Source organism: Planomonospora sp. ID91781 (assembly GCF_015711595.1).
Classification (GTDB): domain Bacteria; phylum Actinomycetota; class Actinomycetes; order Streptosporangiales; family Streptosporangiaceae; genus Planomonospora; species Planomonospora parontospora.
This window is the reverse complement of record NZ_JABTEY010000001.1, coordinates 2,698,655-2,754,908: the sequence shown is the minus strand read 5'-3', so window position 1 is coordinate 2,754,908 and position 56,254 is coordinate 2,698,655. Positions and strand designations below refer to the sequence as shown.

Genomic DNA, 56,254 nt, shown 5'->3' with positions numbered 1-56,254 from the left:
CCGAAGACCAGCCCCACCCGGTCGCCGCGGGCCACGCCGCGCTCCACCAGGCCGTTCGCGACGGCGGTGGACCGTTCGTGCCACTGCCCGTAGGTCAGCGGCGCCGAGCCCTGGACGATCAGCGCGACCCCGTCGGGGTCGGCCAGCGCCCGGTCTCCGAGCAGCTGGGTGACGGTCAGGTTCACCATGTGAACCTCCCCATAAAGGTCGGATGTATGTGACCCAGATGCGCGCCAACGTCGCGGTCACAACAGAAAAGAATCTTTACTATTTAAATCCGGGCGACAGTCTTACATGATCGGGAGGAGCGCACAAGACCCCATCTCCGGAGCACTCGCGGAACCGCGAACCCTTGCCCCGGCGGGTCTTGCGGACCCGGAACGGAGGTGTAAAACTGGCGAGCCATATCTAACCGGAAAGTTTCTTTCCAAAAGGTGACCCGCCGGTAACCCAGGAGAACTGGGCAAACAGCCGCAGAGCGGGCGTCAGCGTTCCCGCTCCTCCACGCACCCGGGCGGACGCGAGCCCGACTTCGCCGAAGGAGCCCCCCGTGCCCCAGCCAGAGACCGCCTCCCCCGGCGCCCTCTCCGCCGAACCGGCCGCGGAGCGTCCGCTCTCGCACGGCCAGCAACGGCTCTGGTTCCTGCACCGGTTCGATCCCGGCGATCCGAGCTACAACACCTCCTATGTTTACCGTCTGAAAGGTTTTCTTGACAAGGCCGCTCTGGCCGCCGCTTTCACCGCGGTCGCGGCCCGGCACGAGAGCCTGCGCACCCGCTTCCGCGAGGTGGACGGGGAGCCGGTGGCGGTCGTCGAGCCGCCCGCGCCCGTGGTGGTCCACCGACTGGCCGCCCGGGACGAGCAGGAGGCCCGCGACCTGGTGGCCTCGCTGACCAACACCGCCTTCGACCTGACCGCCGCGCCGCCGTTCCGGGTCACGCTGATCGAGCTGGGCCCGGACGACCACGTGCTCTGCGTGGTCGTGCACCACATCAACAGCGACGGCTGGTCGCTCAACGTGCTGCGCGCCGAGGTCGCCGCCCACTACGGCAGCCGCGGCGCCGCACCGCTGCCCGCCCTCCCCCTGCAGTACGGCGAGCACGCCCGCGAACGGCGCTGGACGGACGACGACCTGCGCTGGTGGACCGCCCGCCTGGCCGGGGTCCCCCCGCTCGACCTGCCCGCCGACCGGCCGCGCCCGGCCCGGCGCTCCTGGGCGGGGGACGCGCTCGGCTTCCGGATCGGCCCGGAGCGGGCCGCCGCGATCGCCGCGCTGGCCCGGCGGGCGCGCTGCACGCCGTACATGGTGCTGTTCGCCGCCTACCAGGTGCTCCTGGCCCGGCACACCGGGCAGGACGACTTCTGCGTGGGCACCCCGTCGGCCGGCCGCGACCGCGTCGAGCTGGAACCCATGATCGGCTTCCTGTCGAGCACGCTGCCCGTCCGCTGCGACATGTCCGGCGACCCCTCCTTCACCGAGCTGCTCCGGCGCACCCGGCGCTCGGTGCTGGACGCGCTCGCCCGCCAGGACGTGCCGTTCGAGCGCCTGGTGAGCGAGCTCGACGTGCCGCGCGACCTCGGCCGCACCCCGGTCTTCCAGACGATGTTCGCCCTGCACACCCACGGCGAGGACGCCGACCCGCTGCCCGGCCTGGCGGCGGTCCCGTTCCCGAACGGCTGGCACCCGGCGCGCCACGACCTGTCGGTGGACGTCGCCCCCGCCCCCGACGGGGCCCTCGACGGCACCGTCATCTACAGCACCGAACTGTTCGACCGCGAGACCGTGGTCATGCTCGTCGAGCGTTTCCAGGAACTGCTCGCGTCGGCCGTCGCCGAACCCGACCTGCCGGTGGGCGCGCTGCGCATGCTGCCGGAGGCGGAGCTGGACCTGCTGGACGCCTGGAACGCGACCGGCGCGGACCTGCCCGAGGCGACGCTGGCGGACCTGGTGCTGGCGCAGGCCGAGGCCACCCCCGGCGCGGTGGCGGTCGTCTGCGGCGCGCAGACGCTGACCTACGCGGAGCTGGCCGCGCGGGCGGCGCGGGTCGCCGCCCGGCTGGCCGCCGCGGGCGTCGGCCGCGGCTCCCTGGTCGCGATCCGGATGGAGCGCGGCCCGGACCTGCTCCCCGCCCTGCTGGGCACGGCGATGAGCGGCGCGGCCTACCTGCCGGTCGACCCCGGCTATCCCGAGGCCCGCGTCGCGTACGTGCTCGAGGACTCGGCCGCCGCCCTGGTGCTGACCTCCCTCGACGACCTGCCCCCCGCTCCGGCCGCCCCCGGGGCGGCCGACCCGCCCCGCCCCGGGGACACCGCGTACGTGCTGTACACCTCGGGGTCCACCGGGCGGCCGAAGGGGGTGGCGGTCCCGCACCGGGCGCTGGTGAACTTCCTGCTGGCGATGCGGTCCCTGGTCGGTTCCACCCCGCGCGACGTGTGGCTCGCGCTGACCTCCCTCTCGTTCGACATCTCCGCCCTGGAGCTGTACCTGCCGCTGGTCACCGGCGGCCGGGTGGTGGTCGCGGACGCCGGGACCGCCGTCGACGGCGCGGAGGCCGCCCGGCTGGTCCGCGAGACCGGGGTCACCCACGTGCAGGCGACGCCGTCGGGCTGGCGGGTGCTGCTGACCGGCGACCTGCCCCGGGTGACGGCGCTCACCGGCGGCGAACCGCTGCCGCCCCGGCTCGCCCGCGAGCTGCGCCCGCGCGTGGAGCGCCTGGTCAACGTGTACGGCCCGACGGAGACGACGGTCTGGTCCACGGCCTGGGAGGTGCCCGCCGACCCCGGCGGGATCGTGATCGGCCGGCCGATCGCCAACACCACGGTCCACGTCGTGGACGCGGCCGGCGAGACGGTCCCGATCGGGTCCCCGGGCGAGCTGCTCATCGGCGGTGCCGGGGTGGCGACCGGCTACCTGGGCCGCCCCGCGCTGACCGCCGAGCGGTTCGTCCCCGGCCCGGGCGGCTCCCGCCGCTACCGGACGGGCGACCGGGTCCGGTTGCTCCGCGACGGGACCCTGGAGTTCCTCGGGCGCACCGACCACCAGGTCAAGCTGCGCGGCCACCGGATCGAGCCGGGTGAGATCGAGGCCGTGCTGGACGCCTGCCCGGGGGTCCGGCAGTCCGTCGCCGCCGTCCGCGGCGACCTCCTGGTCGCGTACGTGGTCCCGGACCCGGTGCCGGGCACCGAGTCCGGGACCGGGACCGGGACCCGTGCCGGGACCGCCTCAGCCGCCGGAGCCGGAAGCGCCGCGGGCACCGGGGCGACCGGGCACGCCGCGCAGACCGCGGACGCCTCGGGCCCGTACCGGGACCTGCCGGACCTCCTCCGGGAGCGCCTGGCCCGGGAACTGCCCGGCTACATGGTGCCCGGCGTGCTCACGGTGGTGGACGCGCTCCCGCTGACGCCCAACGGGAAGATCGACCGCTCCGCGCTGCCCGAGCCGCCCGCCCCGGCCCGCGAGCACGTCGCCCCGCGCGGCGACGCCGAGGAGCTGGTGGCCGAGGTCTTCGCCGAGGTCCTGGGCGTCACCGGGATCGGCGCCTTCGACGACTTCTTCGCCCTGGGCGGCCACTCGCTGAGCGCCGCCCGGGTCGTCTCCAGGATCCGCGCGCTCGCCGAGGTGGACGTGCCGATCCGCACGCTGTTCGCACGGAGCACGGTGGCCGGGCTCGCCGCCGAGGTGGAGGAGCTGCTGGTCGCCGAGCTGGCCGCACTGCCGGAAGAGGAGGCGCGACGCCTCATGGAAGCGGGGAACCAGGCATGAGTCATCTCGTCGTGGTCAACCACGAGGAACAGTATTCGATCTGGCCGTCCGGCCGGGAACTGCCGGACGGCTGGCGCGCGGAGGGCTTCTCCGGTGACCGGGAGGAGTGCCTGGCCCACATCGAGCGGGTCTGGACGGACCTGCGACCGCTCAGCGTGAGAGGAGCCGGCGGTGCCTGAGGAGACGACCCGGACGGTGGACGACGACCGCACGGCCCACGACGTCGTGCCGGGTGACGGCACGGCGGCGCAGCGGGTGACCGGTGACGGCACGGCGGACGACGCCGTGGCGGGCGACCGCACGGCGGCGCGGCGCGTGACCGGCGTGACCAGGGAGCGCCTGGCCGAGATGGTGGCCTCGGCCTCCGACGGCGCGATCACCGCCGGGGAGGCGCTGGCCGCCGAGGTGCCGCTGACCGCGCTCGGCTTCACCTCCCTGGCGCAGATGCGGCTCATCGACGCGGTGGAGAGCGAGTTCGGCATCGAGTTCGACCTGTCCTCCGCCGGGATCGGCGCGCTGGACGACCTGGACGCGCTGGAGCGCCACCTCGCCGGGATCCGCTGATGGAGATCCGGTTCGCGGGGGGCCGGGCGGGGACGGCTCCGCTCACCTGGGGCCAGCGGGCCATCTGGGACACGATCGTGAAGACCGCCCCGGACGACCGCTACTTCAACTTCGGCCGGGTGCTCGCGGTCCCCGGACGGGCCCGGCCGCTCACCCCCGCGCGGGCGGCCGAGGCGCTCGGCGCGCTGGTGGCCCGGCACGAGTCGCTGCGGACCCGCCTGGGCGGGGACGGGCCCGGGCCGGGCCGGTCCGGGCCGCCCCCGCACGCCGCCGGAGGATCCGCGGAGCCGTACCGGACCGCCGGACCGCACCCGGCGGAAGAGTACGGTGACCCGTCCCGGGCGGCCGGGCCGTACCAGGTGCTGGAGTCGGCGGGCGTGCTCCCGGTCGCGGTGGCGGCCGGCGACCCCGACCGGTTCCTCGACGAGCTGGCGGCCACCGCGTTCGACTACGCCGCCGAGTGGCCGCTCCGGGCCGGGCTCGTCGTCGACGGCGGCGAGGTGACCCACATCGTGCTGGTCTTCTGCCACCTGGCCGCCGACGGGCTCGGCGCCGAGGTGGTCCTGCGCGACCTGCGGCTGCTGCTGCTCCGCGGCTCGGTCCCCGGACCCCCTCCGCCGCAGCCGCTGGACCTGGCCCGCTGGCAGGAGTCCGGGGCCGGGCGGCGGGTCGCCGGGATCGCGGCCGGGCACTGGGAGCAGGAGTACCGGCGCGTCCCGCCGACCATGTTCGGCCGCCCGGCCGGTGACGCCGCCGACCCGCCGATCTGGCGGGCGCAGATCGTCTCCCGGGCGATGGACCTGGCCGTCCGGCGGATCGCGGCCGTGCACTCCGCGAGCACCTCGACCGTGCTGCTGGCCGCCGCGTCCGCGATGGTCGGCGCGGTGACCGGGCACGGCGTCTGCGCGATGCTGCCGATCGTGGGCAACCGCTTCCGCGGCGACACCGTGAACGCGGTCACCACCCTCTCTCAGGAGGGACTGTTCGTGCTCGACCTGGACCGGGGCCCCTTCACCGAGCTGCTGAGGGCGGCCGGGCCCGCCGCGCTGCGCGCCTACCGCTCGGCCTACCACGACCCGCGCGACCGCGACCGCCTGACGGCCGAGGCGAGCCGGGAGCGCGGCACGCCGGTCCACCCCTACTGCTGCTTCAACGACCTGCGCTTCGCCGACCGGCCGGACGCCTCCCCCGGCGAGGCGGAGGTACGGCGGGCGCTGGCCGACACGGCGCTGTCCTGGCCGCTGCGCCAGGAGCGGCTCAACTGCCGGTTCTGCCTGCACGTGACCGACGAGCCCGGCGGACTGGGCGTCTCGCTCACCGCCGACACCCGCTTCCTGCCCCGCCCGGCGATGGAGCGCTACCTGCTCGGCCTGGAGTCGCTGCTGGTGGAGGCGGCCTTCCGCGACGTCCTGGAGCCCGTCGGATGACGATCTGCGCCTACGCCGAGTCCACCTCCCGCGCCCAGGGCGAGCGGCTCCGCTTCCACCTGTCCCACACCTCGCGGGCGCCGCTGCGCGGTTCGGTGTCCGTCGAGGACACCGCCTCCGGCCGGAACGTGCTCGACGGGGCGTTCGACGGCCCGCACTGGACCCTCGAGGTGCCGGCCGGCTGGGCGAGCTCGCTCTACCGGGCCGTCTTCGCCACCGGGGAGGGCGAGTCCGAGGTGTACTTCGCGGTCCGGGCCGCCCGGCCGCGCTCACCGATCCTGCTGTCGATCCCGTTCCCGACCTGGCAGGCCTACAACCGGGCCGGGATCCCCGGCGAGTCGCTCTACTGGTCGGAGGAGCCGGCCCGCGCCGCGCGCGTCTCCTTCGACCGGCCGGGCGGCGGCCCGCCGCCCGAGCGCTGGGAGGAGGGCATGATCCGCTGGCTCGGGCCCGCCGGGTACGACGTGGACTACTGCTCGGCGCTCGACCTGCACGACGGCGGCGACCTGCTGTCCGGCTACCGCCTGCTGGTGGTCAACGGCCACGACGAGTACTGGTCGGCGGGCATGCGCGACAGCGTCGAGGAGTTCGTCCGGCGCGGCGGCAACCTCGCGGTGTTCTCCGGCAACACCTGCTGGTGGCAGTTCCGGCTGGAGGACGGCGGGCGGACCATGGTCTGCCACCGCGACGCCGCGGCTGACCCGGTGGCCGCGACGGACCCCGCCCTGACCACGGTCGAGTGGTCCGCCGACCCGGTCGGCCGGCCGGAGAACGCCCTGATCGGCGTCAGCTTCCGGCGCGGCGCCGGGACCTGGGGGCCGTACATGCAGCGGATGCACGACGAGTCCTACACCGTCCGGTTCCCCGAGCACTGGGCGTTCGAGGGGACGGGCCTGGGCGAGGGCGACAAGTTCGGCCAGGGCGCGATCGGCTACGAGACCGACGCGTGCGACTTCACCGAGGTCGACGGGGTGCCGCTGGCGACCGGCCGGGACGGCACGCCGCCCTCCTTCGTCGTCCTGGCCACCGCGGACCTGCGCCACTGGGCCCGGTACGGCCAGGGCGGCATGGCCACCATGGGCGCCCTGCGCCTGGGCGCGGGCACGGTGTTCACCGCCGCCACCGTCAACTGGGGCAACACCCTGCACGATCCCGCGGTGGAGCGCATCACCCGCAACGTGCTGGACCGGCTGTCGGCGCCGGCGGGCGGCTGGGAGGCGATCGGCCCGCCCCGCTCGCTGCGCGCGCTGACCGCCGCCGGCTCGCCGGTGTACGGCGCCGGCCCGGCGCTGTACGGCGTCACGCCGGACGGCTCGCTGCTCACCCGGGACGTCTGCGGCCAGAACCTCCGCTGGCGCGAGGCCGGCTCCGCGCCCGGCGTGACCGCCCTGGCCGTCCCCCGCGAGGCGACCACCGCCCACCCCGTCGCCCTGTACGGCCTGACCTCGGGCGACCGCCTCGTCCGGCGCGAGCCCGACGGCTCGTGGACCGTGCTCGGCGGGGCGCCCGCCGACGCGGCCGGTCTGGCCATGGTGAACGGCGGCCTGTTCACGGCCGCCGCGGAGCTCCTGTGGCACTCGGGTCCCGCCGACGGCGGCTCCTGGCGGCCCGTCGGTCCCGCCCCCGGCGTCGTCGCCCTCACCGGCATGAACGGCCGCCTCTACGCCGCCTGCGCGGACGGCCGGATCCGCACCCGCCTGCCGTTCGCGGCCCCCGCCGAGTGGACCGACCTGTGCGATTCCGGCGGGGCCACCGCGCTGGCGGCGCACGCCGGCCGGCTGGTCGCCGCCGCTCCCGACCTCCCCCTGCGCTGGCGCGCCGCGCTCCCCGGCTGAACCGGGCTCCCCGGCCGGGCGGATCCGTGCGGGAGAGGAGAGGCCGCGCGGGTCCCGGTGCGAGCCCGGCGGCTCAGAGCGGCCGGGGGCCGTAGAGGGCGGCGCGGGCGCCGGTCGCCATCGCCCAGTAGCGGTCGCCGTAGGACCAGTGCCACCACTCGGTGGGGTAGTTGACCAGGCCCGCCGACTCCAGCGCGGCGCCGAGCAGCTTGCGGTGGTGGCGGGCCTCGGCGGACAGGCCGGGGGCCTCGGTGTAGCACGCCCCGTCGCTCTGCTCCGGGGTGGCGTTGAGCGGCGTGCCCAGGTCGAGCTCGACGCCGTCCTCGGTGCACAGGGTCAGGTCCACCGCCGCCCCCGCGGTGTGCGGGGCGACCTCCACCGGTGAGACGTAGCGGCTCGCCGCGGACCGGATCCACCCGGGCGACATATCCGGAAATTTCATCTCAAGGAATGCCGAGTAGTCCTCGAAGATCCGTCGCTGCGCCGCGATCGGCCGGTACCCCTCCACCACCAGCAGGCGGTGGCCCGCGGGCAGCTGCGCCTGCGCCTCCTCCAGCCGGAGCAGCAGCCCCCGCCGGAGGTGGGCGAAGGCCCCGTCCGGATCGGCGGGCCGCCCGTCGACCAGCAGCCGCCCCCGCACGTCGACCAGCGGCTCGCCGTTCTCCTCGACCGGGATCGCGGCGACGCGGGAGTCGGAGATCAGAACGATGTCGCGCATAGCCGCGATTCTCCCATCCGCCCCTTCTCGATCTTCGACCCGTGCGCCGCCGCCGGGAGGCCGCCCGGCCGCCCTTTCCCGAACTTCGACCCGTGCACCGTCGGCAGGCCGCCCCGCGGCCCCGCGGCCACCGGTCAGGTCGCGGCCGCAGTCCCGTCGACCAGGTCCTGCGCGGCCTGGCCGAAGGCGCGGACGCGGGCGGTGGCGCCGTCGGCCCGCCACAGCAGCCCCCAGCGCAACGGCGGGGCGTCGCCGAGGGGGACGTAGGCGACGTCGGGGCGGGCGTAGTAGCGCCTGGCGTGGGCGCCGACCGGGAAGACGCCGTGGCCGGCGCCGATGAGGGTGAGCATCTCGGTGAACGTCGAGGCCGACGGACCGGGCTCGATCGGCCGCCCCCCGGGGGTGGTGCGCGGGGTGCGGTCCTCACGCAGCGAGCCGGGCAGGGTGTCCGGCAGCTGGAGCAGCTTCACCGCGGCCAGGTCTTCGAGGGAGACCGACGCGCGGCGGGCGAAGGGGTGCCGGGCGGGCACGGCGAGCACGCGGGGCTCGGAGACCAGGACCGGTCCGGTGGCGATGTCCGGTTCGTCGATGGGGAAGGTGCCGAGCGCGAGGTCGACGCGCCCGTCGCGCAGCCAGGGCATGAGATCGGCCATCTGCGCCTCGCGGAGCAGGACGTCGCAGTCGGGGCGGCGCCGGCGGAACAGTTCCGCGGCCCCGGCCAGGAGCTGCCCGCCCGCCGCGCCGACGAAGGCGACCCGGAGGGTCCCGGTCAGGCCGCGGCCGGTCTCGACCGCGCGCTCGAACGCGGTGGTGATCCGATCCCAGGCCGGGCGGACCTCCTCGTGCAGCCGCCGTCCCACCGTGGTCAGCTCCACCCGGCGGCTGGTGCGGTTGAACAGCGGAACCCCGATGCGGCGTTCCAGCCTGGCGATGATCTGGCTGATCCGGGCGGTGGACACGTGCAGGCGGTCGGCGGTACGGCCGAAGTGCAGTTCCTCGGCGAGGGTGAGGAACGCCTCCACCTCGTGCCGCTCCAGCATGCGCCCCTCCGGATCGTTAATTCAGGCTTCACGATCCTTGCACAGGCCTCCATTGATCGGCCGGCCGCCCCGGAGGAGGGTGGAACCGCTCGGACACCCCTGCGACCCGAACGGGGGCGGCGACGCACGTCACCGGCGCGTCCGCTCCGGCCGCCCCGGCCGCCGAGGCGGACGCGGTCGTCCGGGAGCCGCTGGACCGCGCCGAGCCCCTCACACGCTGTACCGGTTCGGCCCGGCACCCTGCCAGCCGTCTCGAACCCACCACCGCCCGGATCGGAGAGAAATGATCGACAAGCTGAGCGACCTGCGCACCCAGGTCCGCGGACGGGTCCTGCTGCCCGGGGACGGCGGCTTCGACCAGGCCCGGCGCCCCTGGAACCTGGCCGTCGAGCAGTCCGTCCCCGCCGTGGTCGAGGCCGCCGACGCCGCCGACGTCGCGGCGCTGGTCCGCTTCGCCCGCACGCGCGGTCTGACCGTCTCGGTCCAGCCCAACGGCCATGGCGCCACCGGAGACCTGGACGGCGCGATCCTGCTGCGCACCCGCCGGCTGGACGCCCTGGAGATCGACCCGGACGCCCGGCGCGCCCGCGTCGGCGCGGGGCTGCCCTCGGGCCGCCTCCAGGCGGCCGCCGCGCCGTACGGACTGACCGGCCTGCCCGGCAGCTCGCCGGTCGTCAGCGTCACCGGCGTCGCCCTCGGCGGCGGGCTGAGCTGGTTCGGCCGCGCCCACGGCTGGGTCGCCGACAGCGTCACCGCGTTCGACATCGTGGACGCCGAGGGACGGGAGCGGCGCGTCACCGCCGGCACCGATCCCGACCTGTTCTGGGCGATGCGGGGCGGCGGCGGCGACTTCGCGATCGTCACCGCCGCGGAACTCTCCCTGCACCGCGCGCCGGACCTGTACGGCGGGCGGATCCTGTGGCGGATCGAGCACGGCGAGGCCGTGCTCGAGGCGTACCGGCAGATCACCGCCACCGCCCCTGACGAGCTGACCCTCTGGCTGGACCTGCTGCACTTCCCCGGTTCCGACCCGATGATCGCGGTGGACGCCACCCACCTCGGCGCGGCCGCCGAGGCCCGCGCCCTGCTGAGCCCGCTGGACCGCCTCCCCCGCCCGCTCGCCGACGGCAGGCGGACGATGACCGTCGCCGAACTCGGCACCATCACCGCCGAGCCCACCGACCCCGGTGCGGGCTCCTCCCGCGGCGAACTGCTCACCGGCCTGGACGACACGGCGGCCAAGACGCTGCTGGCCGGTCCCATCGCCCCGTTGATGAGCGTGCAGCTGCGCCACCTGGGCGGCGCGTTCGCCCGCCCGTCCGACAGCCCGCACGGCCCGCTGACCGAACCGTACGCGCTCTACCTGTTCGGCGTGCCGGCCGACCCGGCGACGGCCGAGGCGGTCACCGCCCGGCAGCGCGAGCTCGCTTGCGCCCTCCCGGTGAGCGGCCGCAAGCCCTTCACCTTCCTCGGCCCCGGCGAGACCGCGGCCGACGCCTTCGCCCCGGCCGCGCTGGACCGCCTGCGCGACGTCAAGCGCCGCCACGACCCGCACGGCACCTTCCGCAGCAACTTCCCCGTCCTCGGCTGAGCAGCGGCTTCCCCGGCCGGAAGGGTCTGCGACCCGATCGCCCGCCGGGCGCCCGCCGGGCGCCCGTTGATCGTCCGCCGGACACCCGCCGATCATCCGGCGGGCGCCTGGCAGGCGTCCGGAGGCGGACAGGCCGCAGGCCGGGCTCAGACGGTGTCGGAGAACACCTCCTCGCGGGCCTGGTGGAGGGCGGAGACCAGGGCGCCGCGGAGCACCGGGTTGCCCTCGACCTCCGTCACCACGACGCTGGGCCGGGTCGGGCAGACCCGGCCCACGGCCTCCTCCACCCTCGAGGCCAGGGCCGGCCCGCCCGCCCTGCCGACGTCGCCGCCCAGCACGATCAGGCCGGGATCCAGGACCACCGCCACCGCCGCCACGCCCACCGCGAGCCGGCCCGCCAGCTCGTCGAGGAAGCCCTCCGCCCCTTCGGCGACGGCCGTGCGGACGTACCCGCCGACCGCGTTTCCGCCGTTCCCGCCGTCCCCGCTATCCCTGCCGTCCCCGCCGCCGAGGCCGTACGCGCCCGCCAGGCCGGTGATGGCGTCCCCGCCGACCAGGCGCTGGAAGGAGCCCGACTGGGGCTCGCTCACGTCGGTCGGGAGCGGCTCGCCGGGGACCGGGAGCCAGCCGATCTCACCGGCGCCCCCGGTGAAACCGCGGTGCAGCCGCCCGCCGAGCATGACGCCGAGGCCCTGCCCGACCCCGGCCCAGACCAGGACGAAGTCGTCCGTCCCGAAGGCCGCGCCGCACTCGCGCTCGGCCAGGGCGGCCAGGTTCACGTCGTTCTCGATCGCCACCGGGATGCCCAGCCCCCGGCGGAGCTCGGTGAGCACGCCGCCGTGCCAGGACGGCAGGTCGAGGGAGAAGCTCACGTCACCGCTGCGCGGGTCGACGACGCCCCTGGTGCCGATCACGAAGGAGCGCAGCCGGGAGCGGGTGATGCCCGCCGCCGCGCAGGCCCTGCGGACGGCGCCGCGCACCAGCCGGACCGGGTCCTGCTCCCCGTCGGGCTCCCCGGGGAGGTCCACGGTCACCTCGGCGACGAGCTCACCGGTGATGTCGGCGATCCCCGCGCTGATCCGGTCGGGCAGCACGTCCAGGCCGGCCACGTAGGCACACGAGGGCACCACGCCGTACAGTGCGGCATTGGGGCCGCGTCCCCCGGCCTGCTCGCCGACCACCGAGACCAGCTCCCGCTCCTGGAGCCGGGAGAGCAGCTGGCCCGCGGTCACCTTGGACAGGCCGGTCCGCTCCCCCAGCTCGGCACGGGTGAGCGGACCGCCGGACAGCAGGAGTTCGAGTGCCGCCCGGTCGTTGAGCTGGCGCAGCAACCGGGGTGTCCCCGGACGTCTGGGCACGGTCTGCCTCCCCCGTCACGATCCGCTAACGATCGTTTCTTTTAAGAAAGTTTCTTGTTAGTTTAGCCGCAGTCAGCCCGCAGGCAAGTGCAGGAGAACGCCTCGGGATGCCAGAGCGCCGACCGTATGGAGGGCGTCTTCGACCAGGTACGGCACGGCATGGGGACCGCGCCGCCGCCCGAAGCGCGACCCCGACGCGAAGCCGGGAAGGGAGAACCCCCAAGTGAAGATCATGAAGATCGCCGTTACGACGGCCACCACCGCCGCCCTGGCCCTGGGCCTTGCCGCATGTGGCTCCAGCGAGCCTGCCGGGAACAGTGCCGCGCCGGCGGCGGACTCCTCCGCCGCGGGCGGCCAGAAGTTCGCCGGCCAGAAGCTGACGGTGTGGCGTCTCGGAACGCCGGATGAGAAGCAGAACGCGCTCATGGCCGACCTGAACGCGAAGTTCAAGGAGACCACCGGCGCCGACGTCAACCTCCAGTGGGTGCCGTGGCCGGAGGCGCAGGCCAAGTGGACCGCCGCCCTCGCCGGCGGCGAGGGCCCGGACGTCACCGAGTTCGGCAACGACCAGGTGGCCGCCTGGGTCGCGCAGGACGCCCTGACCGACATCACCGACCTCGTCAAGAGCCACCCCGACTTCCAGCAGATCCCGCAGAACCTGTGGGGCTACGAGACGGTGGACGGCAAGATCTACGCCGCCCCGTGGGGCGGCGGCACCCGCGCCGTCCTCTACCGCAAGGACTGGTTCAAGGATCTCGGCATCGAGGTCCCCAAGAACTGGGACGACCTCGTCGCGGCCGGCAAGAAGATCGTCGCGGAGAAGGGCAAGGACGTCGACGGCTTCGCCTTCAACGGCGGCTCCGACGCCAACATGTCGCTCTCGCCGTTCGTCTGGTCCGCCGGTGGCGACTTCGCCGCCTTCGAGGGCGGCAAGTGGGTCGGCAAGCTGACCGAGCCCGGCTTCAAGGAGGGCTTCCAGTACTACACCGACCTCGTCGTCAAGCACGGCGTCTCGCGCAAGTCCGCCCTGACCCAGAACTCGGTGGACATCGCGACCCGCTTCGCCAACGGCAAGGTCGGCATGTACGTGACCGGCGGCTGGGACATCACCACCATCAAGGAGCAGAGCGGCGGCAAGGTCGGCGACGACCAGATGGCCTTCTTCTCGCTCCCGGCCAAGGACGGCAGCGGTCCGGCGCCCGCCTTCCAGGGCGGCAACGACATCGCCATCTGGAAGGACGCCAAGAACCCCGAACTGGCCGCCGAGTACATCAAGCTCGCCGCGGGCGAGGAGTTCGGCACCCGCTACGCCAAGGAAGGCGGCCTGCTGCCGCTCTACCCGAAGGCGCTGGGCGAGTACGCCTCCGACCCGATCCAGGCTCCGTTCGCCGAGACCTTCAAGGTCGCCAAGGGCTTCCCGAACGACACCAACTGGGCCGAGGCCAACGACACCAAGGCGGTCCTGCAGAGCGCGGCCCGCGCGGTCATCGAGGGCAAGAAGGACGTCGACACCGCACTGGCCGACGCCAACAAGGAACTCGAAGAGATCCTGAACCAGTAAACATGGCCGACACCTCAACCATCGCCCGGGGTGGGGGCTCCTCCCCCACCCCGGCGCGGGGGCGCCGAGGCAGCGCGTCCCCGCGCAAGCCCAGCGGGATGCCCGCCTGGGCGGTCCCCTACGCGCTGCTCCTGCCCGGCCTGCTGGTCATCGCCGGCCTGCTGCTCTACCCCCTGTACCAGATGGTCGCCATGTCCTTCCAGAACGTGGGGCTGCGGCAGATCCGGGGCGTGCCCGCCGAGTCGGTGGGGCTGGAGAACTACGAGAAGCTGGTGGAGTCGGAGCTCTTCTGGACCTCCCTCCGCAACACCGTCGTCTTCGCCGTCGTCACGGTGGCGCTCACCATGATCCTCGGCACCCTGGTCGGGATCCTGCTGCACAACCTCGGCAAGAAGATGTCGACGTTCCTCGTCGTCGGGATCATGGCCGCCTGGGCCACGCCGGCGATCGCCAGCGCGATCATCTGGCGCTGGATGTTCGACGCCGAGTCCGGCATCATCAACTGGCTCCTCAACGCCCTGCCCGACTGGTTCTCCGAGCTGCTGTTCGGCCGCTCCGAATGGGCCGGCGAGCCCTGGCTCAACGACCCCTTCACCATCTACCTGGTGCTCATCCTCGTGGTGGTCTGGGCGGGCTTCCCGTTCATCGCGGTGTCGGTCCTCGCCGGACTCAAGAGCATCTCCGCGGAGCTCTACGAGGCGGCCCGGGTGGACGGGGCCTCCGCGTGGCGCACCTTCTGGAAGATCACCGTTCCGCTGCTGAAGCCGGTCTTCTCGGTGCTGATCGTGCTCTCCACGATCTGGAACTTCAAGGTCTTCACCCAGCTGTTCGTCCTGGCCGGCGGAACCTCCAACCGCGAGGCCTTCAACCTGTCGCTGTTCTCCTTCACCCAGGCGTTCAGCGCACCGCCCAAGATGGGCATGGGCGCGGCCATCGCGGTGGTGCTGACGGTGATCCTGCTCGTCATCACCGCCGTCTACGTCCGCCAGATCGTGAAGACGGAGGACGTGCGATGACCGCCGCCGGAATGTCCCGGAAAGCCGCCCGGGGGCACCAGCAGGCCAAGAGCCGCAAGCGGCTGCGCAGGGCCGGCCTCAACGCCGCGGCCGTCGCGGTGTTCCTGTTCGCGGTGTTCCCCGTCTACTGGATGGTGACCACGGCGTTCAAGAGCCGCGAGCAGATCTTCACCACCGACTTCATCCCGTTCCCGACCGACCCGACCTTCGAGCACGTCGAGCGGGTCTTCACCCAGGGCGTCGCCGGGCACTCCATCTGGCAGTTCCTGATGAACAGCGCGATCGTGGCGCTCGGCACGGTGCTCATCGGCGCGGTCTTCGCCCTGCTCGGCGCGACCGCGGTGGCCCGGTTCCGCTTCCGGGGCCGCACCTCGTTCCTGATCCTGCTGCTCATCGTGCAGATGGTCCCGGCCGAGGCGCTGCTCATCCCGCTCTTCCTGATGGTCCGCCGGGCCGGGCTCTACGACCAGCTCCTCGGTCTCATCGTGGTGAACATCGCGCTGACGCTGCCGTTCGCCATCTGGATGCTGCGCACCTTCGTCGCGGCGGTGCCCAAGTCACTGGAGGAGGCCGCCTGGATCGACGGCGCGAGCCGGTTCACGACCTTCTGGAAGGTCCTGTTCCCGTTGGTGGCCCCCGGCCTGGTGGCGACCAGCATCTTCTCGTTCATCACCGCCTGGAACGAGTTCGCGTTCGCGCTGATCCTGATCAACGACCAGGGCAGCTACACCATGCCCGTGGCGCTGCGGTTCTTCGTGAGCCAGCGATCGGTGGACTGGGGCGCGATCATGGCCGCCTCCACCCTGATGACCATCCCGGTGATCGTCTTCTTCCTCCTGGTGCAGCGGCGCATGGTCTCCGGCCTCGTCGCGGGCGCCGTCAAGGGCTGATCTCCGCGCCCAGCCCTGCACCCAGCAGAGCGCCGGTACGGCCCGCGCCCGACGACAGGGCCCGTGCCGTACCGGCCCCCACGTGACCTCCCCACCTCAGGCAAGGAGTCTTCCACCGCCATGTCCGACTTCATCGCGGGTCCCAGAGACCAGGGGCTGTACCGCCTCGCGGCAGGCACCCTGCTCGTCGCCTTCCAGGGGACCACCGCTCCGGAGTGGGTGCTCCGGGAGCTGGAGAACGGCCTCGGCGGCGTGACCCTCTTCGGCTTCAACGTCTCCGACCACGAACAGCTGTGCGCGCTGAGCGAGCGCCTGCGCGCGGCCGGCGACCCCGTCGTCTCCCTGGACGAGGAGGGCGGCGACGTCACCCGGCTCGCCTACCACGTGGGCAGTCCCTACCCCGGCAACGCCGCCCTGGGGGCCGTGGACGACGTCGAGCTGACCCGCGACGTCTACCGCGCCATCGGCGACGACCTGGCCCGCTGCGGCGTCACCCTGGACATGGCCCCGGACGCCGACGTCAACACCGCCGACGACAACCCGGTGATCGGCACCCGCTCGTTCGGTTCGGACGCCGCGCTCGTCGCCCGGCACACCGTCGCCGCGGTGCACGGCCTGCAGTCGGCGGGCGTGGCCGCCTGCGTCAAGCACTTCCCCGGCCACGGAGCCACCCGCCAGGACTCCCACCTGGAGATCCCGCTCGTCGACGCCTCCCTGGAGCTGCTGCACGAGCGCGAGCTGGTCCCCTTCCGCGCCGCCATCGAGGCCGGGACGAAGTCCATCATGACCGCGCACGTCCAGGTCCCCGCGCTCACCGGCGGGCTGCCCTCGACGATCTCCCCGGCCGCGCTGACCGGCCTGCTCCGCGGCGAGCTCGGCTACGACGGCGTGGTGATCTCCGACGCCCTCGACATGAAGGCCATCACCGACGCCTACGGCCTGGCCGGCGGCGCGGTGCTCTCCCTGGCGGCCGGCTCCGACCTGCTCTGCCTCGGCCCCATCCCCACCGAGCCGGACATCCAGAAGATCATCTCTGAGATCGTCGCCGCGACCGGGGACGGGCGGCTGCCGGTCGCCCGCCTGGAGGAGGCGGCCGAGCGGGTGGCCCGGCTGCGCTCCTGGTCCGGCGAGCCCCGTCAGGTCGCGGCCGAAGAGAGCAGCATCGGCCTGACCGCCGCCCGGCGCGCGGTCAGGCTGACCGGTCCCGCCCCGGAACTGGTCGACCCGCTGGTGGTCGAGGTCGACACCCCGCCCACCATCGCGGTCGGCGAGGTCCCCTGGGGCTTCCACCCCTGGCTCCCCCAGGCGGAGATCGTGCGGGTCAAGCCGGAGGCCGCGGACGTGGTGGGCATCCTGGAGCGGGCGGACGGACGGTCCCTGGTGGTCGTCGTCAAGGACGCGCACCGCTACGAGGCCAGCCAGGCGGTGGTCTCCGCGCTGCTGGCCTCCCGTCCGGACGCCGTCGTGGTGGAGATGGGCCTGCCGATCTGGCGGCCCGCCGGGACCACCTACCTCGCCACGTACGGTGCCGCCCGCGCGAACGCCCAGGCCGCCGCCGAGTTGCTGAGCCTGTGAGCCGCCGGGCCCCCCGGCGACCCGCCTGGCCGACGCCGCCGGCGTGACCTGGAAAGACAACCCCCGGGAGGCACCCCCGTGGTCGAATTCCGTGTGCTCGGCCCGTTGGAGGCGCGCACCGCTTCGGGACGGATCCTCGTCCCGAAGCGGCGCAAGCCCCGCCTGCTGCTCGCGGTCCTCCTGCTCCGCGCCAACGTCCCCGTGCCCGCCGCCGAACTCCTGGACGCCCTCTGGGAGGACTCTCCGCCGGCCTCCGCCCGGGCGAACCTCCAGTCCTACGTGTCCGAGTTGCGCAGGCTGCTCGGCGGTGGAGTCTCGCTGTCCGGGAACGGCTACCTGCTCGCGGTGGACGAGGACGGCTACGACGCGGCCGTCTTCGAGAAGCTGGCGGCGCGAGGACGGCGGGCGCTGGCCGCGGCGCGGTTCCGCGAGGCCGCCGAGCTCCTGTCGGCGGCACTCGCGCTGTGGCGCGGCGAGCTGCTCGACGGGTTCTCCCTCCCCCAGTCTCTCTGGCCGGACCGCACCCGTCTGGAGGAGCTGCGCCGGTCGGCCTTCGAGGACTCCGTGTCGGCCAGGCTCGCCCTGGGACGCCACGAGGAGGTGGTCGCGGAACTCCGGGAGTTCACCGGGAAGAACCCCTTGCATGAACCGGTCTGGGCGCAGCTGATGCTGGCCCTGTACCGCTGCGGGCGGGCGGCCGAGGCGATCGACGCCTACCGGTCCGCCGACGCGGTCCTCGACGAGGAGCTCGGGGTCGCCCCCGGCCAGGAGCTGCGCGACCTCCACCAGAGGATCCTGCGCGAGGACCCCGGCCTGCTCCACTCCCCCTCGGCCGCCGTCCCGGCGCTCCACGCGGTCCCGGTGCCGCGCCAGCTCCCCGCCGGAACCGCCGACTTCGTCGGCCGCGGCGCCTACCTGCGCACTCTCGACGAAACCTGCCGCGCAGACGAGGAGGGGACGGTCCGCTGCGCCCTCACCGGGACCGGCGGGGTCGGCAAGACCGCCCTGGCGGTGCACTGGGCGAACGGCGCCGCCGCGCGTTTCCCCGACGGCCAGCTCCACATCGACCTGCGCGGCTTCACCCCGTCCGCCCGGCCGGTGAACCCGCTCGACGCCCTGTCCCGCTTCCTCCGCGCCCTCGGCGTCCCGGCCGAGCGGCTACCCGTCGGCACCGACGAGGCCGCCTCGCTGTACCGGAGTCTCCTGGCCGGCAAGCGGATGCTGGTGCTGCTGGACAACGCCTTCGACGGCGACCAGGTCCGCCCCCTGCTGCCCCCCGCCCCGTCCTGTGCTCTGATCACGAGCCGGGACCGGCTCGACTGCCTGGCGGCTCTGGACGGGGTGCGCCGGCTCTCGATCGACGTCATGCCCGCCGACGAGGCCCGGGAGCTGCTGGAGAGGATCACCGGAACGCGGCACGAGCCGGGCGCCGAACCCCGCGATCGGCTCCCCTCCGTGCTCCGGCTCGCGGAGTCGTGCGGCCGCCTCCCGCTGGCGCTCCGGCTGGCGGCCACGCAGATCGTCACCGATCCCCGGCTCAGCGTCTCCTCGTATCTCACGAAGCTGGAGCGAGGGGACCGGCTGAGCGTGCTCGACGGTGACATCGGCCGGCGCCGGGTCATGCACTCGGCGTTCGAGGCCTCCTACCGGCGGCTGCCGTACGCTGCCAGACGATTGTTCCGCGCGCTCGGTGCGATCCCCGGAGCCGACTTCACCCCGCAGGCGGCCGCCGCCGCACTCGGCTCCCCGCCGGGCGAAGTCGAGCCGTTGCTGGCCGCCCTGTCCAGGGTCTGTCTCGTCGACACCGGCGCCGGTGACCGCTTCAGCCTGCACGACCTGCTCCGGCTGTACGCGCTGGAGCGGTTCACCGAGGAGGACACCGGCGGTGAACGCCGGGAGGCCCACCGCCGGCTGACGGCGTGGTACCTGCGACACGCGCGGGCGGCGTCGGAACTGATCTGCCCTCAGCTGGTGCTCCTTCCGATCGACTCCGCACCGCTGCCGTCGTTCGCCGACGAGGCCGCCGCCCTCGCCTGGCTGGACGACGAGCGGCACAACCTCCTCGCCCTGGCCGACCGGCTCACCGGCCGGGAGCGGTGGCTGATGGCTGACGCGCTGCGCGGCTACTGGTACCTGCGCGGCCACTTCGCGGACTGGCTGCGCCACACGACGGGCGGCCTGACCGCCGCGGAGCAGGCCGGTGACCTGGCCGCCCAGGCCGCCATGCGGGGCGGGCTGGCGGAGCTCCACACGATCCTGGCGCACGACGCCGACGCCCTCGGCCACAACACGGCGGCTCTGGAGCTCTCCCGGTCCGCCGGCTGGGCGGAGTACGAGGCCTCGGCACTGGGACGGCTGGGCACATTCCACCTCGGCCGCGGCGAGCCCCGGCAGGCCGCCGAGTACTGCCTGCGCGCCATCGAGTCCCACCGGCGGCTGGGCGTGCACCGAGGTGTGATCAGCAACCTGGGCAACCTCGGCCTGGCCAACGTCTACCTGGGCAACCTCCGGCACGCGGCCGAGCAGCTCGGCGAGGCGCTCCGCTGGGAGCGCGACCGGTGCTCGACCATGGGCGAGGCGATCGGGCTGGGCAACCTCGGCCTGGTCGCGCACCACATGGGAGATCTCAGCCTCGCGCTGGCCCGGCTGGACCGGGCGCTGGCCCTGTTCGAGGCCCTCGGGAGCGACTACGGGACGGCCGACACGCTCTCGTCCCTGGCCGCCGCGCACAACGACCTGGCGGACCCGGACCGGGCCCGCCTGCTCGCCGGGCGGGCCCGGGAACTGGCGCGGGCGATCGGCGACGGCAGGACGGAGGTGCGCGCCGTCACCGTGCTGGGGACCGCCCTGCGATCCGGCTCTCCGGGCGAGGCCGTACGGCTCCACGAGCACGCCCTGTCCCTCGCCCTGACCACCCGCGTCCGGTACGACATCGCGCAGGCGCACATCGAGCTGTCCCTGTCCCTCCGGCTGCTCGGGAAGGCCCCGGCGAGTACGCGCCACGCGGATCTCGCCCTGAACGCCACCCGGCGGGCGGGCTTCCGGCGGCTGGAGGGCCGGGCGCTGCTGGCCGGCGGCCGCCCGGACCTGGCCGAGCCGGTCTTCGCCGAGGTGGGGGACCGGATCGGCCTGGCCCATGCCCGCCGGGACCGCGCAGGCCGATCGGCCGGGGGGAGCACGGGCGCGCCCGCCGCGCACGACCTCACGGACCCGTACGGCGGGCGAGGCGCATCCGGGCAGCCGGGCGCGCGCAAGCCTGTATGGCGGACGTGAAGCGGGCCCGCGCATCATCGTGAGCCCGCGCCTCGGCTCAGGAACCGGCGCCGTCCACGACGAGAGCACTCATGCCTTATCTCACCGCCGCCGTCGCGCTGCTGTGGCGGGCGGCGCCCAGGGTCGCCGCCGGCCAGCTCGCCACGATCGTCCTGCTGGCCTCCGCGCCGGTCGTGACCGCGTGGCTGACCAAGCTCATACTCGACGGCCTGGCGGCGGGGGTCCCCTGGTCCCGGCTCACCTGGTACGCGGCGGGCCTCGCGGGGGCGGGCCTGCTGGGGGCCGTCTCCGTCCAGGCCGACCGGTACCTGGGCGCCGAGACGGAGCGCCGGGTCAGCCTGCTGTCCCGCAGACGGCTGCACGAGGCGGTCAACCGGTTCGCCGGGCTCGGCCGGTTCGAGGAGCCCCGTTTCCATGACAGGCTGCGGCTGGCCCAGGAGTCGAGCCGGATGGCGGGGGGCACCATCGTGCGGAGCGCCGCCGGCCTCGCACGGGCCGCCCTGGTGTCCGGCGCCTTCCTGGGCTCCATGCTGACGATCAGCACTCCGCTGACGGCCCTGACGCTCCTCGCCGTCCTGCCGGCCGCCGCCGCGGAACGGGTGCTCAACCGGTCGCGGATCGCGATGATGTGGCGGATCAGCCCGGCCGTCCGCAGGGATCTGTTCTACTCCCAGGTGCTGACGGACGTCCGGGCCGCCAAGGAGGTCCGGCTGTTCGGCATCGGCGGGTTCCTGCTGGAGCGCATGCTCGGTGAGCGGCGTTCCGCCGACGCCGCGGAACGCGAGCGGGACCGCCGCGAGGCGTGGACGCAGAGCCTCCTGACGGCCCTGTCCACGCTCGTGGCCGCCGGCGGCCTGGTATGGGCGGTCGGCGCGGCCCACGGCGGGCGGCTCACCGTCGGGGACCTCTCCCTGTACCTGGCCGCGGTCGCGATGGTCCAGAACGCGCTGTCGCAGATCGTCACGGAGTACTCCACCGTCCAGCGGGCCCTGCTGCTGTTCCGCCACTACGTCGACGTGGTGGGCATGGAGCCCGACCTGCCCGCCGCGGACCGCCCCGCGCCGGAACTGCGGCGGGGGATCGAGCTGCGGGATGTGTGGTTCCGCTACTCCCCCGAGCATCCGTGGGTGCTGCGCGGGGTCGATCTCTTCATCCCGCACGGTCGCGCGACGGCGGTCGTCGGCCGGAACGGCGAGGGCAAGAGCACGCTGGTGAAGCTCCTGTGCAGGTTCTACGACCCGGAGCGGGGGCGGATCCTGTGGGACGGGGTGGATCTGCGCGACCTCTCCCCCGAGACGCTCCGCTCCCGGATCGGAGCCGTGTTCCAGGACTTCATGGAGTACGACCTGCCCGCCGCGGAGAACATCGGTCTCGGGGACCTCGGCGCGTTGCACGACCGGGAGCGGGTGACGGCGGCGGCCCGCCTCGCGGGGGCCCACGAGGCGATCAGCGAGCTGCCCCGGGGCTACGACACCATGCTGAGCAGGATGTTCGGCCCTCCCGGAGAGGAGGACGACACCGTGGGCGTGCCGCTCTCCGGCGGGCAGTGGCAGCGGCTCGCGCTCGCCCGAGCGCTCCTGAGGGACCGGCGCGACCTGCTCATCCTCGACGAGCCGAGCGCGGGACTCGACGCGGAGGCCGAGCACCGGGTGCACACCACGCTGCGCGAGCACCGCGCGGGCAGGACCAGCCTGCTGATCTCCCACCGGATGGGGGCGATCCGGGACGCCGACCGGATCGTCGTCCTGGCCGGGGGCCGGGTCGCCGAGCAGGGAGACCACAGCGAGCTCATGGCGCTGGGCGGGGACTACGCGGAGCTGTTCGCGCTCCAGGCCGAGGGGTACCGGCCCGGCCCGGTGGGCGAATCCGCCTGACGAGCGGGGGACGGAGCGGTTCCCGCCCGTGGAGCCCGGGCGGGAACCGCCGGCGGTTCAGCCGTCGGCGGGCGCCGGCGTCAGCAGGCGCCGCAGCCCGAGCAGTACTGCCGGCCCGTCGTCCAGTCGGTCCAGCAGCGCACGTAGGCGCCCTGATGGGCGCCGCCGCAGGGATAGCATCCCCCGGCCGCGGCCCGCTCCGCCGGGACGACCCGGGCCAGCATCCTGTCGCTGAACCGCTCGAGGAAACGCTTCATCACTTCTCCTTCTCGCCGGTGGGCTCTGTGCGTCCACCGTCCGACGGCGCCCTCCGCAGATCCCATGCGCGGGCGCCGTACCGGCGTGCATGGCGGATGCGGAGCGCCTGGACCCAGCCTGTCCGGCATACCGCGTCCGGCACAGGAGACGATTCAATGCCTTACCTCACCGCCGCCGTCGTCCTCGTCGGCCTGCTCTGCTCGGCCAACACGGTGCTGCTGCTCGGGGTCGTCCGCCGGCTCCGCGAGCACGAGAACCGGCTGCCTCCTCCGGCGGAGCCCTCCCTCGGCCTGCCGGCGCTCGGATCGGCCCTGCCGTCGTTCGCCTCCGTCACCACGGCGGGCGAGCCGGTCACCTCCGCGAACCTTCCGCTGCCCGCGGTCGTCGCCTTCTTCGACGTCGCCTGTGAGCCCTGCCGGGACAAGGCCCCCCGGTTCGCCCGGGAGTTGTCCGACCACCCTGGGCTGAACGCCCTGGCGGTCGTGATCGGCGAGGCCGGGGCCATGAGCGCGACGCTGGAGGCGGCCTGCCGGGTCGTCGTCGAGCCCTCGGACGGCACCCTGGTCAGGGCGTTCGGCGTCCGCGGCTTCCCCGCCATGTGCCTGCTGGACGAGCGGGGCGTCGTCGTCCAGGCCGGGCAGGACCTCGGCCTGGCTCCCGCCGCCGGGGCCCGCGGGTGAACCCGCCGGTGATCCTGCTCGCCGCCGCGCTGCTCTCCGCGGTCGCGGGCGTGACCGCCCTGCTGGTCCTGCGGCGGCGGTTGCTCGTCGTCACCGTCGACGGCCACAGCATGCGCCCGACTCTGGAACCGGGCGACCGAGTACTGGTGCGCCGCGGTTCCGCCGCCCGCGCGAGGGCGGGCGCCATCACGGTCCTGCGGCACCCGGCCGGGCCCGGCACCTGGCTCCCCCTCCCCCCGGAGGCCGTGGGGGAGGGTGGGCAGATCTACACGATCAAACGGCTGGCCGCTGTTCCCGGCGACCGCGTGCCCGGCGGCCTCGGGCCCGGTACGGCGCTCGTCTCCGGCGCCGCCGTCCCTCCCGGGTGCCTGCTGGTCCTCGGGGACAACCCGGCGCAGAGCGTCGACTCCCGCCAGCTCGGCCTGATACCGGCCGAGTACTTCGTGGGTGTGGTCGCGCGCCGTCTCGGCCGCTGACGTATGGCGGTTGCGAAGAGGGCGACCGCACACTGACGCCATGACGTACCTGACCATCGCCTGCGGCGTGCTTCTGGCGCTGGTGTTCACCGCCTCCGCCTGGAGCAAGCTGCGCAGCAGGACGGACCTCGCCTCGTTCACGGAGTCCCTGCGACGGCTGCGGCCGCTGCCCCCGGGCTGGACCGCCGCCGCCGCGGCGGCGGTCGTCTCGGCGGAGGCGCTGATCCCGGTGCTCGTCGCGTTTCCCGCGGTCAGGCCTGCGGGCTACGGGCTCGCCGCCGGGCTGCTGGCGGTCCTGAGCGTCGCGATCGAGCTGAGCGTACGCCGGGGGGACGCCGTGCCGTGCCGCTGCTTCGGGCCGTCGCCCTCGCCGCTGGGCCGCCGGCACCTGGTCCGCAACGGCCTCCTCCTCGCGGCGGCCGTCGCCGGCGGAGCCGGGTCCCGGGCCGCGGATCTCCCCCCGGTCCATCCCGCCGGAGCGGCGGTCGCGGTGGCCGCCGCCGGGCTCGCGGCCGCGGCGGTCATCCGGTTCGACGACATCGCGGAACTGTTCGCGGGCCCCTCCCGCCCCCGTACGCGATGACCCCCGGGGGACGGTCCGCCCCCGCCCCGGACCGGCGGCCCGGGGCGGGGGCGGACCGTCCCGGAGGAACCCGGCATGAGGCGCGCGTCCCTGCCTCAGGCGCTGAAGATCTCCTCTCTGGCCTGCTCCAGGGCCTCCAGCACGGCCCCGCGCAGGACCGGGTTCCCCTCCACCTCGCTGGCCGCCACCTGGGGCCGGACCGGGCAGATCCGGGCCACCGCCTCCTCGATCCGCGTGGTGAGCGCGCTCCCTCCGGCCTGGCCGACCTCGCCCGCGATCACCACCAGGCCGGGATCCAGCACGACGCAGACCGACGCCACGCCCAGCGCCAGCCGCCCGGCGATGTCGTCCAGCAGGGCCGTCCCGCGCTCGCCCGCCCCGACCGCAGCCGCCACGCACTCGGCCGCGCTCCGCCCGGCGAAGCCGTACGAGGCGGCCAGCCCGACCACCGTCTCGGCGCTCACCAGCGACTGCAGACCCCCCGCGAGCGACGGCAGCCGTCCGGGCACCGCCCGCACGTCGGCGGCCAGCGGCACGCCCGGCACCGGCAGGTAGCCGATCTCGCCCGCGCTGCCGGAACGGCCCCGGTGCAGCCGCCCGTTGAGCACGACGCCCAGGCCGATGCCGCGGCCCACCCAGAGCAGCACGAAGTCGTCGACGCCCCGGGCGGCGCCCAGAGTGCGCTCGGCGACGGCCACGAGGTTCACGTCGTTCTCTATCTTCACCTCGCGGCGCAGGTCGCGGGCGAGCGCCTCGTGGACGCCCTCGTGCCAGTCGGGCAGGTCGAAGGAGAAGCGCACGTCACCGGTGCGCGGGTCGACGACACCCGGGGTGCCGATCACCACCGCCCGCAGCCGGGAGAGCGCCACCTTCGCCGAGCGGCACGCCTTGACCACCGCCTCGTGCACGAGCGCCACCGGGTCGTCGCGCCCCTCGAGGGCCACCGTCACCTCGCCGACGATCCGGCCCCGGATGTCGGCGACGGCGGTGGTGACGGACTCCGGCCCGACGTCCAGGCCCGCGACGTAGGCGGAGGAGGGCACGATCCCGTAGAGCGTCGCGTTCGGCCCCCGCCCGCCGGCCTGCTCCCCGGCCACCTCGACCAGCCCGCGCTCCTCCAGGCGGGCGAGCGTCTGCGACGCCGTCACCTTGGAGAGCCCGGTGAGCTCCCCGATCTGCCCGCGCGTCAGCGGACCGGAGGTGAGCAGCAGTTCCAGGGCGGCCCGGTCGTTGATCTCCCTCAGCAGCCTGGGCACGCCAGGACGTCGCTCCATACGCATGCTCTCTGTTTCGGCGTTTCCCGTCGCTGTTCCGGCCGGCGAGAACGGGGATTCGGTTGTCAATGAGACTTCCGAGAGTTTAGCGTGCGGGCCGCTCCCGGAGGGCGACAGGTGGGAGCGCTCCCCGGCGCAGCCGGCGCCCGCTCCGCGGGACCTCACGCATGAGTGGTCCTCCGCAGGCGGGATAATCGATCGCATGCGCCTTTCCGCTCGTGTCGACTATGCCCTGCGTGCCGCCGCCGAACTCGCCGCCGCCGGTGAGGGGCCAACCACCGTGGGCGAACTCGCCAAGGAGCAGGAAATGCCGCCCAAGTACCTGGAGAACATCCTCCTCCAGATGCGCCGGGCCGGGCTCGTCCGGGGCCAGCGCGGCCCGGAGGGCGGCTACGTGCTGGCCCGCCCGGCCACCGAGATCACCCTCGCCGACGTGATCCGCGCGGTGGACGGCCCGCTGGCCAACGTGCGGGGCGAGCGCCCCGAGCACGTCGACTACCGCGGGCCCGCCGAGTCGCTGCAGCAGGTCTGGATCGCGCTGCGGGCCAGCGAGCGGGCCATCCTGGAGGAGGTCACGCTGGAGAGCGTGGCCACGGGCGCCCTCCCCGAGCGGGTCCGCAAGCTCGCCGCCGACCCCGCCGCCTGGGACTGACCCGCCCCCGCGCGAGACCGGCGCGGCGCGGTACGGGGCCGGGCCGCACGCCTCCACGGGGCCGGATGGCGTCACACGCCTTCCCGTCTCCGCCGCCGCCCGCCGCGCGGATACGCTGGGCCCATGCCCGAAGGCGACGTCGTCCACCGGGCCGCGGGGCGGCTCGGCCGGGCCCTCGACGGCCGGGTCCTGACCCGTTCCGACTTCCGCGTGCCCCGGCACGCCACGGCCGACCTCACCGGCAGGACCGTGCTGGAGACCGCCGCCCGGGGCAAGCACCTGCTCACCCGCGTCGAGGGCGGCCTGACCGTCCACACCCACCTGCGGATGGACGGCGAGTGGCTCGTCTCCCCCGCCGGTCGCCGGACGCCTCCGGGCGACCGGGTCCGCCTGGTGCTGGCCAACGCCGACTGGCAGGCCGTGGGAGTACGGCTCGGCGTGGTGGACCTGCTGAGGACCGAGACCGAGCACCGGGTCGTCGGGCACCTCGGCCCGGACCCGCTCGGACCCGGCTGGGATCCGCAGGAGGCGGCGCGGCGGCTGGCGGAGCAGCCCGGCCGGAGCATCGGCGAGGCCCTCCTCGATCAGCGGAACCTGGCCGGGATCGGCACCATCTACCGGGCGGAGACGCTGTTCCTCGCCGGGATCTCACCGTGGCGGCCGGTGGGCGCGCTCGGCGACGTGCCGGGGATCGTGGAGATCGCGCAGAGGCTGATGGACGCGAACAGGGACCGGGCGGACCGGGTGACCACCGGGGATCTCCGTCCGGGACGGGGCATGTGGGTCTACGGCAGGGCGGGCCGGGCATGCCTGCGCTGCGGGAACCGGATCAGCCGGGGAGAGATGGGGGCACAGCCGCAGGAACGGCTGATCTACTGGTGCCGGCGCTGCCAGCCGGACTGAACCGGCCGGCGGCCGCGCCTAGGCGGCGACCATGTCCTTCACGTCGGGAGTGTGCTCGATGGGCGGGACGACCGCCCGGAAGCCTTCGAACGCGTCCTCCGGCAGAGAGGCCGGCACGGTCTCGGGGATCGGCAGGCGCTCCCGCTCGGGAACGTCGGCGAGCACCGGGGCATGCTGGAGCTCGGCCAGCGCGAACTGGTCGGAGACCTCGCGGAGCACCTGGGAGAGCGGCACGCCGAGGGCGCCGCAGATCGACGCGAGCAGCTCGGAGGAAGCCTCCTTCTGACCGCGCTCCACCTCGGACAGATAGCCGAGGGAGACCCGAGCCAGTGTGGAGACCTCACGCAAGGTGCGACCCTGCCGCACCCGCAGCCGCCGCAGCACGTCACCGAGCAGCTGACGCAGCAGGACCATCTGTCGCTCCCTCCCCGGCGCGGACGTCTTCACGACGCTCCGCGCGATCGGTTCGTGCCGCTCGTTCTTCGAACGCGACCCTTCGTACATTCGCCTCGCCGTCGTCATCGCTTGACGCTGCCCTCAGTCACAGCTCCACCGTACCCGTATCGGCCGACATCGCGGCAGACCACGGTGAGCATGTTCGCTGGGGACGTAACACGGTAATCACCCGGAATGTTCCTCCGGGCTCGGCTCCAGCGCCGCCCTGAGCAGGTCCACGGCCTCGTTCGCGGTGCATCGCCGGATCTCCTCACGCGTCCCGTTCAGGTGCAGGTCCCGGTGCCATACCCGCCCAGCGGGGCCGCTAACAGCCAGGTGGACGGTGCCGACCGGCTTTCCGTCCTGCGGGTCGGGGCCGGCCACGCCGGTGGCGGCCAGCCCGTAGGTGGCGCCGGTGAGCTCGCGCACCCCGGCGGCCATGGCGGCCGCGACCCCGGGATGCACGGCCCCCTCGCGTTCCAGCAGGTCGGAGGGGACGCCCAGCAGACGCCGCTTGAGCTCGGTGGCGTAGGACAGGACCCCGCCGGTGAAGGCGGCGGAGGCGCCGGGCGGGGCCGTCAGGGCGGCGCCGATCAGGCCCGCCGTCAGGGACTCGGCCACCGCGACCGTCTCCCCCCGGCCGGCGAGCAGTGCGATCACCCGGGCCGCGGGCGCGGGCGCCGCCGCTGCGGAGAGTGCCGGCTCCGGCGCTGCGGGGAACGCCGTGGACGCCTCGGGAGACTTCCCCGCGGACCGCGCGGAAGCCGCCCCCGGAGGCCTCGCCGGGGCCGTCACGAGGAGGCCCTCGCCCGCTTGGCCACCTGCCGGAGCTTGACCGCCCTGATCACGTAGTCCAGTCCGGTCCCGACGGTCACCACGACCGCCGCGCCCATGACCGCCCAGCGGGCCGCCCCCGGCACGCCCGGCAGGATGTAGCAGGTGATGGCGAGCATCTGCAGGGCCGTCTTCACCTTGCCGCCGTAGCTGGCGGGGATGACGCCGTGCCGCAGGACCGCGAAGCGCAACAGGGTGACGCCGGCCTCCCGCCCCAGGATCACCGCGGTGACCCACCAGGGCAGCTCGCCCAGGATCGAGAGGCTGACCAGCGCGGCCCCCGTCAGCGCCTTGTCGGCGATGGGGTCGGCGATCTTACCGAAGTCGGTGACCAGCCCGTAGCGGCGGGCCAGCTCGCCGTCGAGCAGATCGGTGAGCGAGGCCACCAGGAACACCGCCAGCGCGGTGATCCTCCAGCCGGTGCCGTTCAGGAAGAGGCAGACCACGAATAACGGCACCATCGCCAGTCGTAGCACCGTCACGACGTTGGCGATGTTCCACAGGCTCACCTTCCTGGGGCCCGCGGGTGCCGGCGTCGCTTCGGTACCGGTCTCTGGCGTGTTGGTCATACGCTCTCCCGGCCCGGCGGCGCGCTCACGGGGCGGCCTTGATGCGGGCGATCAGGTCGACCCCCTCGGAGTCGACCACGACGGCCCGGACGATCTGCCCCGGGACCAGGCCGATGCCCTGGACCGTGACGCAGCCGTCGACCTCGGGGCCCTGGTGCGCGGCCCGGCCCTCGTAGCCGCCGTCACCGAGGTCCTCCTCGATGAGGACGTCCACCTCGGTGCCGATCCGCTCCTCGGCCCGCTGGGCCATGAGCTCCTCGGCCAGCTCGGTGAGGGCGGCCACGCGGGCGTCGACGGTCTCCTGGTCCAGTTTCCCGGGCAGGTCCGCCGCCTCTGTGCCCTCCTCGTCGGAGTAGCCGAAGACACCGATCACGTCGAGCCTGGCCTCCTGCAGGAAGTCGACCAGCTCGCCGAACTCCTCCTCGGTCTCGCCGGGGAAGCCCACGATGAAGTTGGAGCGCACGCCCGCCTCGGGCGCGGCGGCCCGGACGGCCTCCAGCAGGTCCAGGAACCGCCGGGGGTCCCCGAAGCGCCGCATCCGGCGCAACACGGGACCGGACGCGTGCTGGAAGGACAGGTCGAAGTACGGCGCGACGCCGTCGGTCCCGGCGATCGCCTCCAGCAGGCCGGGGCGGAGCTCGGCGGGCTGCAGGTAGCTGACCCGGACCCGCTCGATGCCCTCGACCGCGGCGATCCGCGGCAGCAGCTTCTCCAGCGCCCGCAGGTCTCCGAGGTCCTTGCCGTAGGAGGTGGAGTTCTCGCTGACCAGCACGAGCTCCTTGACCCCCTGCTCGGCCAGCCAGGCGGCCTCGCCGAGGAGCTCCTCGGGAGCGCGCGAGACGTAGGAGCCGCGGAAGGCCGGGATGGCGCAGAACGTGCAGCGCCGGTCGCAGCCGGAGGCGAGCTTCAGCGAGGCCACCGGCCCGTCGCCCAGGCGCCTGCGCAGCGGCCGCGGACCGCTGGCCGGGGCCAGGCCGTCGGGCAGCTCGCCGTGGCCCGGGATGCCGGTCTTGGGGGCGGCGGCGCGCTCGACCGGCGAGATGGGCAGCAGCGTCCTGCGGTCGCGCGGGCTGTGCGGGACGAGCGGCCGGCCCGCCAGCACGTCGTCCAGGCGCGTGCCGATCTCGGTGTAGTCGTCGAAGGAGATGACGGCGGCCGCTTCGGGCAGGGCGTCGGCGAGCTGGTCGCCGTACCGCTCGGCCATGCAGCCCGCAGCGACCACCTTGGCCCCGGAGTCGGCCGCGGCGAGCAGCGTGTCGATGGAGTCCTTTTTCGCTGAGTCGATGAAGCCACAGGTGTTGACGACGATGACATCGGGGTCGTCGTCGCCCAGCTGCCAGCCGGCAGCCTCAAGACGCGCGGCGAGCTCCTCGGAGTCGACCTCGTTGCGCGCGCAGCCCAGTGTGATCAGCGATGCGGTTCGGCGGGATGACATGGTGAACACTACGGTATCGGGAGTTGGCCACTACCCGATGCACCTCCCCCATTCCCGGCCTCCGGTGATCTACCGCGGATTGGCCTCGGGAACGCCGTAGGAGCGCTCGACGCTCTGCCCGGATCGGCCCGGAGCCCCCAGTTTCTCGCCGTTCACCTGCAGCAGGACCGCTCCCGCGTCGTCGAAGACGACCTTCATCCCGCCCTTCGCCTTCCACTGCGCGGTCTTGCCGGCCTTGAGCATGCCGGAGAAAAGCCGCCGCCCCTTCGCGTCCTTGACGCTGAGCCGCGAGGAGCGCTCCGCCCTGACCTTGAGCACGACCTCCTCCCCGCGCCGGACCGAGGCCGCCCCGTGCGCCGGGTCGACGGCCGCGGAGGACGCCGACGGCGCCGCGGGCGCTCCCGGTACGGCGGGCACGCCGGGGGCGGGGGGCGCGCCGGGCGCGGGAGGCGCCGAGGGCGGCGGGAGGGTGGGCAGCGAGGGCGCCGCCACCGGCCGGGTGTCCGTCGGGGTGTCCCCGGCCCCGCCCATCGTCCGCACCACGCCGAACACGACGACGACGGCCAGCGCGACGGCCATGGCCAGCGTCCAGTTGGGCGAGCGGCGCTCGCGGATCTTGATGGGCCGGTCCGCCTGGAACACGCTGGCCGCGCGCACCGGCAGCGGCACGCCGCCGTGCAGCTCGTCGAACTCGTGGACCAGGGCCTCGGCGTCCAGCCCCAGGATCCTGGCCAGGTTGCGGACGTGGCCCCGAGCGTAGAAGTCGCCCCCGCACAGCGAGAAGTCGTCCCGCTCGACGGCGTGGATCAGCGTCGCGCGGATGCAGGCGCGCGCGCTCAGCTGGTCGACGGTCAGGCCCGCCGACTGGCGGGCCTGGGCCAGGACCTCTCCGATGCTCATGGCGCCACCTCGCTCCGCGCTCCGGCGCCCGCCTCCGCGGTGGTGCCCGCAGCCGTGCCCGGCCCGGCGGCCCCCTCGTTCCCCTCGTTCACTGTTACACGCTCCTCCACTCTTGACGTTGAGTAGCGAGTCCCATTCAAGCAGTGATGAGAAGAGTGTCACACAGCGGGGTCCTTGTCCGTCCCGCGGCTCCGCGGGCCGCCCGGACCACCCGCGCGCCGCCCGCGGAGCCGCCGCCCGCCGGTCCGTCTGGCCGCCGGTCCGCCGGGCCGCTGATCACTGGCCCCGCAGGTCGGCCAGGAGCCCGGGCAGCTCGTCCGGCTTGACCATGACCTCCCGCGCCTTCGACCCCTCGCTCGGGCCGACGACGTTCCGGCTCTCCAGCAGGTCCATCAGCCGGCCCGCCTTGGCGAAGCCCACCCGCAGCTTGCGCTGGAGCATCGAGGTGGAGCCGAACTGGGTGGTCACGATCAGCTCGGCCGCCTGCACCAGCAGGTCGAGGTCGTCGCCGATGTCCTCGTCGATCTCCTTCTTGACGGTGGCCGCGGCCATCACGTCGGGGCGGTACTCGGCCTGCATCTGGGCCTTGCAGTGCGCGACGACCTCGGCGATCTCCTTCTCGGAGACGAAGGCGTTCTGCAACCGCATGGGCTTGCTGGCGCCCATCGGCAGGAAGAGCGCGTCACCCTGGCCGACCAGCTTCTCCGCGCCGGGCTGGTCGAGGATGACCCGGCTGTCGGCGAGGGAGGAGGTGGCGAAGGCCAGCCGGGAGGGCACGTTGGCCTTGATCAGGCCGGTGACGACGTCCACCGAGGGGCGCTGGGTGGCGATGACCAGGTGGATGCCGGCCGCGCGGGCGAGCTGGGTGATGCGCACGATGGAGTCCTCGACGTCGCGCGGGGCCACCATCATCAGGTCGGCGAGCTCGTCGACGATGACCAGCAGGTAGGGGTAGGGCTGGTAGACCCGCTCGCTGCCGGGCGGCGGCACGAGCTTGCCCGCGCGCACCGCCTTGTTGAAGTCGTCCACGTGCCGGAAGCCGCTGGCGGCCAGGTCGTCGTAGCGGCGGTCCATCTCGCCCACCACCCACTCCAGGGCCTCGGCGGCCTTCTTGGGGTTGGTGATGATCGGCGTGATGAGGTGCGGGATGCCCTCGTAGACGGACAGCTCCACCCGCTTGGGGTCGACCAGCACCATCCGGACCTCGTCGGGGGTGGCGCGCATCAGGACCGAGGAGATCAGGCCGTTGACGCAGACCGACTTGCCCGCGCCGGTGGCGCCCGCGATGAGCAGGTGCGGCATCTTGGCCAGGTTGGCCACGATCGTGCGGCCCTCGACGTCCTTGCCGAGGCCGACGATCATCGGGTGGTGGTCGGCCTGGGCCACCTGCGAGCGCAGGATGTCGCCGAGCGAGACGAGGTCCTTGTCGGTGTTCGGGATCTCCACGCCGATCGCCGACTTGCCGGGGATCGGCGACAGGATCCGGACGTCGGCCGACTTGACCGCGTAGGCGATGTTCTTGGTGAGCGCGGTGACCTTCTCGACCTTGACCGCGGGGCCGAGCTCGATCTCGTAGCGCGTCACCGTCGGCCCCCGGGTGAAGCCGATCACCTGGGCGTCGATCCCGAACTGCTCCAGCACGCTGGTCAGCGCGTTGACCACGACGGTGTTGGCCTTGGTCTGCGGCTTGGGCGCGGTGCCCGGGCGCAGGAGCTGCGCGTCGGGCAGGGTGTACGGCCCGGCCTGCGGGGAGAGCACCAGCTGCTCCACCTTGCGCGGCGCCGGGGTCGGGGCGGGCGGCTCCAGCAGGGCCGTCACCGGGGCCGCCGGGGTTCCGGCGGCCCCGGGGTCCACCGGCTCCTCGTCGTCCACCAGGCCGGGCACGATCTCCGGGGAGTGCCCGGCGAGCCTGCCCGGCGTCTCGGCGATCACCGGCGTGTCGTACGGCTTGACGCCGTCGCCCGGCTCGGCGGTGCCCGGCTCCCCGCCGTCCGCCCTGCGCCCCTGCCGCTTCCCGGCGGGCCGCTTCGCCGCCGTCCTGGGCGGCGCCGCCGCCCGGGCGGCCAGGGCGGCCTCCCGGTTGAAGAGCATGTGCCTGATCTCGCCCAGCCGCTCGGGGACGCGGTGCACCGGGGTCGCGGTGATCACCAGGACGCCGAAGCCGGACAGGATCAGCAGCAGCGGGATCGTGACGAACGCGGGCAGGATGCTCGCCGGGGGCGCCGAGATGACGAACCCGATCATGCCGCCGGCGGCCGACACCTTGTCCATGCCGTCGGCGGGCCCTCCCGAGGGGTACGGCGTGCCGTGCGCGACGTGCACGATGCCGAGCACCCCGGTCATGAGGGCGGACCACCCGATCATCATCCGCCCGGTGTCGGGGCTCTGGTCCGGGTGGCGCAGGATCCGCCAGGCCAGCAGGGCCAGCATGACGGGGATCACCCAGGTGAGCGAGCCGAAGACGCCGCGCATGACGGCGTCGACCACCTCCGTGACCGCGCCCGTGGGGGCCCGCCACGTCATCGCGGCCAGCACGATCGCCCCGGAGAACACCGCGAGCCCGAGGCCGTCGCGGCGGTGCACCGGGTCCAGCTCCCGCGCGTTCTGCCCCAGCGCGCGCGCCGCGCTGCCGATGGCGCCCGCGAGCAGCATCCAGATCCCCACGAACAGCCTGGCGACCATGGTGAGGAGCCAGCCGAGCGGGTCCGGCTGGGAGGAGGCCGGCCTGCGCGCCGCGGCGGCCTTCGGGCGGGCGGCGGGCCGTCTGGCGGAAGCCGTACGGGCAGGGGTGGACCTCGACCGGCTGGAGGCTCCCTTGGCCGGAGTTTTGCCTGAGGCGCCTTTTGACGTACGGGTGGCCATGCTAGGGAGGTTAACGATCGCCCGAGCGGATCGCGCGGAGGCTCGCCGCAACCGGACGAGCCGGGCGTCCGCCCCCCGCGCGGCGATGACGGCCGTTCCCGGGGGTCAGGGGGACGGCTCCGGCCTCGCAACACGAACTCTCCTCGCCTTCTGCGGTCGCCACATAACGGAATGACTCCCAAGGAAAGCGCCTTCCGTCCTATGTATTGACATGACGTTCCATGTAGTAGAACCTCCTCACCAAACAGGACGTTGGGAGGAGAGACCATGTCCGCACTCGACTGGTCCGTGCTGGGCGCGTACTTCCTTGTGATGGTCGCCATCGGCGTGTGGTCCAGGAGCCGGATCAGGAACGTGATCGACTTCTTCACCGCGGGAGGCCGGATCCCCTGGTGGCTGTCCGGCATCTCCCATCACATGTCGGGCTACAGCGCGATCATGTTCGTGGCCTTCGCGGCGGTCGCCTACAACTACGGCCTGGCCATGTACGTCTGGTGGGCGCTGACCATCGGCCTCGGCGTCGGCATCGGCGCCTTCGTCTGGGCGGCCCGGTGGAACCGGCTGCGCTCCAAGCACGGGGTGGCCTCCCCGCTGGAGTACCTCGCCCGCCGCTACGACCTCCCCACGCAGCAGGTGCTCGCCTACAGCGGCGCGCTGCTCAAGGTGGTGGACATCGCCGCCAAGTGGGTGGCGATCGCGGTGCTGCTCAAGGGCTTCGCCGGCATCCCGATCCTCTGGGGCATCCTGATCACCGGCGCCGTCACACTGGTCTACATCACCGCCGGCGGCCTCTGGGCCGACGTGCTGACCGACTTCGGGCAGTTCGTCATCCAGGGTGTCGCGGGCATCGCCATGTTCGTCGCGATCATGTCCCACCTGGACGGCGTCGCGACGCTCTGGACCATGTGGGACAAGCTCCCCGAGGGCCACGGCGACCCGTTCGCCGGGCCGTACACCACGACGTTCTTCCTGGCCATGCTGTTCATCAAGACCTTCGAGTACAACGGCGGCATGTGGAACCTCGCCCAGCGCTACATGGCCTCCCCCTCGGGCTCGGCGGCCAGGCGCTCGGCGCTGCTGTCCAGCGTGCTCTGGCTGGTCTGGCCGCTGATCCTGTTCGTCCCGATGTTCGCCGCCCCGCTGATCGTGCCGGGACTGGCCAACGCCGAGGAGGCCTACGTCAAGCTGGCGCAGACCCTGCTGCCGCAGGGCCTGATCGGGCTGGTGCTGGCGGGCTTCTTCTCGCACACCATGGCCATGGTCGCCTCCGACGCCAACGTGATCTCCTCGGTCATCACCCGGGACATCGCCCCGGTGGTCGTCCGGCGGGTGCGCGAGCTGTCCGCGCACGCCGAGCTGACCTTCGCCCGGGTGACCACGTTCACCTTCGTACTGATCAGCATGGTGATCGCGATCTCCACCGAGGGCCAGGGCGTCGTGCTGAAGATCGTCGTCGACCTGGTCGCGGCCACCATGGGACCGATCTCGATCCCCCTGATGCTGGGCATGCTCCCCTGGTTCAAGCGGAGCGGGCCGACCGCCGCGATCGTCTCGTGGGCCGCCGGACTGGGCGTCTGGGCCTACGTCAAGTGGATCCTCGAGTCCAAGGACACCGCGATGGTGGTCGGCGTCCCGCTGGTCACCTCACTGGTCCTCTATGTGGCGATCGGGCTGCTGAAGCCGGAGGGCACTCCGGAGCGGGACGCGCTCGTCGACTCTCTCGACACCGACCCGGAGCCCGAGCGGGCCGCCGCCGGTGCCTGAGCGCGCGACGGGAGGCGCCCGCGGAAACCCCCTGAGCCCGCGGGAGACGCCCCGCCGCACGTGAGGAGGGGGCCGGACATCCGTCCGGCCCCCTCCTCGCGCGTCCGCTCCCCTGCGGTTACTTGTCGGACTCCAGGACGCCGCCGTTGGCCACGTCGGACTTCTCGATCTCCGTGAAGAGGATGCGCACCGCCTCGCGGCGGGCCTTGAGGACGTCCACCGCGGCCTCGGTCACCGCCGCCGCGAACTCGCGGCGCTGGTCGAGGGTCCGTCCGGAGAGCAGTTCGACGGTGATGTTGGGCATGTCGGCCTCCATGTTGCATGACATAAGACTAAGTCCCGCTACATGAAACAATATGCCATCCATCGCCGTTACGGAAAGCGCTTGCCCTCAGGGGATGCTCCAAAATGATCGCGATTCTCCGGGATCAGCCGCGGACGGCGGAGAGCGGGGCGCCCAGCGCGAGCGAGACCTCCCGCGCGGCGGCGACGACCTCGGGGGCCAGCCGCTCGAGGCCCTCGCGATCCATGTCCATCGCGAGCGCGGAGATGGAGATGCCGCCCAGGACCTGCCCGGTGTGGTCGAAGACCGGGGCGCCCACGCAGAGGATCTCCGGGTGGTTCTCCTCGTCGTCCAGCGCGTACCCCCGGGAGCGCACCTCGGCGAGGTGCGCCAGGAGGGCGTCCACCTCGGTCAGCGTGCCGGGGGTCATCCGGGGCAGGCCGGTCCGGGCGCAGATCGCGCGGACCTCGTCGGCGGGGAGCCAGGCCAGGACGGCCTTGCCGATGGCGGTGCAGTGCAGCCGCAGGCTCATCCCGACGCGCGAGGGCATCTGGTACGGCCGGCGGCCCTCCAGCTTGGAGACGTAGACCGCCTCGTCGCCGCTGCGGATGGCGAAGTGCGTGGTGTAGCCGATCCGCTCGTGCAGCGCGCTCAGCGCGCCGGCGGCCTGGCGGGCCGGGTCGAACCGGTTCATGACCCGGCCGGCCAGGGTGAGGATGCGGGGGCCGGGTTCGTAACCGCCGTTCCCGTCCGTCCGGGCGAACCCCCACTCGACCAGCGACTGGAGGATGCGGTGGACGGTCGACTTCGACACCCCCGTCTCCGCGGCGATGTCGGTGACGCGGTGGTGCTCGGCGATCGCCTCCAGCACCGTCAGCGCCTTGTCGATGGAACTGCCTTCCCTGGCCACGTGGCGATCCTACTGGTCAGCGCGCCAACCAGCCTCCGTCGACCGCCAGCACGTGCCCGTTGACGTAGTCGGAGGCCCGGGAGGCCAGGAAGACGGCCGCCCCCGCGAGGTCCTCCGGCTCGCCCCAGCGGCCCGCGGGGATGCGCCCGGAGATCTCCGCCTCGCGCACCGGGTCCGCGCGGAGCCGCTCGGTGTTGGCGGTCGCGATGTAGCCCGGCGCGATCGCGTTGACCTGCACCCCCTTCGACGCCCACTCGCACGCCAGCGCCCGGGTGAGCCCGGCGACCCCGTGCTTGGCCGCGGTGTAGCCGGGCACGTTGACGCCGCCCTGGAAGGAGAGCATGGAGGCGATCATGATGATCTTCCCCGAGCCCCGGGCCAGCATGCCCGCCCCGACCGCCTGGCTGAGCAGGAAGACGGCGTCGAGGTTGACGCCGAGCACCTCGCGGAAGTCGGCGTAGGGGTGCTCGGCCGCGGGCGCCCGGCGGATGATCCCGGCGTTGTTGACCAGCACGTCGACCGGGCCCAGCCGCGCCGCCGCCTCGGGGATCCGCGCGGGGTCCGACAGGTCGAGGATCCACCGGGAGGCCTGCCTGCCCGTCTTGCGCACCTCGGCCTCGACCTCGTCGAGGTCGTCGTCGCGGCCGTGCAGCACCAGGTCGGCCCCGGCGGCCGCCAGGGCCAGCGCCACCGCCCGGCCGATGCCGGTCCGCGCCCCGGTGACGAGGGCGGTCCGGCCCGCCAGCGAGAACATCCCCTCCGCTGCCGACATCAGCGCAGCTCGCCGATCGCGACCGGCTCCATGTCGTCGTAGGCCTGGTTCTCCCCGCCCATGGCCCAGACGAAGGAGTAGGCCTGCGTGCCGAAGCCGCAGTGCACCGACCAGGGCGGTGAGACGACCGCCTGCCGGTCGGCGACCACCAGGTTGCGGGTCTCGTCGGGACGGCCCATCAGGTGGATCACCCGCTGGCCGGCCGGGAGGCCGAAGTAGAAGTAGACCTCGGTCCTGCGCTCGTGGGTGTGGCAGGGCATGGTGTTCCACATGCTGCCGGGCTCCAGCACGGTCACGCCGAGCACCAGCTGGCAGCTCTGCACGCCCTTGGCGTGGACGTGCTTGTAGATGGTGCGGTCGTTGGAGCCCTCCGGGCCGCCCAGCCGTACCGGCTCGGCGTCGGCCAGGGTGCTCAGCGCCGTCGGGTGGTCGGCGTGCGCCGCGGTGGAGACGAGGTAGAAGGCCCCGTCGAAGGCCACCTCGCGGCTCCCCCGGCCGACGTAGAGGCACTCCTTCGGCCCCAGCTCGTACGGCGTGCCGTCCACGGTCACCGTGCCAGGCCCGTCCCCCACGTTGACCGCGCCCAGCTCCCGGCGCTCCAGGAAGTGCCCGGCGCGCAGCGCGTCCGGGTTCGGCAGGGCCGCCCGGCCCAGTGCCCCGCCCACCACGATCCGGTCCTCGTGCGAGTAGACCAGGCGGACCTCCCCGGGGGCGAACAGGTCCTCCACCAGGAACCGGGAGCGCAGCCAGTCGGTGGTGGAGCCCGGGATCTGGTCGGGCGCCGTGGCGTGCCGTACCTCCATCGACCCTCCTTGTTCTGTTACATGAAATTAAAATTCGCTATATGGAACAGTCTGAGCATACAACGACGCCGCCCCCCGGTACATCGACCGGGAGGCGGCGTCGTCAGGAAGGGTGTCGCCGGGAGGGGCGCCGCCGGGAACGGCGGGGCCGCGGCGGGCCGGTCAGACCTCGACGACCACCGGGATGATCATCGGGCGGCGACGGTAGGTGTTGCTCACCCAGCTCCCCACGGTCCTGCGGACCACGCGGCGGATCTGCTGGATGTCGACCACCCCGTCGGCGGCGTTCTCCTGCAGGGCCTTCTCCACCTGCGGCAGGACCTCGTCGAACCGGTCGGGGTCGATGCCGGAGCCGCGGGCGTGGATCTCCGGGCCCGCGGTCACCTTGCCTGTGTTGGAGTCGACCACGATGACCACCGAGATGAAGCCCTCCTCGCCCAGGATCCGCCGGTCCTTGAGGGCGAACTCGGTGACGTCGCCCACCGAGGTGCCGTCCACGTAGACGTAGCCGGCCTGGACCGCGCCGGTGATCCGCGCGCGCCCGTCGACCAGGTCCACCACCACGCCGTCCTCGGCGATCACGATGTGGTCGTCGGGCACGCCGGTCAGCGCGGCGAGCTTGGCGTGCGCCCGCAGGTGCCGCCACTCGCCGTGCACCGGCATGAAGTTGGACGGCCGGGTCAGGTTGAGCACGTACAGCAGCTCGCCCGCGGCGGCGTGACCGGAGACGTGCACCTTGGCGTTGCCCTTGTGCACCACCCGGGCGCCCCAGCGGGTCAGGCCGTTGATCACCCTGGTGACCGCGGTCTCGTTGCCGGGCACCAGCGACGAGGCCAGCAGCACGGTGTCGCCCTCGGCGACCCGGATCGGGTGGTCGCGGTTGGCCATGCGCGACAGCGCCGCCATCGGCTCGCCCTGGGAACCGGTGCAGATCAGCACCACCTCATCCGGCGGCCAGCCCTCGATCTCCTTGGAGTCGACGATCAGCCCCGGCGGGATCCGCAGGTAGCCCAGGTCGCGCGCCACGCCCATGTTCCGCACCATGGAGCGGCCGATGAGGGCGACCTTGCGGCCGTGCCGCTCGGCGGCGTCGATGACCTGCTGCACGCGGTGGATGTGCGAGGCGAAGCTCGCCACGATCACCCGCTTGGACGAGGTGCGGACCACCTCGTCGATGACCGGGCCGATCTCCCGCTCGCTGGTGACGAAGCCCGGCACCTCGGCGTTGGTGGAGTCGGACATCAGCAGGTCGACGCCCTCGCGGCCGAGCCGGGCGAAGCCGCCCAGGTCGGTCAGGCGCCCGTCGCTGGGCAGCTGGTCCATCCGGAAGTCGCCGGTGTGCAGGACGATGCCCGCAGGCGTGCGGACCGCCACCGCCAGCGCATCCGGGATCGAGTGGTTGACCGCGAAGAACTCGCAGTCGAACGGCCCGAACGCGCGCCGCTGCTCCTCGGCCACCTCGACCTTGACCGGCTGGATCCGGTGCTCGGTCAGCTTGGCCTCGAGCAGCGCCAGCGTCAGCTTCGAGCCGACCACCGGGATGTTCCGGCGCTCGCGCAGGAGGTACGGCACGGCGCCGATGTGGTCCTCGTGGCCGTGCGTGAGGATGACCGCCTCGATGTCGTCCAGGCGGTCCCGGATGTAGTCGAAGTCGGGCAGGATCAGGTCGATGCCCGGCTGCTCGGCCTCGGGGAAGAGCACCCCGCAGTCGACGACCAGCAGGCGCCCGTCGAACTCGAACACCGCCATGTTGCGGCCGATCTCACCGAGACCGCCCAGCGCCACGATGCGCAGCGCACCCTCGGGCAGCGGCGGAGGCGGCCCGAGTTCGGGATGGGGGTGACTCATCCGGCCACACCTCTCTCACATGCGTCGTGCAGCCCGCGGGCCGTCGGGACCGCTCCCTCGCCGAACGCTCCGGACCCCTGCGGGCCTTGGTGTCTTCTCTGCTTCAAACCGCTTTTCCTCCAAGCTGCGACCGGTCCCGATCGCGACGTTCCTTCTCACACCACATCTCAGTCGGACAGCTTCACGCCGCCCGCGACCAGTTCCGCGCGCAGGTTCGCCAGCTGCTGCCCGGTGGCCTCCACCAGGGGCGAACGCACGGGTCCCACGGGGCGCCCCACCAGCGCCAGCGCCGCCTTGGCCATGATCGCGCCGCCCGCCTGCATCATGATCCCCGAGACCACCGGGAGCAGCCTGCGGTGGATCTCCAGCGCGCCCGCCACGTCGCCGGAGCGGTGCAACCGCATCATCTCGGCGATGTCGGCGCCCACGACGTGCCCCACGACGCTCACGCACCCGGCCGCCCCGACGGAGAGCCACGGCAGGTTCAGCGTGTCGTCACCCGAGTAGAAGACCAGATCGGTGAAGGCCATGACCTGCGAACCGGTGAACAGATCCGCCTTGGCGTCCTTCACCGCGACGATGCGCTCGTGCTGCGCCAGCCTGACCAGGGTCTCGATCTGGATCGGCACGCCGCTGCGGCCGGGGATGTCGTAGAGCATCACCGGCAGGCCGGTGGCGTCCGCCACCTCCGCGAAGTGCCGGTAGAGCCCCTCCTGCGGCGGCTTGCTGTAGTACGGCGTCACCACGAGCAGGCCGTGGGCCCCGGCGCGCTCGGCGGCGCGGGCCAGCACGACGCTGTGGCGGGTGTCGTTGGTGCCCGCCCCGGCCACCACGACGGCGCGGTCGCCGACCGCCTCCAGTACGGCGCGCAGCAGGCGCTCCTTCTCCTCGTCGGTGGTGGTCGGGGACTCGCCCGTCGTACCGCTCACCACGAGCCCGTCGTTGCGCTGCTCGTCCACCAGGTAGGTGGCCAGTCGCTGCGCCCCCTCGTAGTCGACCGCGCCGTCGTCGGTGAACGGCGTGACCATGGCGGTCAGCATGCGGCCAAAGGGGGCGTCGGAGGTTGTCGTCGGCGCTGCCATAGACCGAACGGTACCCGGATCCGGAGAAGCGGTGGACCCCGCCACCCCTCTCACCCCCCGTACACCGCCAGGTCCTTGAGCGAATATCCCCATTTGGTGCCCCGTTTCATACCGTATACACGGATGTAGCGGGCGGTGGCGGACAGGTCCCTCAGGTCGTCCACCTCCCCGTTCCCATCGGCGACCTCGCGGATCCGCGTCCACGAGACGCCGTCGGCGGAGCCCTCGATCCGGTAGCGGGAGCCGTACGCCCGCTCCCAGCGGAGCACCACCCGCGCGATGTCGCGGGGTGCGCCGAGGTCGACCCGGATCCACTGCGGGTCGACCTTCAGGGCCGAGGCCCAGCGGGTCTCCGGGTCGCCGTCGACGGCCTTCTCCGGGCCGAGGCCGGCGGCTTCGACGCCCGAGGCGGTCACCGGGCGGCCCCGCGCCAGGTCGGCGGCGGCCGGGCGGTCGGGCTCCGGGTCGGAGGCGGCCGAACGGTCCGGCACCGGGTCGGGGATGGCCGCGTATACCGCCGCCACCTGTGCGGCCGTCAGCGCCCGGCCCGACATGACGACCTCGTCCAGCGCGCCCCCGAAGGGGCCCATCGAGCCCGTGGGCAGGTCGATCACCTCGGGCACCCGGCCCGTCCGGCGGCCGTTCACGTACAGGGTGGTACCGCGGGGATCGGCGACCAGGACGAGGTGGGTCCAGCGGTTCAGCGGGAGGCGGTGACCGAAGGAGAACTCCCTGGCGCCCGAGACCGCGACCTCGCCGCCGTCGACGACGATCGCCCGGTCGAGGCGGCCGAGCAGGACACCGCGTGCCCGGTCCTCGCTCCGCACCCACATGGAGACCGTCCACGGCGGGCTCTTCGACGCGGCGCCGAGCACGAACCGCCGGCCCTCGCCGAACCGCGCCGCGCCGCCGACCCGCCCGGGCACCGGGAACCGCGGCGCGCCGTCCGCCGCGGCGGTCGCGTGCACGCCGCCCGTCCCGTCGGCCGCCGTGACCAGCAGTCCGTCGCGCCACGCGGCCGGGACGTGGGTGTCGCCCTCCGGCACGTGGAGCGTGTCGAAGGTGTAGCGGTGCTCCACCCGGACGGCCGGCTCCTCCGGCGAGAGGCCCGGAGCGTCACCCACCGTGTGCAGTCTGTCCGCGAAACCCTCCGCGGGCGAGAGGCGGTTCCACGCCCGCTCGGCGAACTCCGCCCTGAGGCCCGCCAGGACCGCTTCGGCGGCCCCCGGGTCGCCGAAGACCGCGGTATCGGCGATCAGGGCCCGGCCGAAGCCCTCGGCCTCGGGAGTCCACGCCAGGAGGTCTCCGGCGTGCGAGCCCGCGGCGGGGAAGGCGTCGATGACGTCGTGCCGACCGTTCCGCACGATCGCCCCGGTCTCCGGCGAGCCCTCGTTGAGGATCACCGGCCTGCCGTCCAGCGCCGGGAGGCGGTCGCGGACCCGCAGGACCGGCCTGCGGTCGGGGGTCTCGACGTGCCCGGCCAGCTCGGCCGCCCCCTCCAGCCACTCCGGCTCGTCACAGGCGTCGATCCGGCCGAGGCCGACGAGCGGCGCGTCGAACCACCCCGTGAAGGCGTCGAGCACGGCGGTGAGCCGCCGCCTCACCTCGGGATCCGCCAGGTCGGGCACGAGCTCGGCGGCACAGCGCCGGGACGGGGTGAGCGCCGCCGTGTCCCCCAGCACGTCGATCTCCGGCACCACGGTGACGTGGTGGCGGCGGGCCGTGGCCTGGACCGCCTCGATGTCGGAGCGGGTGTACCTCAGCCCGGGGACCGCCCCGGCGAAGGCGGGGTCGTGCAACCGGAGCGCGGCGTCCCCGGAGAGCCGCAGGTAGAGCGTGTTCAGCTTCAGCCAGGACATCCGGCGGACGAGGTCCTCGATCCGCGCGACGGGCCAGAACCCGCCCTGCACGTCGAGGACGACCATGCGGCTGCCCGCCTCGGGCCGGTCCTCGAGCCTGCCGTACGGCGCCTCGCCCCCGGCCCTGAGGAGCTGGAGCAGCGTGCGTCCGCCGTAGAAGAGCCCGGCCGGTGTGGACGCGGCGATCTCGACGTGTGCGCCGAGCTCCATGCGGTAGCCCTCCGGAACCCCGGCGCTCTCCAGCCCTTCGGCGCCTCCCGCTCCGCCGGCGTTCCGCCGGCCCTCGGTGCTCCCCTGGCCCTCGGCGTTCTGCGGACCCTCGGCGTTCCCTCGGCCGTCGGGGACCTGCGGGCCTTCGACGGCTTCCGGGTCCTCGGGGTTCCGCCGGCCTCCGGCGGCCGCTTGGTCACCGGGCCGGTCACCGGGACCGTCCCGCCCGGTCAGGACCACGTCACCGGCCACCGGTTCCGGGGTCCCGCCGACGACCACGGGCACGGGCAGGCCCGTCACCTCGCGCAGGTCCGCGGCGAGCCGCTCGGCCTCTTCCCTCGACCCCTCTCCCGCCAGGACACGGGAGTCCCTGCCGGGCCGGAACGACCCCTCGCCGCCCGCCCACCCGGCCGGCGCGGGCACCACGGCCGGGAGGGTGTCCTCCCGGGTCCCCGCCCCGGCCGGTGCCGCCGCCGTCGCGACGACCAGGACGACCGCGAGAGCAGCCGTTAAGGATCGCACCAAATATCCACACACGGGAGGTAATAATATTTATGTCCACTTTGTCCAGGTAGCCAGGACGGCCGGAAGCCGGGACACGAAAGGGACACGAAAAGAAGAGGCCGCCGATATGTGCTCGGGGGTACACACATCGACGACCTCTACCGTTGAATCGGGCCCGCCCCCAGGGGCGTTACAGGATTCGCCAAGATATTTTCCGGCCGTTCAAAAGATCTTGGACATGCTCCAAAGTTGGAGCTCCAAATTGCCGTCATTACCCTGAGTTGTCCGTTGAATACGGCAGGATGGACCGTCGCCTCACCCCTCAGGGATGGACACGTGGCAAGTTCCGATCCTGTCTACCTGCGCGTCGTCGCCGACATCCGCCGCCAGATCGTCGACGGTTCGCTGCCCCCCGGCGCCCCGATCCCCTCCCGGGCCCAGCTGACCCGGAAGTACAACGTCGGAGAGACCGCCGCCCGCCACGCGCTGCGCGTGCTCGCCGCCGAAGGCCTCATCGTCGGCCGCGTCGGCTCCGGCCACTACGTCCGCGCCCGGCCGGCACTCACCCCCCTGCACCGCTGGCGCTTCCCGGACCACGCCGCCCCCTTCGGCGCCGACCTGCAGACGCAGGGCTCCCGCGTCACCTGGGACTGGCGGGCCGAGCAGGTCGAGGCCACCGCCGACATCGCCCACCGCCTCCACCTGGCCGAGTCGACCCCGCTCACCCGCACCCGCTACGTCTTCCGCGGCGACGGCCGGCCCGTCCAGCTCGCCGTCTCCTACGAGCCCGCCGAGTTCGCCGAGACGACCCCCGAGGACCCCCCGCGCGGCCTGATCGCCCGGCTGTCCTCCTCCGGCGTGAAGATCACCGAGATCGTCGAGCAGGTCTCCTCCCGCGTTCCCGAACCCGACGAGATCGACGCCCTGGACCTGCCCGCCGGCGTGCACGTCCTGCACGTCGAACGCACCCACTGGGCCGGTGACCGCCCGGTCGAGACCAGCGACATCGTCATCCCCGGCGACCGCTTCCGCCTGGTCTACTCCCATTCGCTCCACCCGTAGGCGGGTCCCGCCGATCGCGTTATAGGTCGGATGACCTATATTGAAGCCATGAATGATGATCTGCGGTTCGATCCCGACGGTCCCGTGCTGCTGGTGGGCGGGTACGGCGTCGTCGGCGCCGAGCTGGCCAGGCTCGCCGCGCCCTCCTGGCCCCTGCTGCTGACCGGCCGCACCCCGGCCAGGGGGGCGTCCCTGGCCGAGGAGACCGGCGCCGGGATCCGCCGCTGGGACCTGTCCGATCCCGCCCCGTTCTCCGCGGCGGTGCGCGCCGTCGTCGGCGTGGTCAACGACCCCGACGACCGGGTGCTGCGCGCCGCCGTACGGGCCGGGATCCCCTACGCCGACGTCACCCGGTGGACCGCCCGCCTGCAGCGGGCGGCGACCGTGGCCGCGACGCTGCGCCCGGCCGCGCCCGTGCTGCTCTCCTCCAGCTGGATGGGGGGCGTGGGCGCCCTGGTGGCCTCGACGCTGGCCACCCGGATCGGCGGAGCCGACACGGTCGAGATCGCGGTGCGCTGGGATCTGAGGGACCGGGCGGGCGCGGACTCCGTGGAGTTCATGGACCGGCTCGGTCTGGAGTACGAGATCGTGGAGGCCGGGCGGCGACGCCTGATCATGCCGCTCACCGACGCCCGCACCGTCATGATCGGCTCCTCGCGCACCCGGGTGGCGCGGATCGACACGCCGGAGCAGTTCACCCTGCCGATCACCCTCGGCGTGGGCACGGCGGCCACCCGGATCGGCTTCAGCTCCCCCGCCCTGACCTCGGCGCTGCTGGCGGTCAAGCGGTCCGGGTTCTTCCGGTGGGGGCGCGGCGAGCGCTGGACGCCGCTCCGCCGCTCCCTGCTCTACTCCGCCGGCGAGGGCGGGGTGGCCCGGCTCCGGATCGACGTCACCGGCCCGGCCGGGACCCGTACGGCGACCGTCACCGATCCCCGCGGGCAGGCGCACCTGACCGCGGTCGGGGCGCTGATGGCGCTGCGCAGGATCCTGGGCGCCGACGGCGCCGCCCCGCCGGAGGGCGTGGTGTTCCCGGAGGCGACCCCGCGCCCCCTGGACGTGCCCGGTTTCCTGGAGTCCGCAGGGGTCGCCGTCGCCGAGGAGGCCGGTCCCGCGGCGCGGCGGGCCGCATGACGCCTCCGACGGACCGCCCGGCGGAACCCGAACCCCCGGCCGGACCGGAACACCCGGCTGGAACGGACCATCCGGCCGGACTGGACCTCGGGGTCCCGTCCGCACCGGCCCCGAGACCAGGCCGCCCGTCACGGCCGACCGCCAAGGGGAGCAACCGCCGGGAGGAACTGCTCGACGTCACCGAGCGCGTCCTGGTGGACCGCGGGAACGCGGAGCTGTCCCTGCGCACGGTCGCCGCCGAGGCGGGGGTGCGCCTGGGTCATCTCCAGCACTACTTCCGCACCCGGGCCGACCTGGTCCAGGCCGTGCTGGCCCGAGTGCTGGCCCGCTCCCTCCAGGAGGTGGCCGACGTCACGGGCTCGGCGGGCGGGGCCGTGGAACCGGTGGTGCGGAGCCTCCTGGCGCAGCAGGAGGACGCCCGGCTCGTCCGCCTGTTCACCGAGATCTGGGCGCTGGCCGCCCACGACGGGTCCGTCGCCGCCGAGGTCCGGGCCTTCTACCGGGACTACACCGGGCACGTGGCAGAGTTCGTCCGCAGCCGGGACCCCGGGCTCCCGCCGCACCTGTGCCGGGCGCGGGCCGAGACGTTCGTCATGCTCATCGAGGGGGCCTCACTCTTCCGCTCGGGCGTCGCCGCGGAGGCCTCGGCCGCGACGGACGCCGAGCTGACCGGGCTCGCGACCGCCCTGCTCGGCGGAGGGCCCCCGACCGGCCCCTGACCGCGGCGGGCGCCTGATCGCGGAGCCTCCGGGAGGCACGGCCGCAGGCTCCGCGATCAGGACGAATGTCGGTGCCGCCTGGTACAACCGACCCGGGTTCCCGAGCCGGAGGTGCCGATTGCGCGTCAAGGACATGCCCCCGACCGACCAGCCGCGCGAGCGGCTCCTCTCTCTGGGCGCCACCGCCCTGGCCGACCGGGAGCTCCTCGCCCTGCTGCTCGGCTCGGGCGGCCGGGGCACCAACGCGGTCGAGCTGGCCTCCGAGCTGATCGCCCACTGCGGCGACCTGCGCGGCCTCGGCCGCTCCGACGCGCACCGGCTGATGACCATCCGCGGCATCGGCCCGGCCAAGGCCGCCCGGATCATCGCCGCCTTCCACCTCGTACGGCAGGCGCAGTCGGAGCCGGAGCGCCGCCGCGTCACCGGCTCGGCCGACCTGGCGGCCGTCGCCTCCCCGCTCCTGCGGCATCTCGGCCACGAGCGGGTGGTCGCCGTGGTCTGCGACTCCGCCGGCGCGGTCACCCGCAGGGCGATCGTCAGCGAGGGCGGCGCCGACCACGCCCCGGCGCCCGTCCGCGAGATCATCACGCTCGTCCTCACCTCCGGCGGCTCCTCCTTCGGCCTCGCCCACAACCATCCCGGCGGCTCCCTCGACCCCAGCCCCGCCGACCTCGACGTCACCGCCCGCCTCCGCGAGGCCGCCGAGACCGTCGGCCTGCGCTTCCTCGACCACGTGATCGTCACCGACACGGCCTGGCGCCGCATCGCCGGGTGACTCCGCCGCCCGCCCATCGACCGCGCCGCCGACCGGATCGCCCGGCCGATCCCGGCCGATGTGCTTCCCAGCCGGAATCGACCGGTGTGCTTTCCGGCCGCCGCCGCACCCGGAACACGACGGCGGCCGGAAATCCATGGCGGTGGCCCGGCTCCCCCTCCGGGGCCGGGCCACCGGACCCGCCGGGCCGGTGCTCCACCGGCGGGTGCACGGGGCCTGCCGCCGAATCCCCCGCCCTCACACGGCGGGAGGCTCGCGACAGGTCTGAGCCCGGCAGCAGGTGGGATGTGAGGGACTGCTGCCGGGGGTTCTCGATCGGTGGCCCCGCGCCCCCCTCAAGGTCGCGGGACCACCGCCCGGTCCTTCCGGTGACCCCTGGCACACGGAAGGACCGGGAGCTCTCTGATGCCGGACGCGCCTACCGGCCCATCGACGCGGACCTCTCACCGGCCGCCTCCAGCACGGAAGCTCCGGTGGTCCTCAGACCGGGGTCCTCGGCCCGGTCCGTCAACGCGGTCGCCCCGGCCGACCGGCCGGACCTCGGTACGGACGGCCCGGCCGAACCCGTCAGCGGGCGCTTCCCATCAACAGCAGGAACCACAGCTCCTCCGCCTCCTTCACCCGCACCCACGGCGACTCGTGCACCACCACCGTGTCTCCCAAGCGGTGCGTACGCCGGACGAACATCAGCCCGCCCGCCTGGCAGAGCTCGTAGAACGTCGCCTTGCAGCAGCATGTGTGCTCCTTCACCCGGATCCGATCGGCCCGCGGCACCTCCGGCCGCCAGTCGATCCGCTGATGCCTCTCCCGCAACGCCCCCACATGACGACCGTGAAGCTCCTCTCCCAGCACCACGACCATCACATTCGCCTCCTGCACGGCCACAGGAAGACCATACGTCTAGTTGTATCCTCTCGTCAAAGTCGAAGTATTTCGCCTCAATAGATGTACCATTTTGCACAGGATCGTTCCCGTTCGTCTATCTTCGGAGAGTGCTCGATCCCGACGGCGATACTCATCTCTATCTGCAGATCGCTGAGATCATCCGGCAGCGAATCACTGAAGCGGGACTTCCGCCAGGACATGTGGTCCCCAGCGAAGCCGACATCCGAAATGAGTTCGGTGTGGCGAGGACGACCGCCAGACGAGCCGTGCAGATGCTTCGTGAGGAAGGGCTCGTCTACACGGTCCAAGGTGAGGGCACCTTCGTCGGCCCACCGGACAAGGGCGCCCGGCAAACACGGAAGACCCCGATGTACCGGCAGATCGCAGAAGACCTCGTCGAGCGCATCCGTGGTGGCGACCTACGCCCTCGCCGCTCCATCCCCAGTGAAACAGCGCTGGTGGAGCAGTACGGAGTGGCCAGGGAGACAGCCCGCCGCGCGGTCGGCCTGCTTCGCGAGCAGGGATGGATCTACACCGTGCCGCAACGAGGCAGCTTCGTCTCCCCCCGGGAGAAATGGCCACACGAGTGACCCTGGAACTTCTCCGGTTTCCTCACCTAGATGTACCGCCACGTCTAGCTTTTTACCCGTGCTTGACAGAGACGGACCCGTACCGGTCTACATGCAGATCGCCGATCTCGTGCAACGACGCATCGAGGATGGAGAGTTCTCTCTTGGCGAGGGGGTGCCCAGTGAAGCAGAGCTCGAAGCCGACCATGCCATCGCCCGAACGACGGCTCGCCGTGCCGCCCGGGAACTCCGTGATCGCGGTCTGGTTCACACGGTCCAGGGCAGAGGCACCTTCGTAGGCCCTGTGGGCACCCCCCTCATTCCCCGCAGGACACCTCTGTACCAGGAGATCGCAAACGGGATCATCGAAGAGATCCGGCGGGGAGCAATCAAGGTCAACCGACGAATCCCCAGCGAGAAGACCCTCATGCAGCGGTACGGCGTATCCAAGCTGACCGCGCGGCACGCCGTCGCCTTCCTCCGCGAGCGGGGATGGGTCTTCACCGTGCCCTACCGGGGCACCTACGTGAATCAGCCCGAGAAATGGCCGGAGGAGAACCGCGGCTCGTAGCCGAAGGGATACCGTGCCGTTTCTTCTGTCCCCGGTTCCGAGTAGGGTCGGCGTCCGGTCGTCCTGGAGGAGGGGCATGCGTTACATGCTGCTGGTCTGCGGTGATCTTCCGGCGTACGAGGCGATGCAGGCCGACGGATCCTTCCTGCCGGACTGCCGTGCCTGGGCCGACGAGATGCGGCGGCGCGGCGCGCTGGTGGAGACCGGAGGGCTGCGGCCGCCCGACGACGCCACGACGGTCCGGGTGCGCGGCGGCGAGGTGCTGCTGACCGACGGGCCGTTCGCCGAGACCAAGGAGGTCGTCGCGGGCTTCTCCCTGATCGAGTGCGCCGACCTCGACGAGGCCCTGGAGGCGGCCGCCCGGCACCCCGTGGCCCGGCATGGCACGATCGAGGTCCGTCCGCTCCTTCCGGCGTGAGCACGCTCCCCTCTCCGGCCGGCCGATCCCCGCGGTCCGGCGGTCCCCCGTGACGGCCGGAGGAGGTTCCGGCGAGGTCGAGACGGCCGTCGCCGGGGTCTTCCGGGAGGAGTGGGGGCGGATCGTCGCGACCCTCATCCGGCTGACCGGCGACTGGGACCTGGCCGAGGAGTGCGCGCAGGACGCCTTCGCGCGGGCGCTCCAGCGCTGGCCGCACGACGGCGTGCCGCGCAACCCCGGGGCCTGGTTGACCGTCACCGCCCGCAACCGGGCCGTCGACCTGCTCCGCCGGCAGGCCGTGGGCGCGGCCAAGCTGCGCGAGGCGGCCCTGCTGGAGGCCGCGTCCGGGCGAGGCTCCGGAGTCGGCACGGCCGACGGGCACGGCGACGGCGGCGGCGGCGGCGGCGGCGGCGAAGAGGAACGGGAGGCGGGTTCCGGCGTGCCGGACGACCGGCTGCGGTTGATGTTCACCTGCTGCCATCCGGCGCTGGCGTTCGAGGCCAGGGTCGCGCTCACCCTGCGCACCCTGGCGGGTCTGACCACCGCCGAGATCGCCCGGGCGTTCCTGGTCTCCGAGGAGACCATGTCCAAGCGGCTGACCCGGGCCAAGAACAAGATCCGCAACGCGGGCGTCCCGTACCGGGTGCCGCCCGCCCGCCTGCTCCCGGAGCGGACCGCCTCCGTCCTGGGCGTGCTGTACCTGCTGTTCAACGAGGGCTACGCGGCCGGCTCCGGCGCCGATCTGCTCCGCCGGGACCTGACCGCCGAGGCCGTGCGGCTGGCCCGGCTCCTCGCCCGGTCGATGCCGGACGAGCCCGAGGCCGGCGGCCTGCTCGCGCTGATGCTGCTGCACGACGCCCGCCGTACCGCACGCCTCGACGCGGCGGGCGAGCCGGTGCCCCTGGAGGAGCAGGACCGCACGCGGTGGGACGCGGCCGCGATCGCCGAGGGCGTGCGGGTGCTGGAGGACGCGCTGCTGCTGCGGCGGCCCGGGCCCTACCAGGTCCAGGCCGCCATCGCCGCGTGCCACGCCACCGCGGCCACCGCCGCCGAGACCGACTGGGCCCAGATCGCCGCGCTGTACGGCGTGCTGTCCCGGCTGGTCCCCTCCGCGGTGGTGGGCCTGAACCGGGCGGTCGCCGTGGGCATGGCCGAGGGCCCGGCCGCCGGGCTGGCGCTGGTGGAGCGGCTGGAGGCGGCCGGAGAGCTGGACGGCTACCACCTGCTGCCCGCCACCCGCGCCGACCTGCTGTGCCGCCTGGGCCGCGCGGACGAGGCGGCGGCCGCCTACCGCGCGGCGATCGGCCTGGCGCCCACCGGCGCCGAGCGCCGCTACCTCGCCCGGCGGCTCGCCGAGGTGACGGGACCGCGGATCTCCTAGATTTCCGAGGATTCCTCCCGCGGACCTGTCCGTCCGGCCCCGATCCGTTCGTCGGCAGGTCGGACACACCCGCATACGAGGGAAGAGAGTTCTCATGGAGAAGGTACGTTCCGCCGACGGCACCGAGATCGCGTTCGACCGGCTGGGAGACGGGCCGCCGGTCGTCCTGGTGAGCGGCGCCTCCTGCGCCCGGACGGTCCACGCGCCCCTGGCCGGGCTGCTGGCGGCGGAGTTCACGGTACTGAACCACGACCGCCGGGGGCGGGGCGGGAGCGGTGACACCGCGCCGTACGCGGTCGAGCGGGAGATCGAGGACCTCGACGCGCTGATCGGCGCGGCCGGCGGGTCGGCCGCGCTCTTCGGCAACTCCTCCGGCGCGGTCCTCGCCCTGCGCGCGGCGGCGGCCGGTCTGCCCGTCACCCGGCTGGCGCTCTGGGAGCCGCCGTTCATGCTCGACCCGGACGCCCCGCGCCGGCAGTGGGAGTACGCCGCCCGGCTCGCCGAGCTGCTCGGCGCGGGCCGTCGCGGCGACGCCATGGCGCTGTTCATGGCGACCGTGGGCCTGCCCGGGGAGATGGTCGAGGCGATGCGCCGGGCGCCGATGTGGCCGGAGCTGGAGGCGCTGGCCCACACGCTCGCCTACGACGCCGCCGTCATGGGCGACGGCACGCTCCCGCCCGGCCTGGTCTCCTCCGTCAAGGCTCCGGTGCTCGTCCTGCACGGCACCGCGACCGGGTCCTGGACCGGCGCGATGGCGCGGGCGCTCACCGCCGCCCTGCCCGACGCGCGCTCCCGCGTCCTGGAGGGCCAGAGCCACGACGTGGACTGGGAGGTCCTGGCCCCCGCGCTGAGGGGATTCCTGATGGAGTGAGACCGAGGAACCGGGCCCGGCGAGAACACCCGGGCCCGGTCCCGGACCGGCCGACTCCTGCGGCCGGTCCTCGTCCCGCCCATGCCCGTGCCGCGGTCGCGCCGTCGCCCACGCGAACACCGCATGCGGGGGCGTGACGGTACGGCCGGGCCACCGGTTGATGAGGCGTCCCGGAGCTCTCATCCATCCCGCCGACCGCAGGGTCTCCCGGGAAGAGCGGACGCGGATCACCGCCAAGAGAGTGATATCATTTATTTAATTTTATTGATATCATCCCTCCATGAAACAGTTGCTCCTTCGCATCGACGACGATCTCCACCAGCGCATCACCCGACGGGCTCAGCGGACCGGCCGTTCCATCAACGCCACCGCCGGGGAGATCCTCGCCCGCGGCGTGTCCGACGAAGTGCTGGACGCGCGGGCGGAGCTTCGCGCGCGTGCCCGACGGCTCGGCGTCCTCGCCGATCCCCTCCCCTCCGCTCCGGTCACCGAGGCCGAACGTGAGCGTGCGCTCTCCAGTTCCAAAGGTCTCGGCCCCATCCTCGACACCCTCTGGGCCGAAGGCCGCTGAGCCGAATGCTCACCTACATCGACTCTTCCATCCTGGCCTGCGCGTATCTCTTCGACGAACCCGGGCACGACAAGGCACGAGCCCTGCTTCAGAGCTCCGATCATCTTCTCGTCACCGGCACCTTGACCGTCGTGGAGGTGACCGGAGTGCTCGTCCGCGCCTCTCGCTGCCGTCGACTGCTGGAGCTGGACATGACGCTCGCCGCCCTCGCGTCGGACCTCGGCGAGGACGGTCCGGTCACCCTGGTCGCCGCACCCCGTGACACCGTGGAGCGCAGAGCCACCCAGATCGTGTACGCCCACGGGCTGAGGGCCCTCGACGCACTCCATCTCGCGACCGCCGAGCTGGCCGCCGTCCCGCTGCTGGAGAGTCCGGGAGACAAACTCGGTTTCGCCAGCCGTGACACCGCCCAATCCGAGGCGGCCGCGGCACTCGGTTTCACCCCGGTGTGACAATGCCCTTGCCCCGTGCGGCGGTGACTCACCGTCCACGTGAACACCGCGTGCCGGGTCATGATCGCCTGTGGACGTTGACCTTGCCATAGCGTCAACGTCTCCAATGGGCGCATGCGAATCGGAGAGCTGACCGCCCTGGTGGGCGTGTCGACCAGGACCGTGCGCCACTCACTCCAGCGGGGTGCGATCGGTGCGCCCCGGCAGGAACCGGCGGTCCGGCAGCCCCGGTTCAGGGCCCGGAGGGAGAGTGCGGTCACGGCAGGCGCACCGAGACGTTGCCCCGGTAGGAACCCCGGAGCAGGGAGAGGAACGCCTGCGGCACGTCCTCGATCCCGCCCTCGACCACCGTCTGCGGGTAGACGAAGCGGCCCTCGGCCAGCCAGCCGCTGAAGTGCTCGCGCCAGGCCGCGAGCTGATCGGGCGTGTGGTGGCAGGAGAACGGCAGCAGTTCGACACCCCTGGCCTCGGCCGCCGCGCGATCGGGCCGCGGAAAGCGCTCCGCCGCGTCACCGAGCTGGCTGGACAGCGAGCCGCAGAGGGCGAAGCGCGCTCCGGGCCGGGCCGCCTGCAGTGCGCCCTGGTACTGCTCGCCGCCCACGACGTCGAAGAAGACCGAGATGCCCTCGGGCGCGAGCTCCCGCAGCCGGTCGGCCGTGGAGCCGTCGTGGTAGTCGAAGGCGGCGTCGTAGCCGAGCTCGTTCACCAGGTAGTCGACCTTCTCGGGGCTGCCGGCGCTGCCGATCACCCGCGCCGCGCCGAGGCACCTGGCGATCTGCCCGGCCAGCGAGCCGACCCCGCCCGCCGCGCCGGAGACGAAGACCACGTCGCCTTCGCCGACGGCCGCCACCTCGGCCATACCGTGGTAGGCGGTCGGCCCCTGGCCGAGGTGGTGACCCGGGTCGGCGAAGAGTCCCCGGTCGAGCTTGAGGTACGAGCCGGCCGGACCGGCCGAGTACTCGCTCCAGCCGGTCATCGACTGGACCAGGTCACCGGCCTGGAGTCCCGGGCTGTCGGATCGGACCACGGTACCGATGGCGGCCGCTCCCACCCGCTGCCCCGGCTGCCAGGCCGGGACCGGGATGGTGCAGTCGGCCCGCATCAGTTCCAGGTAGGTCGCGGCGAGCCCGATCTGGTCGGTGCGCACCAGGACCTCGCCGTCCACCTCGGTCTCGGCCACGGTGAAATGGCCGAGCGCGGGGGTGCCGGCGATCTGGGCGGTCAGCTGGATCTCACGGCTGATCATTTTTCTGTCCTTCCTCGGGTGCGGCCGTCGAGATCGACTCTAGGAAGGCTTCCGGCCAGTTTCCGACCGGAAGTCGAGGCAGGATGCCGGTATGGCGAACACCAGCGCACGGACCCTCAGACTGCTCTCGCTGCTGCAGACCCACCGGCACTGGTCCGGCCTGGAGCTGGCCGACCGGCTCGGAGTCTCCGAGCGGACACTGCGCCGCGACATCGAGCGGCTGCGCGAGCTCGGTTACCCGATCGGTGCGGCCCGGGGCACCGACGGTGGTTACCAGCTCGCGGCCGGCGCCGTCCTGCCGCCGCTGCTGCTGGACGACGAGGAGGCGGTGGCCCTCGCGGTGGGCGTCGGCGACGCGGCGCAGAGCGGGATCGCGGGGATGGAGGAGGCGTCGCTGCGCGCCCTCACCAAAGTGGTACGGGTCCTGCCGCCCCGGCTGCGGGCGAGGGTGGACGCCCTGCGGGCGATGACCCTCTCCGCTGCCGCGTCCGGGCCGGTCGTCGCGGCGGGGGTGCTCACCGCGGTCGCCCAGGCCTGCCGGGACGAGGAGCGGCTGCGGTTCGGCTACACGGCCAGAGGCTCGGCACCGACTGAGCGCGAGGTCGAGCCGCACCGCGTCGTCGCACTCGGCGGACGCTGGTACCTGGTGGCCTACGACCTGGGCCGGCACGACTGGCGTAGCTTCCGCCTCGACCGGCTGACCGAGCCGGCGGCGACCGGCACGCGCTTCCGGCCGAGGACGCTCCCGGCCGAGGACGCCGTGGCCTTCGTCCAGGCGGCGAGCGGAGCCCCGGTTCCGTACACGGTCGAGGTCCTCGTGCACGCGCCCGCCTCGCGGGTGCGGCAGGCGGTCGGCCGCTGGGGCACGGTCGACCCCCTCGATCAGGACAGCTGCCGGCTCACCATGACCTCGGTCTCCCTCGACTGGCCGACCCAGGCGCTGGGCAATGTGGGCGCCGAGTTCGAGGTCCTGGGGCCGCCGGAGTTCGCCGCGCACGTCCAGGAGTGGGGCGCCCGCTTCGTCCGGGCCACCCGCTTCGTCCGGGCCACCCGCGCACCCGGATGACCCTCCTCACCGCGCCGCCTCAGGAGCGGGCCCGCTGCGTCAGCGCGACGCACGCCAGTACGGCCAGCGCCGCCCCCACCGTCGCCGCCCCCACCTCCTCGCCGAGCAGGAGCCAGGACCACACCAGCGTCAGCAGCGGCTGGGCGAGCTGGG

52 protein-coding genes (2 of these 52 cut by a window edge) are annotated in these 56,254 nt (G+C 73.4%); 30 read left to right on the top strand and 22 right to left on the bottom strand.

What is annotated here, in order from left to right:
- Window positions 1-188: the start of a class I adenylate-forming enzyme family protein gene (locus tag HS048_RS12545; RefSeq protein WP_068896940.1), read on the bottom strand. It extends 1,369 nt beyond the left edge of the window; 188 of the gene's 1,557 nt are visible here — the first part of the coding sequence; its start codon is at window positions 186-188; the stop codon falls past the left edge of the window.
- 362 nt (window positions 189-550) lie between these two features.
- On the opposite strand from HS048_RS12545, the gene HS048_RS38825 reads away from it, so the two are divergent.
- Genes HS048_RS38825 through HS048_RS12520 form a run of 5 tightly spaced genes read left to right on the top strand, consistent with a single transcriptional unit; the run spans window position 551 to window position 7,589 of the window.
- The gene (locus HS048_RS38825; protein WP_196467035.1) at window positions 551-3,763 is read left to right on the top strand and encodes a non-ribosomal peptide synthetase; all 3,213 of its coding nucleotides are present in this window, start codon (window positions 551-553) and stop codon (window positions 3,761-3,763) included.
- Window positions 3,760-3,942: an MbtH family protein gene (locus HS048_RS12535; RefSeq protein WP_068896942.1), complete on the top strand. Its 183-nt coding sequence runs from the start codon at window positions 3,760-3,762 to the stop codon at window positions 3,940-3,942. The genes HS048_RS38825 and HS048_RS12535 overlap by 4 nt, the downstream gene beginning before the upstream one ends.
- Window positions 3,935-4,327, top strand: coding sequence for an acyl carrier protein (locus tag HS048_RS38820; RefSeq protein ID WP_307832444.1), 393 nt, complete (start codon window positions 3,935-3,937; stop codon window positions 4,325-4,327). Before HS048_RS12535 ends, HS048_RS38820 begins: the two co-directional genes overlap by 8 nt.
- Window positions 4,327-5,754, top strand: coding sequence for a hypothetical protein (locus tag HS048_RS12525; RefSeq protein ID WP_196467034.1), 1,428 nt, complete (start codon window positions 4,327-4,329; stop codon window positions 5,752-5,754). Before HS048_RS38820 ends, HS048_RS12525 begins: the two co-directional genes overlap by 1 nt.
- Window positions 5,751-7,589: a N,N-dimethylformamidase beta subunit family domain-containing protein gene (locus HS048_RS12520; RefSeq protein WP_196467033.1), complete on the top strand. Its 1,839-nt coding sequence runs from the start codon at window positions 5,751-5,753 to the stop codon at window positions 7,587-7,589. Before HS048_RS12525 ends, HS048_RS12520 begins: the two co-directional genes overlap by 4 nt.
- 73 nt (window positions 7,590-7,662) lie before the next feature.
- Here HS048_RS12520 and HS048_RS12515 read toward each other — a convergent pair whose 3' ends face one another.
- Together HS048_RS12515 and HS048_RS12510 are read right to left on the bottom strand one after the other, a co-directional pair.
- On the bottom strand, window positions 7,663-8,307 hold the full coding sequence (locus HS048_RS12515) for a M15 family metallopeptidase (protein WP_196467032.1): 645 nt from the start codon (window positions 8,305-8,307) through the stop codon (window positions 7,663-7,665).
- Window positions 8,308-8,441: 134 nt separating this feature from the next.
- Window positions 8,442-9,347 (bottom strand): LysR family transcriptional regulator, encoded by a 906-nt coding sequence (locus tag HS048_RS12510; RefSeq protein ID WP_196467031.1) that lies wholly within the window; start codon window positions 9,345-9,347, stop codon window positions 8,442-8,444.
- A gap of 283 nt (window positions 9,348-9,630) precedes the next feature.
- Here HS048_RS12510 and HS048_RS12505 point away from each other — a divergent pair, with 283 nt between their 5' ends.
- Window positions 9,631-10,938 (top strand): FAD-binding oxidoreductase, encoded by a 1,308-nt coding sequence (locus HS048_RS12505; protein WP_230880820.1) that lies wholly within the window; start codon window positions 9,631-9,633, stop codon window positions 10,936-10,938.
- Between the two features lie 146 nt (window positions 10,939-11,084).
- On the opposite strand, the gene HS048_RS12500 is transcribed toward HS048_RS12505, so the two are convergent.
- Complete coding sequence (locus tag HS048_RS12500) at window positions 11,085-12,296, bottom strand: ROK family transcriptional regulator (RefSeq protein ID WP_068896948.1); 1,212 nt, start codon at window positions 12,294-12,296, stop codon at window positions 11,085-11,087.
- 232 nt (window positions 12,297-12,528) lie between these two features.
- Here HS048_RS12500 and HS048_RS12495 point away from each other — a divergent pair, with 232 nt between their 5' ends.
- The 6 genes from HS048_RS12495 to HS048_RS12470 all read left to right on the top strand — a co-directional run bounded on the left by HS048_RS12495 (window position 12,529) and on the right by HS048_RS12470 (window position 22,485).
- On the top strand, window positions 12,529-13,857 hold the full coding sequence (locus HS048_RS12495; protein WP_230880819.1) for a sugar ABC transporter substrate-binding protein: 1,329 nt from the start codon (window positions 12,529-12,531) through the stop codon (window positions 13,855-13,857).
- A 2-nt stretch (window positions 13,858-13,859) separates the two neighbouring features.
- Window positions 13,860-14,873: a carbohydrate ABC transporter permease gene (locus HS048_RS12490; protein ID WP_068896950.1), complete on the top strand. Its 1,014-nt coding sequence runs from the start codon at window positions 13,860-13,862 to the stop codon at window positions 14,871-14,873.
- Window positions 14,870-15,763: a carbohydrate ABC transporter permease gene (locus HS048_RS12485; protein WP_230880818.1), complete on the top strand. Its 894-nt coding sequence runs from the start codon at window positions 14,870-14,872 to the stop codon at window positions 15,761-15,763. Before HS048_RS12490 ends, HS048_RS12485 begins: the two co-directional genes overlap by 4 nt.
- A gap of 120 nt (window positions 15,764-15,883) precedes the next feature.
- Window positions 15,884-17,338, top strand: a complete 1,455-nt coding sequence (locus HS048_RS12480) for a glycoside hydrolase family 3 protein (protein ID WP_196467030.1) — start codon at window positions 15,884-15,886, stop codon at window positions 17,336-17,338.
- 78 nt (window positions 17,339-17,416) lie between these two features.
- On the top strand, window positions 17,417-20,611 hold the full coding sequence (locus HS048_RS12475) for a BTAD domain-containing putative transcriptional regulator (RefSeq protein ID WP_196467029.1): 3,195 nt from the start codon (window positions 17,417-17,419) through the stop codon (window positions 20,609-20,611).
- 71 nt (window positions 20,612-20,682) lie between these two features.
- On the top strand, window positions 20,683-22,485 hold the full coding sequence (locus tag HS048_RS12470; RefSeq protein ID WP_196467028.1) for an ABC transporter ATP-binding protein: 1,803 nt from the start codon (window positions 20,683-20,685) through the stop codon (window positions 22,483-22,485).
- Window positions 22,486-22,565: 80 nt separating this feature from the next.
- On the opposite strand, the gene HS048_RS12465 is transcribed toward HS048_RS12470, so the two are convergent.
- Window positions 22,566-22,742, bottom strand: coding sequence for a hypothetical protein (locus tag HS048_RS12465; protein WP_157237466.1), 177 nt, complete (start codon window positions 22,740-22,742; stop codon window positions 22,566-22,568).
- A 156-nt stretch (window positions 22,743-22,898) separates the two neighbouring features.
- On the opposite strand from HS048_RS12465, the gene HS048_RS12460 reads away from it, so the two are divergent.
- The 3 genes from HS048_RS12460 to HS048_RS12450 are packed head-to-tail and all read left to right on the top strand — an operon-like array spanning window position 22,899 to window position 24,482.
- Window positions 22,899-23,423 (top strand): redoxin domain-containing protein, encoded by a 525-nt coding sequence (locus HS048_RS12460; protein ID WP_196467027.1) that lies wholly within the window; start codon window positions 22,899-22,901, stop codon window positions 23,421-23,423.
- Window positions 23,420-23,899: a S26 family signal peptidase gene (locus tag HS048_RS12455; RefSeq protein ID WP_196467026.1), complete on the top strand. Its 480-nt coding sequence runs from the start codon at window positions 23,420-23,422 to the stop codon at window positions 23,897-23,899. The genes HS048_RS12460 and HS048_RS12455 overlap by 4 nt, the downstream gene beginning before the upstream one ends.
- A gap of 40 nt (window positions 23,900-23,939) precedes the next feature.
- Window positions 23,940-24,482 (top strand): MauE/DoxX family redox-associated membrane protein, encoded by a 543-nt coding sequence (locus HS048_RS12450; RefSeq protein WP_068896956.1) that lies wholly within the window; start codon window positions 23,940-23,942, stop codon window positions 24,480-24,482.
- Between the two features lie 95 nt (window positions 24,483-24,577).
- Here the strand turns inward: HS048_RS12450 and HS048_RS12445 are convergent, their stop codons facing one another.
- A complete protein-coding gene (locus tag HS048_RS12445) occupies window positions 24,578-25,756 on the bottom strand; it encodes an ROK family transcriptional regulator (protein ID WP_196467025.1) in 1,179 nt (392 codons plus the stop codon).
- Between the two features lie 202 nt (window positions 25,757-25,958).
- Between HS048_RS12445 and HS048_RS12440 the strand changes: the two genes are divergently transcribed.
- Together HS048_RS12440 and HS048_RS12435 are read left to right on the top strand one after the other, a co-directional pair.
- Entirely contained in the window at window positions 25,959-26,408 is a 450-nt protein-coding gene (locus tag HS048_RS12440) for an Rrf2 family transcriptional regulator (protein WP_068896958.1), read from the top strand.
- 123 nt (window positions 26,409-26,531) lie between these two features.
- On the top strand, window positions 26,532-27,311 hold the full coding sequence (locus HS048_RS12435) for an Fpg/Nei family DNA glycosylase (RefSeq protein ID WP_196467024.1): 780 nt from the start codon (window positions 26,532-26,534) through the stop codon (window positions 27,309-27,311).
- A gap of 18 nt (window positions 27,312-27,329) precedes the next feature.
- Here HS048_RS12435 and HS048_RS12430 read toward each other — a convergent pair whose 3' ends face one another.
- The 6 genes from HS048_RS12430 to HS048_RS12405 form a co-directional block, all read right to left on the bottom strand.
- On the bottom strand, window positions 27,330-27,725 hold the full coding sequence (locus HS048_RS12430) for a helix-turn-helix domain-containing protein (RefSeq protein WP_068897105.1): 396 nt from the start codon (window positions 27,723-27,725) through the stop codon (window positions 27,330-27,332).
- 207 nt (window positions 27,726-27,932) lie between these two features.
- Window positions 27,933-28,406: a CinA family protein gene (locus tag HS048_RS38105; RefSeq protein ID WP_068897106.1), complete on the bottom strand. Its 474-nt coding sequence runs from the start codon at window positions 28,404-28,406 to the stop codon at window positions 27,933-27,935.
- A 131-nt stretch (window positions 28,407-28,537) separates the two neighbouring features.
- Window positions 28,538-29,149 carry a CDP-diacylglycerol--glycerol-3-phosphate 3-phosphatidyltransferase gene (pgsA, locus tag HS048_RS12420; RefSeq protein WP_068896960.1) on the bottom strand — a complete coding sequence of 204 codons (612 nt, stop codon included), beginning with the start codon at window positions 29,147-29,149 and terminating at the stop codon, window positions 28,538-28,540.
- A 25-nt stretch (window positions 29,150-29,174) separates the two neighbouring features.
- Complete coding sequence (gene rimO, locus HS048_RS12415; RefSeq protein WP_196467022.1) at window positions 29,175-30,584, bottom strand: 30S ribosomal protein S12 methylthiotransferase RimO; 1,410 nt, start codon at window positions 30,582-30,584, stop codon at window positions 29,175-29,177.
- 69 nt (window positions 30,585-30,653) lie between these two features.
- On the bottom strand, window positions 30,654-31,484 hold the full coding sequence (locus HS048_RS12410) for a helix-turn-helix domain-containing protein (RefSeq protein WP_196467021.1): 831 nt from the start codon (window positions 31,482-31,484) through the stop codon (window positions 30,654-30,656).
- Between the two features lie 276 nt (window positions 31,485-31,760).
- Window positions 31,761-34,346: a DNA translocase FtsK gene (locus HS048_RS12405; RefSeq protein WP_196467020.1), complete on the bottom strand. Its 2,586-nt coding sequence runs from the start codon at window positions 34,344-34,346 to the stop codon at window positions 31,761-31,763.
- A gap of 267 nt (window positions 34,347-34,613) precedes the next feature.
- Between HS048_RS12405 and HS048_RS12400 the strand changes: the two genes are divergently transcribed.
- A complete protein-coding gene (locus tag HS048_RS12400; RefSeq protein ID WP_068896963.1) occupies window positions 34,614-36,110 on the top strand; it encodes a sodium:solute symporter family protein in 1,497 nt (498 codons plus the stop codon).
- A 118-nt stretch (window positions 36,111-36,228) separates the two neighbouring features.
- Here HS048_RS12400 and HS048_RS12395 read toward each other — a convergent pair whose 3' ends face one another.
- From HS048_RS12395 to HS048_RS12365, 7 genes are all read right to left on the bottom strand, one after another.
- The gene (locus tag HS048_RS12395) at window positions 36,229-36,414 is read right to left on the bottom strand and encodes a tautomerase family protein (RefSeq protein WP_068897108.1); all 186 of its coding nucleotides are present in this window, start codon (window positions 36,412-36,414) and stop codon (window positions 36,229-36,231) included.
- Window positions 36,415-36,538: 124 nt separating this feature from the next.
- A complete protein-coding gene (locus HS048_RS38815; protein ID WP_084008274.1) occupies window positions 36,539-37,303 on the bottom strand; it encodes an IclR family transcriptional regulator in 765 nt (254 codons plus the stop codon).
- Window positions 37,304-37,319: 16 nt separating this feature from the next.
- On the bottom strand, window positions 37,320-38,075 hold the full coding sequence (gene kduD, locus HS048_RS12385) for a 2-dehydro-3-deoxy-D-gluconate 5-dehydrogenase KduD (RefSeq protein WP_084008275.1): 756 nt from the start codon (window positions 38,073-38,075) through the stop codon (window positions 37,320-37,322).
- On the bottom strand, window positions 38,075-38,878 hold the full coding sequence (gene kduI / locus HS048_RS12380; RefSeq protein ID WP_068896965.1) for a 5-dehydro-4-deoxy-D-glucuronate isomerase: 804 nt from the start codon (window positions 38,876-38,878) through the stop codon (window positions 38,075-38,077). Before kduI ends, kduD begins: the two co-directional genes overlap by 1 nt.
- 162 nt (window positions 38,879-39,040) lie before the next feature.
- Entirely contained in the window at window positions 39,041-40,726 is a 1,686-nt protein-coding gene (locus tag HS048_RS12375) for a ribonuclease J (RefSeq protein ID WP_196467019.1), read from the bottom strand.
- A gap of 167 nt (window positions 40,727-40,893) precedes the next feature.
- Entirely contained in the window at window positions 40,894-41,808 is a 915-nt protein-coding gene (gene dapA / locus HS048_RS12370; RefSeq protein ID WP_084008276.1) for a 4-hydroxy-tetrahydrodipicolinate synthase, read from the bottom strand.
- 50 nt (window positions 41,809-41,858) lie between these two features.
- Window positions 41,859-44,399: a discoidin domain-containing protein gene (locus HS048_RS12365; RefSeq protein WP_196467018.1), complete on the bottom strand. Its 2,541-nt coding sequence runs from the start codon at window positions 44,397-44,399 to the stop codon at window positions 41,859-41,861.
- A 318-nt stretch (window positions 44,400-44,717) separates the two neighbouring features.
- Between HS048_RS12365 and HS048_RS12360 the strand changes: the two genes are divergently transcribed.
- The 4 genes from HS048_RS12360 to HS048_RS12345 all read left to right on the top strand — a co-directional run bounded on the left by HS048_RS12360 (window position 44,718) and on the right by HS048_RS12345 (window position 48,071).
- Window positions 44,718-45,443, top strand: coding sequence for a GntR family transcriptional regulator (locus HS048_RS12360; protein ID WP_068896969.1), 726 nt, complete (start codon window positions 44,718-44,720; stop codon window positions 45,441-45,443).
- A gap of 48 nt (window positions 45,444-45,491) precedes the next feature.
- Complete coding sequence (locus HS048_RS12355) at window positions 45,492-46,577, top strand: saccharopine dehydrogenase (protein WP_196467017.1); 1,086 nt, start codon at window positions 45,492-45,494, stop codon at window positions 46,575-46,577.
- Complete coding sequence (locus HS048_RS12350) at window positions 46,574-47,296, top strand: TetR/AcrR family transcriptional regulator (protein ID WP_230880817.1); 723 nt, start codon at window positions 46,574-46,576, stop codon at window positions 47,294-47,296. Before HS048_RS12355 ends, HS048_RS12350 begins: the two co-directional genes overlap by 4 nt.
- 133 nt (window positions 47,297-47,429) lie before the next feature.
- Window positions 47,430-48,071 carry a RadC family protein gene (locus HS048_RS12345; protein WP_230880816.1) on the top strand — a complete coding sequence of 214 codons (642 nt, stop codon included), beginning with the start codon at window positions 47,430-47,432 and terminating at the stop codon, window positions 48,069-48,071.
- Window positions 48,072-48,638: 567 nt separating this feature from the next.
- Here HS048_RS12345 and HS048_RS12340 read toward each other — a convergent pair.
- A complete protein-coding gene (locus HS048_RS12340; protein WP_231647306.1) occupies window positions 48,639-48,956 on the bottom strand; it encodes a hypothetical protein in 318 nt (105 codons plus the stop codon).
- Between the two features lie 107 nt (window positions 48,957-49,063).
- Between HS048_RS12340 and HS048_RS12335 the strand changes: the two genes are divergently transcribed.
- The 7 genes from HS048_RS12335 (at window position 49,064) to HS048_RS12305 (ending at window position 53,789) form a co-directional block, all read left to right on the top strand.
- Entirely contained in the window at window positions 49,064-49,546 is a 483-nt protein-coding gene (locus HS048_RS12335) for a GntR family transcriptional regulator (RefSeq protein WP_068896971.1), read from the top strand.
- 58 nt (window positions 49,547-49,604) lie between these two features.
- On the top strand, window positions 49,605-50,096 hold the full coding sequence (locus HS048_RS12330; protein WP_231647307.1) for a GntR family transcriptional regulator: 492 nt from the start codon (window positions 49,605-49,607) through the stop codon (window positions 50,094-50,096).
- 76 nt (window positions 50,097-50,172) lie between these two features.
- Window positions 50,173-50,514 carry a YciI family protein gene (locus tag HS048_RS12325; RefSeq protein ID WP_068896974.1) on the top strand — a complete coding sequence of 114 codons (342 nt, stop codon included), beginning with the start codon at window positions 50,173-50,175 and terminating at the stop codon, window positions 50,512-50,514.
- A 49-nt stretch (window positions 50,515-50,563) separates the two neighbouring features.
- Window positions 50,564-51,895 (top strand): sigma-70 family RNA polymerase sigma factor, encoded by a 1,332-nt coding sequence (locus HS048_RS12320; RefSeq protein ID WP_307832442.1) that lies wholly within the window; start codon window positions 50,564-50,566, stop codon window positions 51,893-51,895.
- A gap of 94 nt (window positions 51,896-51,989) precedes the next feature.
- On the top strand, window positions 51,990-52,766 hold the full coding sequence (locus HS048_RS12315; protein WP_196467015.1) for an alpha/beta fold hydrolase: 777 nt from the start codon (window positions 51,990-51,992) through the stop codon (window positions 52,764-52,766).
- A 280-nt stretch (window positions 52,767-53,046) separates the two neighbouring features.
- The gene (locus HS048_RS12310; RefSeq protein ID WP_068896976.1) at window positions 53,047-53,337 is read left to right on the top strand and encodes a hypothetical protein; all 291 of its coding nucleotides are present in this window, start codon (window positions 53,047-53,049) and stop codon (window positions 53,335-53,337) included.
- Between the two features lie 5 nt (window positions 53,338-53,342).
- A complete protein-coding gene (locus tag HS048_RS12305) occupies window positions 53,343-53,789 on the top strand; it encodes a type II toxin-antitoxin system VapC family toxin (RefSeq protein ID WP_196467014.1) in 447 nt (148 codons plus the stop codon).
- Between the two features lie 256 nt (window positions 53,790-54,045).
- Here the strand turns inward: HS048_RS12305 and HS048_RS12300 are convergent, their stop codons facing one another.
- Window positions 54,046-55,035, bottom strand: coding sequence for an NADP-dependent oxidoreductase (locus HS048_RS12300; protein ID WP_196467013.1), 990 nt, complete (start codon window positions 55,033-55,035; stop codon window positions 54,046-54,048).
- Window positions 55,036-55,126: 91 nt separating this feature from the next.
- On the opposite strand from HS048_RS12300, the gene HS048_RS12295 reads away from it, so the two are divergent.
- Window positions 55,127-56,101: a YafY family protein gene (locus HS048_RS12295; RefSeq protein WP_196467012.1), complete on the top strand. Its 975-nt coding sequence runs from the start codon at window positions 55,127-55,129 to the stop codon at window positions 56,099-56,101.
- A gap of 19 nt (window positions 56,102-56,120) precedes the next feature.
- Here the strand turns inward: HS048_RS12295 and HS048_RS12290 are convergent, their stop codons facing one another.
- Window positions 56,121-56,254 carry the final stretch of a DMT family transporter gene (locus HS048_RS12290; protein ID WP_307832441.1) on the bottom strand. It continues 808 nt past the right edge of the window, so only the last 134 of its 942 coding nucleotides appear in the window; the start codon falls outside the window, past its right edge; the stop codon is at window positions 56,121-56,123.

Bases quoted from the DNA above. Each gene is read 5' to 3' on its own strand.
- HS048_RS12410 (WP_196467021.1), bottom strand. From the start codon at position 31,484: ATGAGCATCGGAGAGGTCCTGGCCCAGGCCCGCCAGTCGGCGGGCCTG.
- HS048_RS12445 (WP_196467025.1), bottom strand. From the start codon at position 25,756: ATGGAGCGACGTCCTGGCGTGCCCAGGCTGCTGAGGGAGATCAACGAC.
- HS048_RS12300 (WP_196467013.1), bottom strand. From the start codon at position 55,035: ATGATCAGCCGTGAGATCCAGCTGACCGCCCAGATCGCCGGCACCCCC.
- HS048_RS12315 (WP_196467015.1), top strand. From the start codon at position 51,990: ATGGAGAAGGTACGTTCCGCCGACGGCACCGAGATCGCGTTCGACCGG.
- HS048_RS12460 (WP_196467027.1), top strand. From the start codon at position 22,899: ATGCCTTACCTCACCGCCGCCGTCGTCCTCGTCGGCCTGCTCTGCTCG.
- HS048_RS12310 (WP_068896976.1), top strand. From the start codon at position 53,047: ATGAAACAGTTGCTCCTTCGCATCGACGACGATCTCCACCAGCGCATC.
- HS048_RS12465 (WP_157237466.1), bottom strand. From the start codon at position 22,742: ATGAAGCGTTTCCTCGAGCGGTTCAGCGACAGGATGCTGGCCCGGGTC.
- dapA (WP_084008276.1), bottom strand. From the start codon at position 41,808: ATGGCAGCGCCGACGACAACCTCCGACGCCCCCTTTGGCCGCATGCTG.
- rimO (WP_196467022.1), bottom strand. From the start codon at position 30,584: ATGTCATCCCGCCGAACCGCATCGCTGATCACACTGGGCTGCGCGCGC.
- HS048_RS12505 (WP_230880820.1), top strand. From the start codon at position 9,631: ATGATCGACAAGCTGAGCGACCTGCGCACCCAGGTCCGCGGACGGGTC.
- HS048_RS12355 (WP_196467017.1), top strand. From the start codon at position 45,492: ATGAATGATGATCTGCGGTTCGATCCCGACGGTCCCGTGCTGCTGGTG.
- HS048_RS12375 (WP_196467019.1), bottom strand. From the start codon at position 40,726: ATGAGTCACCCCCATCCCGAACTCGGGCCGCCTCCGCCGCTGCCCGAG.
- HS048_RS12345 (WP_230880816.1), top strand. From the start codon at position 47,430: ATGCCCCCGACCGACCAGCCGCGCGAGCGGCTCCTCTCTCTGGGCGCC.
- HS048_RS12520 (WP_196467033.1), top strand. From the start codon at position 5,751: ATGACGATCTGCGCCTACGCCGAGTCCACCTCCCGCGCCCAGGGCGAG.
- kduD (WP_084008275.1), bottom strand. From the start codon at position 38,075: ATGTCGGCAGCGGAGGGGATGTTCTCGCTGGCGGGCCGGACCGCCCTC.
- HS048_RS12325 (WP_068896974.1), top strand. From the start codon at position 50,173: ATGCGTTACATGCTGCTGGTCTGCGGTGATCTTCCGGCGTACGAGGCG.
- HS048_RS12440 (WP_068896958.1), top strand. From the start codon at position 25,959: ATGCGCCTTTCCGCTCGTGTCGACTATGCCCTGCGTGCCGCCGCCGAA.
- HS048_RS12395 (WP_068897108.1), bottom strand. From the start codon at position 36,414: ATGCCCAACATCACCGTCGAACTGCTCTCCGGACGGACCCTCGACCAG.
- HS048_RS12470 (WP_196467028.1), top strand. From the start codon at position 20,683: ATGCCTTATCTCACCGCCGCCGTCGCGCTGCTGTGGCGGGCGGCGCCC.
- HS048_RS12450 (WP_068896956.1), top strand. From the start codon at position 23,940: ATGACGTACCTGACCATCGCCTGCGGCGTGCTTCTGGCGCTGGTGTTC.
- HS048_RS12400 (WP_068896963.1), top strand. From the start codon at position 34,614: ATGTCCGCACTCGACTGGTCCGTGCTGGGCGCGTACTTCCTTGTGATG.
- HS048_RS12535 (WP_068896942.1), top strand. From the start codon at position 3,760: ATGAGTCATCTCGTCGTGGTCAACCACGAGGAACAGTATTCGATCTGG.
- HS048_RS12295 (WP_196467012.1), top strand. From the start codon at position 55,127: ATGGCGAACACCAGCGCACGGACCCTCAGACTGCTCTCGCTGCTGCAG.
- HS048_RS12350 (WP_230880817.1), top strand. From the start codon at position 46,574: ATGACGCCTCCGACGGACCGCCCGGCGGAACCCGAACCCCCGGCCGGA.
- HS048_RS12525 (WP_196467034.1), top strand. From the start codon at position 4,327: ATGGAGATCCGGTTCGCGGGGGGCCGGGCGGGGACGGCTCCGCTCACC.
- HS048_RS12405 (WP_196467020.1), bottom strand. From the start codon at position 34,346: ATGGCCACCCGTACGTCAAAAGGCGCCTCAGGCAAAACTCCGGCCAAG.
- HS048_RS12480 (WP_196467030.1), top strand. From the start codon at position 15,884: ATGTCCGACTTCATCGCGGGTCCCAGAGACCAGGGGCTGTACCGCCTC.
- kduI (WP_068896965.1), bottom strand. From the start codon at position 38,878: ATGGAGGTACGGCACGCCACGGCGCCCGACCAGATCCCGGGCTCCACC.
- HS048_RS12510 (WP_196467031.1), bottom strand. From the start codon at position 9,347: ATGCTGGAGCGGCACGAGGTGGAGGCGTTCCTCACCCTCGCCGAGGAA.
- HS048_RS12305 (WP_196467014.1), top strand. From the start codon at position 53,343: ATGCTCACCTACATCGACTCTTCCATCCTGGCCTGCGCGTATCTCTTC.
- pgsA (WP_068896960.1), bottom strand. From the start codon at position 29,149: ATGACCAACACGCCAGAGACCGGTACCGAAGCGACGCCGGCACCCGCG.
- HS048_RS12515 (WP_196467032.1), bottom strand. From the start codon at position 8,307: ATGCGCGACATCGTTCTGATCTCCGACTCCCGCGTCGCCGCGATCCCG.
- HS048_RS12485 (WP_230880818.1), top strand. From the start codon at position 14,870: ATGACCGCCGCCGGAATGTCCCGGAAAGCCGCCCGGGGGCACCAGCAG.
- HS048_RS12435 (WP_196467024.1), top strand. From the start codon at position 26,532: ATGCCCGAAGGCGACGTCGTCCACCGGGCCGCGGGGCGGCTCGGCCGG.
- HS048_RS12495 (WP_230880819.1), top strand. From the start codon at position 12,529: ATGAAGATCGCCGTTACGACGGCCACCACCGCCGCCCTGGCCCTGGGC.
- HS048_RS12430 (WP_068897105.1), bottom strand. From the start codon at position 27,725: ATGGTCCTGCTGCGTCAGCTGCTCGGTGACGTGCTGCGGCGGCTGCGG.
- HS048_RS12490 (WP_068896950.1), top strand. From the start codon at position 13,860: ATGGCCGACACCTCAACCATCGCCCGGGGTGGGGGCTCCTCCCCCACC.